Origin of the sequence: Novosphingobium sp. G106, from assembly GCF_019075875.1 — a bacterium.
Taxonomy (GTDB): domain Bacteria; phylum Pseudomonadota; class Alphaproteobacteria; order Sphingomonadales; family Sphingomonadaceae; genus Novosphingobium.
On sequence record NZ_JAHOOZ010000001.1, the window covers coordinates 5,923,285 to 5,979,332 of the forward strand.

54 protein-coding genes, 1 tRNA gene and 1 pseudogene (2 of these 56 only partly in view) are annotated in these 56,048 nt (G+C 65.2%); 31 read left to right on the forward strand and 25 right to left on the reverse strand.

Annotated elements, in window-relative coordinates; translation table 11 throughout:
* Both KRR38_RS28845 and KRR38_RS28850 read left to right on the forward strand, forming a co-directional pair.
* A protein-coding gene (locus KRR38_RS28845; RefSeq protein WP_217406822.1) for a DUF805 domain-containing protein crosses the window boundary here: on the forward strand, positions 1–290 show its 3' portion. Its footprint begins 100 nt before the window's first position; only the last 290 of its 390 coding nucleotides appear in the window; its start codon lies off the left edge, out of view; its stop codon occupies positions 288–290.
* Between the two features lie 133 nt (positions 291–423).
* The gene (locus KRR38_RS28850) at positions 424–912 is read left to right on the forward strand and encodes an RDD family protein (RefSeq protein ID WP_217406824.1); all 489 of its coding nucleotides are present in this window, start codon (positions 424–426) and stop codon (positions 910–912) included.
* 3 nt (positions 913–915) lie between these two features.
* Here KRR38_RS28850 and KRR38_RS28855 read toward each other — a convergent pair.
* Both KRR38_RS28855 and KRR38_RS28860 read right to left on the reverse strand, forming a co-directional pair.
* Positions 916–3,445, reverse strand: a pseudogene (locus KRR38_RS28855) (ABC transporter permease).
* Positions 3,442–4,158: an ABC transporter ATP-binding protein gene (locus KRR38_RS28860; RefSeq protein WP_217406825.1), complete on the reverse strand. Its 717-nt coding sequence runs from the start codon at positions 4,156–4,158 to the stop codon at positions 3,442–3,444. The pseudogene KRR38_RS28855 and the gene KRR38_RS28860 overlap by 4 nt, the downstream one beginning before the upstream one ends.
* Before the next feature lie 48 nt (positions 4,159–4,206).
* On the opposite strand from KRR38_RS28860, the gene KRR38_RS28865 reads away from it, so the two are divergent.
* The gene (locus tag KRR38_RS28865; protein ID WP_217406826.1) at positions 4,207–4,953 is read left to right on the forward strand and encodes an arylesterase; all 747 of its coding nucleotides are present in this window, start codon (positions 4,207–4,209) and stop codon (positions 4,951–4,953) included.
* On the opposite strand, the gene recF is transcribed toward KRR38_RS28865, so the two are convergent.
* From recF to KRR38_RS28880, 3 genes are read right to left on the reverse strand one after another with little or no spacing between them, the layout of a single operon-like run.
* The gene (gene recF / locus KRR38_RS28870; RefSeq protein ID WP_217406827.1) at positions 4,922–6,004 is read right to left on the reverse strand and encodes a DNA replication/repair protein RecF; all 1,083 of its coding nucleotides are present in this window, start codon (positions 6,002–6,004) and stop codon (positions 4,922–4,924) included. The two genes, KRR38_RS28865 and recF, sit on opposite strands and share 32 nt — an antisense overlap.
* A gap of 19 nt (positions 6,005–6,023) precedes the next feature.
* Complete coding sequence (locus KRR38_RS28875; RefSeq protein WP_217406828.1) at positions 6,024–6,803, reverse strand: queuosine precursor transporter; 780 nt, start codon at positions 6,801–6,803, stop codon at positions 6,024–6,026.
* 8 nt (positions 6,804–6,811) lie between these two features.
* On the reverse strand, positions 6,812–7,930 hold the full coding sequence (locus KRR38_RS28880) for an epoxide hydrolase family protein (protein ID WP_217406830.1): 1,119 nt from the start codon (positions 7,928–7,930) through the stop codon (positions 6,812–6,814).
* An 83-nt stretch (positions 7,931–8,013) separates the two neighbouring features.
* On the opposite strand from KRR38_RS28880, the gene KRR38_RS28885 reads away from it, so the two are divergent.
* Positions 8,014–8,090 (forward strand) — tRNA-Arg (locus KRR38_RS28885).
* Positions 8,091–8,257: 167 nt separating this feature from the next.
* On the opposite strand, the gene KRR38_RS28890 is transcribed toward KRR38_RS28885, so the two are convergent.
* The 4 genes from KRR38_RS28890 to KRR38_RS28905 form a co-directional block, all read right to left on the reverse strand.
* Entirely contained in the window at positions 8,258–8,584 is a 327-nt protein-coding gene (locus KRR38_RS28890; RefSeq protein ID WP_217406831.1) for a 2Fe-2S iron-sulfur cluster-binding protein, read from the reverse strand.
* Between the two features lie 12 nt (positions 8,585–8,596).
* Positions 8,597–9,475 (reverse strand): cytochrome P450, encoded by an 879-nt coding sequence (locus tag KRR38_RS28895; RefSeq protein ID WP_217406832.1) that lies wholly within the window; start codon positions 9,473–9,475, stop codon positions 8,597–8,599.
* Between the two features lie 11 nt (positions 9,476–9,486).
* On the reverse strand, positions 9,487–9,804 hold the full coding sequence (locus KRR38_RS28900) for a hypothetical protein (protein ID WP_217406834.1): 318 nt from the start codon (positions 9,802–9,804) through the stop codon (positions 9,487–9,489).
* A 329-nt stretch (positions 9,805–10,133) separates the two neighbouring features.
* Positions 10,134–10,556 carry a hypothetical protein gene (locus KRR38_RS28905; protein WP_309141166.1) on the reverse strand — a complete coding sequence of 141 codons (423 nt, stop codon included), beginning with the start codon at positions 10,554–10,556 and terminating at the stop codon, positions 10,134–10,136.
* A 208-nt stretch (positions 10,557–10,764) separates the two neighbouring features.
* Between KRR38_RS28905 and KRR38_RS28910 the strand changes: the two genes are divergently transcribed.
* From KRR38_RS28910 to KRR38_RS28925, 4 genes are all read left to right on the forward strand, one after another.
* Positions 10,765–11,568, forward strand: coding sequence for a hypothetical protein (locus KRR38_RS28910; protein WP_217406835.1), 804 nt, complete (start codon positions 10,765–10,767; stop codon positions 11,566–11,568).
* A 1-nt stretch (position 11,569) separates the two neighbouring features.
* A complete protein-coding gene (locus KRR38_RS28915; protein ID WP_217406836.1) occupies positions 11,570–12,316 on the forward strand; it encodes a transporter in 747 nt (248 codons plus the stop codon).
* Positions 12,317–12,454: 138 nt separating this feature from the next.
* Complete coding sequence (locus KRR38_RS28920; protein WP_217406837.1) at positions 12,455–13,135, forward strand: response regulator transcription factor; 681 nt, start codon at positions 12,455–12,457, stop codon at positions 13,133–13,135.
* Positions 13,126–14,535: a HAMP domain-containing sensor histidine kinase gene (locus KRR38_RS28925; RefSeq protein WP_309141167.1), complete on the forward strand. Its 1,410-nt coding sequence runs from the start codon at positions 13,126–13,128 to the stop codon at positions 14,533–14,535. The genes KRR38_RS28920 and KRR38_RS28925 overlap by 10 nt, the downstream gene beginning before the upstream one ends.
* Positions 14,536–14,545: 10 nt before the next feature.
* On the opposite strand, the gene KRR38_RS28930 is transcribed toward KRR38_RS28925, so the two are convergent.
* The gene (locus KRR38_RS28930; RefSeq protein ID WP_217406838.1) at positions 14,546–17,062 is read right to left on the reverse strand and encodes a TonB-dependent receptor; all 2,517 of its coding nucleotides are present in this window, start codon (positions 17,060–17,062) and stop codon (positions 14,546–14,548) included.
* 229 nt (positions 17,063–17,291) lie between these two features.
* Here KRR38_RS28930 and KRR38_RS28935 point away from each other — a divergent pair, with 229 nt between their 5' ends.
* The 5 genes from KRR38_RS28935 (at position 17,292) to KRR38_RS28955 (ending at position 24,294) form a co-directional block, all read left to right on the forward strand.
* Entirely contained in the window at positions 17,292–18,329 is a 1,038-nt protein-coding gene (locus tag KRR38_RS28935; RefSeq protein WP_217406839.1) for a YncE family protein, read from the forward strand.
* A gap of 26 nt (positions 18,330–18,355) precedes the next feature.
* Entirely contained in the window at positions 18,356–19,084 is a 729-nt protein-coding gene (locus KRR38_RS28940; RefSeq protein ID WP_217406840.1) for a phosphatase PAP2 family protein, read from the forward strand.
* A 33-nt stretch (positions 19,085–19,117) separates the two neighbouring features.
* A complete protein-coding gene (locus KRR38_RS28945) occupies positions 19,118–21,637 on the forward strand; it encodes a TonB-dependent receptor (RefSeq protein ID WP_217406841.1) in 2,520 nt (839 codons plus the stop codon).
* A gap of 841 nt (positions 21,638–22,478) precedes the next feature.
* Complete coding sequence (locus tag KRR38_RS28950; RefSeq protein WP_217406842.1) at positions 22,479–22,775, forward strand: DUF1153 domain-containing protein; 297 nt, start codon at positions 22,479–22,481, stop codon at positions 22,773–22,775.
* Positions 22,776–23,469: 694 nt separating this feature from the next.
* Entirely contained in the window at positions 23,470–24,294 is an 825-nt protein-coding gene (locus KRR38_RS28955; protein WP_217406844.1) for a flagellin, read from the forward strand.
* Between the two features lie 125 nt (positions 24,295–24,419).
* Here KRR38_RS28955 and KRR38_RS28960 read toward each other — a convergent pair whose 3' ends face one another.
* A complete protein-coding gene (locus tag KRR38_RS28960; RefSeq protein WP_217406846.1) occupies positions 24,420–24,704 on the reverse strand; it encodes a hypothetical protein in 285 nt (94 codons plus the stop codon).
* A gap of 22 nt (positions 24,705–24,726) precedes the next feature.
* On the opposite strand from KRR38_RS28960, the gene KRR38_RS28965 reads away from it, so the two are divergent.
* The 4 genes from KRR38_RS28965 to KRR38_RS28980 all read left to right on the forward strand — a co-directional run bounded on the left by KRR38_RS28965 (position 24,727) and on the right by KRR38_RS28980 (position 30,085).
* Entirely contained in the window at positions 24,727–25,362 is a 636-nt protein-coding gene (locus tag KRR38_RS28965) for a methyltransferase domain-containing protein (protein ID WP_217406847.1), read from the forward strand.
* A gap of 92 nt (positions 25,363–25,454) precedes the next feature.
* On the forward strand, positions 25,455–26,687 hold the full coding sequence (locus tag KRR38_RS28970) for a CaiB/BaiF CoA-transferase family protein (RefSeq protein WP_217406848.1): 1,233 nt from the start codon (positions 25,455–25,457) through the stop codon (positions 26,685–26,687).
* Positions 26,688–26,806: 119 nt separating this feature from the next.
* A complete protein-coding gene (locus KRR38_RS28975; RefSeq protein WP_217406849.1) occupies positions 26,807–29,209 on the forward strand; it encodes a TonB-dependent receptor in 2,403 nt (800 codons plus the stop codon).
* Positions 29,210–29,455: 246 nt separating this feature from the next.
* Positions 29,456–30,085, forward strand: a complete 630-nt coding sequence (locus tag KRR38_RS28980; protein WP_254515022.1) for a PEPxxWA-CTERM sorting domain-containing protein — start codon at positions 29,456–29,458, stop codon at positions 30,083–30,085.
* Positions 30,086–30,143: 58 nt separating this feature from the next.
* Here KRR38_RS28980 and KRR38_RS28985 read toward each other — a convergent pair whose 3' ends face one another.
* The 4 genes from KRR38_RS28985 to KRR38_RS29000 form a co-directional block, all read right to left on the reverse strand.
* Positions 30,144–30,575: a VOC family protein gene (locus tag KRR38_RS28985; protein WP_217406851.1), complete on the reverse strand. Its 432-nt coding sequence runs from the start codon at positions 30,573–30,575 to the stop codon at positions 30,144–30,146.
* A gap of 10 nt (positions 30,576–30,585) precedes the next feature.
* Positions 30,586–31,443 carry a hypothetical protein gene (locus KRR38_RS28990; protein WP_217406853.1) on the reverse strand — a complete coding sequence of 286 codons (858 nt, stop codon included), beginning with the start codon at positions 31,441–31,443 and terminating at the stop codon, positions 30,586–30,588.
* 77 nt (positions 31,444–31,520) lie between these two features.
* Positions 31,521–32,786 carry a DUF1214 domain-containing protein gene (locus tag KRR38_RS28995; protein ID WP_217406854.1) on the reverse strand — a complete coding sequence of 422 codons (1,266 nt, stop codon included), beginning with the start codon at positions 32,784–32,786 and terminating at the stop codon, positions 31,521–31,523.
* A 76-nt stretch (positions 32,787–32,862) separates the two neighbouring features.
* Positions 32,863–33,675: a TauD/TfdA family dioxygenase gene (locus KRR38_RS29000; RefSeq protein WP_217406855.1), complete on the reverse strand. Its 813-nt coding sequence runs from the start codon at positions 33,673–33,675 to the stop codon at positions 32,863–32,865.
* A gap of 103 nt (positions 33,676–33,778) precedes the next feature.
* Here KRR38_RS29000 and KRR38_RS36550 point away from each other — a divergent pair, with 103 nt between their 5' ends.
* The gene (locus KRR38_RS36550; protein WP_254515023.1) at positions 33,779–34,510 is read left to right on the forward strand and encodes a CoA transferase; all 732 of its coding nucleotides are present in this window, start codon (positions 33,779–33,781) and stop codon (positions 34,508–34,510) included.
* Positions 34,407–34,979: a CoA transferase gene (locus KRR38_RS36555; RefSeq protein ID WP_309141168.1), complete on the forward strand. Its 573-nt coding sequence runs from the start codon at positions 34,407–34,409 to the stop codon at positions 34,977–34,979. The genes KRR38_RS36550 and KRR38_RS36555 overlap by 104 nt, the downstream gene beginning before the upstream one ends.
* Here KRR38_RS36555 and KRR38_RS29010 read toward each other — a convergent pair.
* Positions 34,976–36,199: an MFS transporter gene (locus KRR38_RS29010; protein WP_217406856.1), complete on the reverse strand. Its 1,224-nt coding sequence runs from the start codon at positions 36,197–36,199 to the stop codon at positions 34,976–34,978. The two genes, KRR38_RS36555 and KRR38_RS29010, sit on opposite strands and share 4 nt — an antisense overlap.
* Positions 36,200–36,347: 148 nt before the next feature.
* Between KRR38_RS29010 and rpoZ the strand changes: the two genes are divergently transcribed.
* Positions 36,348–36,692, forward strand: a complete 345-nt coding sequence (gene rpoZ, locus KRR38_RS29015) for a DNA-directed RNA polymerase subunit omega (protein ID WP_217406858.1) — start codon at positions 36,348–36,350, stop codon at positions 36,690–36,692.
* An 80-nt stretch (positions 36,693–36,772) separates the two neighbouring features.
* On the opposite strand, the gene ftsH is transcribed toward rpoZ, so the two are convergent.
* The gene (gene ftsH, locus KRR38_RS29020; RefSeq protein ID WP_217406861.1) at positions 36,773–38,704 is read right to left on the reverse strand and encodes an ATP-dependent zinc metalloprotease FtsH; all 1,932 of its coding nucleotides are present in this window, start codon (positions 38,702–38,704) and stop codon (positions 36,773–36,775) included.
* Between the two features lie 204 nt (positions 38,705–38,908).
* On the opposite strand from ftsH, the gene KRR38_RS29025 reads away from it, so the two are divergent.
* The 5 genes from KRR38_RS29025 (at position 38,909) to KRR38_RS29045 (ending at position 41,622) form a co-directional block, all read left to right on the forward strand.
* Entirely contained in the window at positions 38,909–39,367 is a 459-nt protein-coding gene (locus KRR38_RS29025; RefSeq protein WP_217406863.1) for a hypothetical protein, read from the forward strand.
* On the forward strand, positions 39,351–39,695 hold the full coding sequence (locus KRR38_RS29030; RefSeq protein ID WP_217406865.1) for a hypothetical protein: 345 nt from the start codon (positions 39,351–39,353) through the stop codon (positions 39,693–39,695). The genes KRR38_RS29025 and KRR38_RS29030 overlap by 17 nt, the downstream gene beginning before the upstream one ends.
* Positions 39,692–40,189, forward strand: coding sequence for a hypothetical protein (locus KRR38_RS29035; protein WP_217406867.1), 498 nt, complete (start codon positions 39,692–39,694; stop codon positions 40,187–40,189). The genes KRR38_RS29030 and KRR38_RS29035 overlap by 4 nt, the downstream gene beginning before the upstream one ends.
* Positions 40,190–40,822: 633 nt before the next feature.
* Entirely contained in the window at positions 40,823–41,224 is a 402-nt protein-coding gene (locus KRR38_RS29040) for a nuclear transport factor 2 family protein (protein ID WP_217406869.1), read from the forward strand.
* A gap of 14 nt (positions 41,225–41,238) precedes the next feature.
* Entirely contained in the window at positions 41,239–41,622 is a 384-nt protein-coding gene (locus KRR38_RS29045) for an EthD domain-containing protein (protein ID WP_217406870.1), read from the forward strand.
* A 16-nt stretch (positions 41,623–41,638) separates the two neighbouring features.
* Here the strand turns inward: KRR38_RS29045 and KRR38_RS29050 are convergent, their stop codons facing one another.
* From KRR38_RS29050 to KRR38_RS29060, 3 genes are all read right to left on the reverse strand, one after another.
* Positions 41,639–43,711 (reverse strand): hydantoinase/oxoprolinase family protein, encoded by a 2,073-nt coding sequence (locus tag KRR38_RS29050; protein ID WP_217406872.1) that lies wholly within the window; start codon positions 43,709–43,711, stop codon positions 41,639–41,641.
* A gap of 134 nt (positions 43,712–43,845) precedes the next feature.
* Positions 43,846–45,672, reverse strand: a complete 1,827-nt coding sequence (locus KRR38_RS29055; RefSeq protein ID WP_217406873.1) for a hydantoinase B/oxoprolinase family protein — start codon at positions 45,670–45,672, stop codon at positions 43,846–43,848.
* 117 nt (positions 45,673–45,789) lie between these two features.
* On the reverse strand, positions 45,790–46,758 hold the full coding sequence (locus KRR38_RS29060; protein ID WP_217406874.1) for an SDR family NAD(P)-dependent oxidoreductase: 969 nt from the start codon (positions 46,756–46,758) through the stop codon (positions 45,790–45,792).
* Positions 46,759–46,829: 71 nt separating this feature from the next.
* Between KRR38_RS29060 and KRR38_RS29065 the strand changes: the two genes are divergently transcribed.
* On the forward strand, positions 46,830–47,987 hold the full coding sequence (locus KRR38_RS29065; protein ID WP_217406875.1) for an aminotransferase: 1,158 nt from the start codon (positions 46,830–46,832) through the stop codon (positions 47,985–47,987).
* Here the strand turns inward: KRR38_RS29065 and KRR38_RS29070 are convergent.
* From KRR38_RS29070 to KRR38_RS29080, 3 genes are all read right to left on the reverse strand, one after another.
* Positions 47,984–48,376, reverse strand: a complete 393-nt coding sequence (locus KRR38_RS29070; protein WP_217406876.1) for a hypothetical protein — start codon at positions 48,374–48,376, stop codon at positions 47,984–47,986. The genes KRR38_RS29065 and KRR38_RS29070 overlap by 4 nt on opposite strands.
* A 140-nt stretch (positions 48,377–48,516) precedes the next feature.
* Positions 48,517–49,275, reverse strand: a complete 759-nt coding sequence (locus tag KRR38_RS29075; protein ID WP_254515024.1) for an SDR family NAD(P)-dependent oxidoreductase — start codon at positions 49,273–49,275, stop codon at positions 48,517–48,519.
* Positions 49,256–50,788: a replicative DNA helicase gene (locus KRR38_RS29080; protein ID WP_217406877.1), complete on the reverse strand. Its 1,533-nt coding sequence runs from the start codon at positions 50,786–50,788 to the stop codon at positions 49,256–49,258. Before KRR38_RS29080 ends, KRR38_RS29075 begins: the two co-directional genes overlap by 20 nt.
* Positions 50,789–50,916: 128 nt before the next feature.
* Between KRR38_RS29080 and KRR38_RS29085 the strand changes: the two genes are divergently transcribed.
* From KRR38_RS29085 to KRR38_RS29105, 5 genes are all read left to right on the forward strand, one after another.
* Positions 50,917–51,399 carry a UPF0262 family protein gene (locus KRR38_RS29085; RefSeq protein WP_217406878.1) on the forward strand — a complete coding sequence of 161 codons (483 nt, stop codon included), beginning with the start codon at positions 50,917–50,919 and terminating at the stop codon, positions 51,397–51,399.
* A 31-nt stretch (positions 51,400–51,430) separates the two neighbouring features.
* Positions 51,431–52,129, forward strand: coding sequence for a glycoside hydrolase family 25 protein (locus tag KRR38_RS29090; protein WP_217406879.1), 699 nt, complete (start codon positions 51,431–51,433; stop codon positions 52,127–52,129).
* Positions 52,108–52,548 (forward strand): cytidine deaminase, encoded by a 441-nt coding sequence (locus tag KRR38_RS29095; RefSeq protein ID WP_254515025.1) that lies wholly within the window; start codon positions 52,108–52,110, stop codon positions 52,546–52,548. The genes KRR38_RS29090 and KRR38_RS29095 overlap by 22 nt, the downstream gene beginning before the upstream one ends.
* 120 nt (positions 52,549–52,668) lie before the next feature.
* Positions 52,669–53,568 (forward strand): SDR family NAD(P)-dependent oxidoreductase, encoded by a 900-nt coding sequence (locus KRR38_RS29100; RefSeq protein WP_217406880.1) that lies wholly within the window; start codon positions 52,669–52,671, stop codon positions 53,566–53,568.
* Between the two features lie 32 nt (positions 53,569–53,600).
* Positions 53,601–54,182, forward strand: a complete 582-nt coding sequence (locus tag KRR38_RS29105) for a nitroreductase (RefSeq protein ID WP_217406881.1) — start codon at positions 53,601–53,603, stop codon at positions 54,180–54,182.
* A 1-nt stretch (position 54,183) separates the two neighbouring features.
* Here the strand turns inward: KRR38_RS29105 and KRR38_RS29110 are convergent, their stop codons facing one another.
* The gene (locus KRR38_RS29110) at positions 54,184–55,017 is read right to left on the reverse strand and encodes a TIGR00266 family protein (RefSeq protein ID WP_217406882.1); all 834 of its coding nucleotides are present in this window, start codon (positions 55,015–55,017) and stop codon (positions 54,184–54,186) included.
* A 69-nt stretch (positions 55,018–55,086) separates the two neighbouring features.
* On the reverse strand, positions 55,087–56,048 hold the 3' portion of the coding sequence (locus KRR38_RS29115; protein WP_217406883.1) for a phosphotriesterase. It continues 28 nt past the right edge of the window; only the last 962 of its 990 coding nucleotides appear in the window; the start codon falls outside the window, past its right edge; its stop codon occupies positions 55,087–55,089.

Genomic DNA, 56,048 nt, shown 5'->3' on the forward strand with positions numbered 1-56,048 from the left:
CCATCGTTCTTAGCATTGTCGAGAGCATTCTTGGCCTGTCTGGCATGGTCGGCGGCGTTTATGGCCCGCTGACGACCATTCTTCTTCTGGCCGTGATCATTCCCGGAATTGCCGTGCAGGTGCGACGCTTCCACGATCAGGACAAGTCCGGCTGGTTCGTCCTGTTGGCGCTGATCCCGTTCATCGGCAGCATCGCGGTGCTGGTCTTCATGTGCCTTGAGGGGACCAAGGGACCAAACCGTTTTGGCCCCGATCCAAAGAATCCCGCGAACGCGGAGGTCTTTGCCTGATCTGAAGAGTGTGCCGGCGCAAGATTGGGCGCTGGTCAACACGGCGCAGCAATCCGGGTTCTCGATGAGCCCGGATTGCGTTCGTGCCCGCCGTCCGTCTAAGGTTTAGGCCTGACTTCACGGGGGAAGGCCAATGCCACAGTTCGGCGGCTTCTGGCGGCGATTTGTCGCTTACATTCTCGATGCGATCATCATCAACGTCGCGACCTCGGTCATCGGCGGGGTTGTCGGCGTGGGGATCGGCTTGGGGACATTGTCCGGGGCCGGCGCATCGAACATGGCGGCTCTGGAAACGATCAGTGGCCTCACGGGCGCGCTGATCGGGCTCGTCGGTTCGTGGCTCTATTCGGCGCTGCTGGAAAGCTCATCCTATCAGGCTACCCCGGGCAAGATGGCGCTTGGCCTCGTTGTCACCGACGAGATGGGCCAGCGGATAAGCTTCGGTCGCGCCACCGGGCGCTATTTCGCGAAGATCATCTCGTCGATCATCCTGCTCATCGGCTTCTTCATGATCGGCTGGACCGCGCGCAAGCAGGGCCTGCACGACATGATCGCGGGCACGCTGGTCTACAAGGCGCGCAATCCGCAGGAGATCGGCGTCAGCGTCGAGGCGTTCCGCTAAGACTCAGAGTTCGCGCAAAGCCTGCGCCGGCTTGGCCCGCAGCAGTGGCAGCGAGCCGGCCAGCGCAAAACCCAGCACCAGCACGAGCCCGGCGCCGAGCACCGCGAAGATGCGCGGCCAGTCGGGCAGCCAGTCGAAATCGAACAGCTGGGTGATCACCAGCCAGCCGATGCCGCTGCCGAGCGCCAGCGCTACGAGCGCGAGCGCGCCGGCCAGCAGGCCGTATTCGGCCATCTGCAGCAGCAGGAGCTGCTTCCGGCTCGCGCCCAGCACGCGCAGGATCACGTTGTCGTACGTCCGGCTGGCACGCGCCGCGGCGATCGCACCGAACAGCACGGCGAGCCCGGCGAAGACCGCGACCGATGCCGCTGCGAGGATTGCCGCCGACATCTGCGAGAGCAGGGAGCGGGCCTCGCGCAGCAGCGTGCCGGTCTCGATCACCGAGGTCGCCGGGAAGGCCTGGGCGAGCTTGCGCAGCAGCCCGGCCTTGCTTGCGCCAGCGGGCACGTCGATCGTCGCGGCAAGATTGTGCGGCGCGTCGGCCAGGGTGTTGGGCGAGAACACCAGCACATAGTTGAAGCCCATGTTCTCCCAGTCGAGCCGGCGCAGCGAGGCCACCGTCGCGGTGCGCTCGACGCCGAGTACGCTGACCGTGATCTTGTCGCCGAGCTTGAGGCCGACCGCCTGGGCGAATTCGTCGTCGACCGAAACCAGCGGCGGGCCCGCGTAGGCTTTGGGCCACCACTTGCCTTGAACCAGTGAATTGCCCTCGGGCACGGCATCGGCATAGGTCAGCCCGCGCTCGCCCTTCAGCGCCCAGGCCTTTTCGGGGATATTGTCCTTGAGGTCGGCGACGCGGGTCATGCGGCCTTCGGGCCCATAGGCGAGGATCGCGCCGCGCAGTGCCGGCACCGTGCGGATCGTCGCCTTGGGGATGATATCCGACACGGCGCGTTCGAAGGCGCCGACGCGGTCGCGCGGCACGTCGAGCACGAAGTAGTCGGGCGCGCGCTGCGGGATGCGTTTCTCGATATTGGCTTCGAGGCTGGTCTGGATCACCGCCAGCAGCACGAATGTGGCGAGGCCGAAGCCCAGCGCGGTGACGAGCGCGCCTGTCTGTGCGCCCGGCCGATGGAGATTGGCGAGGCCAGCGCGCAGCAGCGGGTGTCGGGGCCGTGGCAGCCGTGCGGCGGCATGCCGGATCGCCCAGCCGAGCGCGCCCAGCAGGGCAAGCACGGCGGCTGCGCCGGCCAGGAACAGCGCGGTGACCTTGATCTGCGCGGCGCTCGCCAGAGCGAGCGCGACGATCGCGGCGAGGCCGAGGCCCACCGGCAGCAGCAGCGCGCGCCGGGGCAGCGCCAGCGGCGAGACCCTTGCACGCATCAGCGCCATCGCGGGAAACGCCTGTGCGCGGGCGAGCGGCGGCGCGGCGAAGACCAGCGCCACTAGCAGGCCGTAGGCGGCGGCGGTCGCCAGCGCGGCGGGGGCGAAGACGAAGCCCGGCGTCACCGGCAACAGGGTCCCGAGCGCTGCCGCCAGCAGCGGCGTCACCAGCACGCCGGCAACAAGGCCGGCGACACTGCCCGCCAGCGCCGCCGCGCCGATCTGGAGCACGTATATCCGCGCGATGTCGCCGCTCGCCGCGCCCAGGACCTTCAGCGTGGCGATGCTGCTCCGCCGCGCTTCGAGATAGGAGGACACGCCGCCGCCGATACCAATCCCGGCGATCGCCAGCGCGGCCAATCCGACCAGCACGAGGAATTCCCCCATGCGCGAGACGAAGCGCTCGGCTCCGGGCGCGGCCTTGTCGCGCGTGCGCCAGGTGAAGCCGGCGTCGGGGAACCGCTTCTGGAGCGCTTCGACCGTGGCCTCGGGATCGGCCTGCGGCGCCAGCGTGACGCGCGCCTTGCTGCGGAACATCGCGCCCGGCGCGGTTAGGCCGCCGCGCTCGGGCAGGCTGTCGCGGACGATGGCGACGGTGCCGAGCGAGAGCCCTTCGCTGAGCCGGTCGGGCTCGTCGTCGATCACGCCGCCCACGGTGACGCTCTGGCCGCCGATCCTGATCGAGGTCGCCCGGCTTGACGCCCAGCCGTTCGCCGGCGCCTTCGCCGATCCAGACGCTGCCCTCGGCCGGCGCGCCGACTTCGCGGCCGTCCTTCAGGCGCAGGCGGCCCACCAGCGGCCAGCGCGCGTCGACGGCTTTGAGTTCGACGGGGGCAGTGCTGTCGCCGGCTGTCGCCATGGCCTGCATGCGTGTGCCTTCGGACAGCGTGCCGAGCGCGGCCAGCGCGCGGCGCTCGTCCGGCTTCAACCCGCGCTGCCAGACCGTCGCCTCGATGTCGCCGCCCAGGACCGCGCGGCCGCGCGTCGCGAGTTCACGCTCGATCGAGCCGGTCAATGTGCCGATCGCGGCGATCGCACCGACGCCGAGGAACAGGCAGACCAGCAGCAGCCGCAGCCCGCGGAACCGCGCGTTGAGATCGCGGCGCGCGATCCGCCAGGCGATGGACCAAGGGAGGGGAGCAGCGTTCACGCTTTTTCGTTGCTCTGGGCGCTGTCGCTCGCGATCAGCCCGTCGGCCAGCGACACCACGCGCTCGCAGCGTTCGGCGAGCGCGATGTCGTGAGTAATCATCACCAAGGTCGCCTGCGTCTCGGCGCGGCGGGCGAAAAGCAGGTCTATGATCCCCGCGCCGGTGGCGGCGTCGAGATTGCCCGTGGGTTCGTCGGCGAAGATCAGCGAGGGGCGCGGGGCGATGGCGCGGGCGATGGCGACGCGCTGCTGCTCGCCGCCCGAAAGCTGGGCGGGGTAGTGGCTGAGGCGGTGACCGAGGCCCACGGCCTCAAGCTCCGCCGCGGCCCGCGCCTGGGCATCGGGCAGGCCGGCGAGTTCGAGCGGCGTCGCGACGTTTTCCAGCGCGGTCATCGTCGGCAGCAGGTGGAAGGCCTGGAGGACGATGCCGATGCGGCCGCGGCGAGCGCGGGCGAGGCCGTCCTCGTTCATCGCGGCAAAGTCCTCACCAGCGACGCTCAGCGCACCGCCGCTCGCGCGTTCGAGGCCCGAGAGCACCGCCATCAGCGAGCTCTTGCCCGAGCCCGAAGGTCCGAGCAGCGCCAAGGTCTGGCCCTGCGGTACGGTGAGGTCGATGCCTTTGAGGATCGAGACGGCGCTCTCGCCGCTGCCGAGGGTGAGAGTGAGGTTTTGCGCGGCGATGGCGGCCGAGGCGCCAATAGGGGGGCTTGTCACCGCGGGGGGATGGCATAGCTATGCGGCGTCCGGCAAGGAGACATCTGTATGAAATTGTACGTGGCCAAACTGTTGGGCACGCTGGCAGGCGCGCTGCTGCTCGCCGGATGCGGCCAGGGTGAGGCTCCCAAGGCGCCGCCGACCCAGACCGCGTCGGACGTGATCAACGCCCCGCCGGAGATCCCGGCGATGGGACAGGAGCGCGACATCCTCGCGCTCGGCGACAGTCTTTTCACCGGCTACGGACTGCCGTCCGACCAGGCCTATCCGGTCAAGCTCGAAGCGGCGCTGCGCGCGCGCGGGATCAATGCGCGGATTTCCAACGCCGGGGTCTCGGGCAATACCAGCGCCGAGGGGCTGTCGCGGCTGGCCTTTACCTTGCAGAGCCAGCAGCGTCCGCCCGATCTCGTCCTGATCAGCCTCGGCGGCAACGACATGCTGCGCGGTCTGCCGCCCGGGCAGACCCGGACAAACCTCGACGCGATCTTGAGCGAGCTGAAAAAGCGCAAGATCAAGGTGGTGGTGATGGGCATGCTGGCGCCGCCCAACATGGGCCCCGACTATCGCGCCCAGTTCGATCCGATGTATCCGGCGCTGACCACGCAGTACGACGCGGTGCTGGTGCCGTTCTTCCTCCAGGCGGTGCAGGGCCGGCCCGACCTCGTCCAGCAGGACCATATCCACCCGACCAAGGAAGGGATCGAGGCGATCGTCGCGGCGACGGTGGATCAGGTAGCGGGGGCGCTCCCGAAGACGGATGACGCTAAGACAGGCGCTCTACCGCCCCCTCGCTGACCCGCCAGACCGCGGCCTCGCCTTCGATCGCCTCGAACGGGGCGAGTTCGGTGCCGGTCAGCCAGACCTGCGCCGGGCCGCTGCGCAGCCGGTCGAACAGGGCCTCGCGGCGCACCGGATCGAGGTGCGCCGCGACTTCGTCGAGCAGCAGCAGGCGCGGACGGTCCTGGGTGGAAAGCCCGGCATGGGCGAGAGTGATCGCGATCAGCATCGCCTTCTGTTCACCGGTCGAGCACTCGGCGGCAGGCTGGCCCTTGCCGGCCATGGTGACGGCCAGTTCGTCGCGGTGCGGGCCGGTCAGCGTGCGCTGGGCGGCGCGGTCGCGGCGGCGGCCTTCGGCGAGCGCGCGCGCCAGTTCGGCCTGATCGAGCGGGCCACCAGGCTCGTAGGTCAGCAATGGCCGCGCGAAAGGTGCCTCGGGCAATGCGGCCAAAGCTAACTGCAACTGGTCGGCCAGCCGTGCGCGCGCCTGCGCTACCGCGGCGCCGGTCTCGGCGATCTGCACCTCGATCGCATCGAGCCAGGTGGGATCGGGCTCGGCGGGGTCGGCCAGCAGCCGGTTGCGCTCGCGCAGCGCGGCTTCGAGCCGGGCAGCATTCCGGGCGTGCGCCGGCTCCAGCGCCAGCACGAGCCGGTCGAGGAAGCGTCGCCGCGAGCCTGCCCCCTCGGCGAACAGCCGGTCCATCGCCGGGGTCAGCCAGCCGATGCCGAGCCATTCGGCCAGCCGCACCGCCGGAGCCTCGGCCTGGTTGACCTGGACGACTCGGCGCCCCGGGCGCTCGGCCGAAGTGCCGGTGCCCAGCCGCACTGGGCCCGCCGGGGTCGCCAGTTCGGCGCTGATCGCGAAACCGCCGGGCCCGGCCTGCGCCGGCATGTCGGCGAGGTTCGCGCGCCGCAGCCCGCGGCCCGGCGCGAACAGCGAGATCGCTTCGAGCACGTTGGTCTTGCCCGCACCGTTCTCGCCGACGAGCAGGTTGAACCGGGCAGTCCCCTCGATCTTCGTGCCGCGGTGGTTGCGGAAGTCGGACAGCAGAATGCGATCTAGCGCCATGACGGCGGCCTCTGCCGGATCAGAGCGATTCCGTCTTGGCGAAAGGCGAGAATTCGGTGTCGGTATCGAACACGTCGACGCCTTCGCGGTTCTTGAGCCAACCGACCACGCCATAGGTCACCGGGGTGAGCATGACTTCCCAGAGCACTTTCATCGCCCAGTTGGTCATCATGACCAGCAGCACGTCGTGCGTCTCCCAGATGCCGAAGAAGGCGATCGGGTAGAACAGCGCACTGTCCACCGCCTGGCCGAACACGGTCGAGCCGATCGTCCGCGTCCAAAGGTGCTTGCCCTGGGTGAAGACCTTCATCTTGGCCATGACGAAGGCATTGACGAACTCGCCCGCCCAGAAGGCGATGACCGAGGCAAGCACGATGCGCCAGGTGCTGCCGAAGACCGAGATGTAGGTCGATTGGCAGATCGTCCCCGGTTCGAGGCCGAGCGACTTGAACATCGTATCGCCGCTCGAGAAACAGCCCCACGAAGGCGCGGGCGGCATGGCGACGACGACGAAGCTCATGAAGGCCATGAAGATCAGCGCGATCGTGCCCGCCCAGACGCAGCGGCGGGCATTGGCATAGCCGTAGACCTCGGTCAGCACGTCGCCGAGCACGTAGGAAACCGGGAAGAACAGGATGCCCGCGCCGAAGGTGAAACCCCAGACCGTCGAAAGCTTGGCCGCGCCGATCAGGTTCGACAGCAGCAGGATGGCGACGAAGGCCGCCATCGCATAGTCGAAATAGCGGAAATGCCGGCGCGCGCCGGCGCTGCCTTCGATGCGTGAGAGCGGCTGGTCCATGATTTTATCTAACCTCTCTCGGCGTTTCCGCAAAGCATGCGTGCAAAGCTGCGCACATGTTCGAGAAAGATGTCGGGAACCTCGATCGCCGCATAGTGCCCGCCGCGCTCGTACCGGGTCCAGCGCATGATGTTGTAGAGTCGCTCCGCCCAGGCGCGTGGTGCGATCACGGTTTCGGCGGCGAGGTGGAGCACGGCAGTCGGCACCATTACAAAGCGCTCGGGCGCCGGATCGCATATGGCTTCCCGATAAAGCGCCGAGGATGAGCCGATCGTCCCCGTAAACCAGTAGAGCGCGATGTTCGACAGCATCCAGTCGGGTGCGAGGCCGGGATTGCCGGGCAGGTCGACATCGGCCCAGTCGCGCAGCTTCTCGCCGATCCAGCCGGCGAGGCCGGCGGGAGAATCGTTTAGCGCATGCGCGGTGGACAGCGGCGCCCGGGCCAGCAGGTTGAAATGCGGGTAAGCGAGGAGGTGCGAGTAGACGTCGGCCAAAGCCTGATCCTCGGGCGATAGAGGCGTGTCCTCCGGCGGTGGGCCGGCGTTGATCGCATTGAGGTGCAGCCCGATCACGCGGGCGGGCCATTCGCGCGCCATCTCGGTGCCGATCCCGCTGCCCCAGTTGCCGCCCTGTATCATGAAGCGCGAATAGCCCAGCCGGGTCATCAACTCGGCGAACATCGCCGCGATCCGCCGCGGCGACACGCCCGGCCGCGTCTGCGAAAAACCGTAGCCCGGCAGCGACGGGATCACGACATGGAAGGCCGGCTCGTCGCCCGTCGGCTCGGCCAGCGGCCTCGCCACTTCGGTGAATTCCAGCACCGAGCTCGGCCAGCCGTGGAGCAAGAGTAGCGGAATCGCGTCGGACCGGGGCGAGGGACGGTGGATGAAGTGGAGGTCGAGGCCGTCGATCTCGGTCAGCCAGTTCGGCAGGGCGTTGATCCGCGCTTCGACGCCGCGCCAGTCGAAACGGTCCCGCCAATGCGCGCAGAGGCTCTGCACGAAGCCGAGCGTGGCACCGTAGCCTGGCTCGTCGCGGATGGCGTCCTCGATCCAGCGCGTGGTGCGCAGTCGGGCCTGGAGATCCTCGAGTGCCTCCTCGGCGACTTCGACGCGGAACGCGCGCAATTGCCTCTCCCCTGCTTATGCCCGACGCAGCACCCTATCGCGGTTTGCGCGCGCCGCGAAGGCCGCTTATGAGATGCCGCGACGCGCCCGTAGCTCAGTTGGATAGAGCACGAGCCTTCTAAGCTTGGGGCCACAGGTTCGAATCCTGTCGGGCGCGCCATATTTTCAATGGGTCAGGGTGTTTCCTAATTCGATTTCTCGGGCGATAGGGAGCGCATAGGTTCGTTCAGGCACGCAGACGCCGGAAGGCTCGCTTTCGCTGTGCAAGCGCTACGGCCAGGCATTCGTAGATATGAACACCGTCGATGACCTCGGAGGCCTGGGCGTTCAGCTTGCGCCCTGCGATGCAGGTGTGCGGACGATCAGGCCGTCGTGCTCTCCGGCCACGGTGATCTGGCAGGACAGCCGGACACCCGGCGTTTCGTCTCCGCTGACCTCGATCATGGGGAGTTCGATCTCGGCCGCTTCGCCCATGATCGCCTGCCACGCGGGATCGACATAGACCCGGCAGGTTCCGCAATAGGCGTTGCCGCCGCAGATAGCCTCGATCGCATCGATGCCGTTGCCGACCGCGTTTTCCATGAGCGAGAGGCCTTCTTCAGCCTCGATCGTTCGCTCGGAGCCGTCAGCGGAAATGAACGTGATTGCTACCATCGGGAACCGGGCTCAGGCGGGATCGCATGCGACGACAGCGCCGCGCAGTTCGTAGCCCTGGATGTGCGGGTTCCATTTGATCTCGGGCTCGGAGACGAGACGGATGCCGGGCAGGCGAAACATCCGGTCGAGGAAGATGCTGGTTTCGTGCAATGCCACCTGTGCGCCGGGGCAGCGATGTGGCCCATCGCTGAAGCTCATGTAAGGGCCGACCACCTTCATTCGCTTCGCCCGATCGGGATCGAGCTCGAAGGGGCAGGGGCCGGTGATCGCCTCGTCGGTATTGGCGTCGCGGATCGAGATGGCCACGACCTCGCCTTCCTGGACGGCCGCCCCGTCCTTGCTCTCGACGGGCTCCGCCGCGCGGCGATGCACGAGCGAGGCCACGGGTTCTAGCCGCAGGATCTCTTCGAGGATGGCGAACCTGTCAGGATCGTCACCGTTCAGGAACCGCGCCTTGAGCTCGGGCTTCTCGAACATATGCCAAGCGCACATGACAATGAACTCGCGCGTGGTCATCATGCCGGCGCCGCCATAGCTGAGCGCTTCCATGATCATACCGCGCTTCGAATAGTTCTCCTTGACCATATAGGAGATGACGTCGTCTTTCGGCTCTTTGCGGCGGGCCTCGATTGCGGGGACCATGTCCTGCTTCCAGAAGCGACCGACGCGGATCAGCATCTTCGCGCCGAAGATGGCCTTGCCCAGGAAACCCTTCTTCCGCTCCATCGAGGAATCGAGCACCGCTTTCACCCGGTTCGCCAGGTTTTCACTGGTGTCGCTGTTGGTAAGGCCGATAATGTCGGCCGCGACATCGACGGCCATCTGCCAACTCAGTTCGTCGAGCGGGGCCGAGCCACGGGCTTTCAGTTTGGCGACGATATCGTCCATCGTGCGGTTCATCACCGCCTGATGGCGCGTGACAATGGTCTTTGGCGCAAACAGCCCGGCGACAGCGGCGCGGCGCTTGCGGTGCTCGTCCCCGTCCAGGAAAAGAAGGAGACGTCGCCGGGGTTACTGACCTCAGTTTGCTCCGAAGGCGAGTCGGTAGGTGGACCGGCCTGGCGAACTTTGGGCGAGCGCAGGATATCGCGGGATGTCGCAAACGAGCCAATCACGCGCGCGCCCTCTTGCGGCGTAAGATTGGCCTCGGCGATCTTGGCCGACTTGCGATCGTCACGTCCTTGATGAGCCGGACAGGTGGATGCCATCACGTTCATTTTCTCTACTGTCCCTGCGATGCAGTCGGGCGCCAGTGTGGGGCCTCTGTGATATAGTGCATATCATAAAGTGCGTTTATGAAAAGTAGTCACTTTGGAGCGCCTTGCCGTTTGCTCGCGCACGCGATTTGAATTTCTGCCGTCCGCTTGATATCCGGCGCGTGTCGGTCCGACTGCTGCGCCAGTTGCCCGCTATCTCACACTAAACAGTCGGTGTTCGCCAACGGAGCGGCCGCTCGAGACCAGTTTCTCGCCGCCTGAAAGCGGTATTCGTTTGGGTGCGCGATGAGCGCCGACATCGGATCAGGCAATCGCTCCGAGGCATTGCTCTAATCGACAATTGGCGATTCCAGCAGATCTTCGATGAACAGGGATACCAGCATCGCCTGGCTGGTTACTTCGGCTTTTGCGTAGATCTGGCTGAGCTGCGATCGGATGGTTCCCGTAGCAGCCCCGCGCAATCGCGCGATTTCCGCAATGTCGCAGCCTTTCAGGGCGAACAGGGCTACCTGACCTTCGCTCGGTGTCAGGCTCCATTCCTTGAAGCGCTGGGCGATGTGGTCGGCAAGCGCGCCGCGTGCGCGTGCCAGCGACTGGTCCTTCCAGCGCAGTTCTCGGTTCAAGCGGACGATATAGCGCGAGCTGAGTATCACGCCGCCCAGCAGAGCGAAGGCAATGACGCATTCCATCGCGAGGTCCAGGCTGAAGCCTCGGCTTGCCTGCTCGATCTGATCCTCGATGCCGTCGACCACGAAGAATATGGCGGCTACCAGTTGGAGCACCATGATCGCGACGGGAAAAATTATCTGCCGATCCGCCAGCATCCGCCCCTTGTCGGCATCGTTCGATCCAAATCGCTGCATAGGACTTTCGCTTATTGGGCGGAATTTGAGCGCCTGCTTATAGGCAGCGTCGCCCGGTCGGCATAGCTGCGCTCATCGTTCGTCGCCGGAGACAGCAATGCGAGAAGATTCAAAGCCCGAAGCGACCAAGGTTCCCGCGGTGACGCTCGGTTTCTGGGTGATCAAGATCCTGGCGACCACTTTCGGTGAAACCGCCGGAGATAGCGTCTCGATGTCCTGGCTCGGCGAAACCACGGCCGAGGCGCCGACATCCTTCTGGCAAGGCGGCTATCTGATCGGCACGCTTATCTTCGCCAGCGCACTGGCCATCATGGTTTTTCTGCAAATCCGGGCGAGCCGGTTCAATCCCTGGCTCTACTGGACGACGATCATCGCCTCGACCACGGCGGGGACGACGATGGCAGACTTCGCGACCCGTTCACTCGGGACCGGCTATCCTGGTGGATCGCTCCTTCTGCTGGGTATGGTGCTGCTCTCGCTGTATGTGTGGCACCGGGCCTTGGGCACGATCTCGGTCAGTTCGGTGCATGAGCCGAAAGCCGAGCTCTACTACTGGCTCACCATCACCTTTTCGCAGACGCTCGGCACGGCGCTGGGAGACTGGATCGCCGACGGACCGCTCGGCTATCTCGGCTCAGCCGTGATCTTCGGTGGGCTGCTCGCCATGATCGCTCTGGCCTATTACCGCACGGCTGTCAGTCGGGTGGGGCTGTTCTGGGCGGCTTTCATCCTGACTCGGCCGCTTGGCGCCGTCGTCGGCGATTTCCTCGACAAGCCGCTTGCGAAAGGCGGGCTGGAACTCAGCAGGGTCGGTGCGTCTGTGGTGCTCATCGTTGCTATTGGAGGCCTGATCATGCTCACCCGTCAGAAAGCGGCGCAATCCGAGACGCGGGCAGCCTGACATGCGCTTCGGCGTTTCGCTGTCAGCGCGGCTGATCGCGCTCTCGATCCTGCTCGCGCCCGCGGCTGCCCTGGCGGGCCCTCCGTTCCTTACCGACGACCCGGAGCCGACCGAAACCGGGCATTGGGAAATCTATGCGCCGCTGTTCGAGGCCGCGGGACGCGGAACGGATTTCTCGGGTTCGGCGGGCGTCGAGGTCAACTATGGCGCGGCGCCCAATCTGCAACTGACTGTCGGGCTGCCCGCCGCCTATACGCACGATGCCGGCGGTTGGCGCTGGGGTGCCGGCGATCTCGAAGTCTCGGCCAAATACCGCTTCTATCGCGACGAGGCTGCCGGCGTGCAGGTCGCGTTCTTTCCCGGGATGACGCTTCCCACCGGCAGCAATGGCATGAGCGCGGGCAGGGTCACGGCGCTGCTGCCGATCTGGCTGCAGAAGGATGCCGGCGCATGGTCGGTGTTCGGCGGCGGCGGCTATGCGATCAATCCCGGCTCGGGCAACCACGACTACTGGACCGAGGGCGTTGCGGTCACCCGGCACCTCGGCGATCGACTCCTGCTGGGCGTCGAGGCTGATCACCAAGGTGCGGATACGATCGGCGGCAAGGGCTCGACCAGCCTCGGCGCGGGCGCCATCTACCTGTTGAAGGCGCCGTTTCGTGTCCTCGTCTCAGGCGGCCCTACCTTCGACGATGGCGGCGGCGCAGCCGGTTTCCATGGCTTCCTGGCGCTCGGGGTGGATTTCTAGAGTTTCAGTGGGCGAGTCCTGAGCCTTGGCAGTTTGTTGAAACCGCAACCGGCCCCTTGCCTGCGTTGTCATAAATGATCCTAAAATTGGTAATAAACCCAGCTCGGAGGCCCGAATGACAATCTTGGAGCGCAGGGCGTGAGGCTTTTGGTGGTCGAAGATGATCCGGTCATTTCGCGGTTCATCAGCCAGGGGCTTGGCCAGATGGGTCATGAAACCGCTCTCGCCTGTTGCGGCGCCGAGGCGATCGCCCAATGTGACGGTCCGCCATTCGACGCGATCATTCTCGACCGCATGTTGCCCGATACCAGCGGCATTGCGCTGCTCGACGAATTGCGCCGAAAGGCGTCCTTTCCGCCTGTCGTGATCCTTAGCGCGCTTGGCTCGGTGGAAGATCGCATCGAGGGGCTCGATGCGGGGGCCGACGACTATCTCGTCAAGCCCTTCGACATGGCTGAGCTAGCCGCGCGTATCAACGCCGTCGCGCGCCGGAAAACGGGTCGCGAGAGTGATGGTGGCCTCACCGTTGGGGCATTGAAGCTCGACCCCGCGAGCCATCAGGCGATATGCCGCGATCGCAGCACCGCGCTCAACCGCAAGCAATATTCGCTCCTGGCTCATATGATCCGGCAAGCTGATCGGCTGGTGACGCGCGGCATGCTGCTCGAACATGTCTGGGGCTACTCGTTCGAGCCCGCCACCAACATCGTCGAAAGCAACATGAGCCGCCTGCGGACGAAGCTGCTGGAGATCGATTGCGATCCGATCGAGACGCGTCGGGGTTCCGGCTACATCCTGCGATCCGAACGGTGCGCGTAAGACGGGTCACCAAGGTGCCGCAACCGAAGGTCGGCCGGCTGGCAATCCAGTTCGGGGTGGTTTTCGCGCTGGCGATGGGCTTTGCCGGTGTGCTGATGTTCTTCATCGCCGAAGCGCGGCTCACTGCCGAGGTCGACAAATCGCTGCTGCGCGACCGGGATCGACTGCTGGGCAGTCCGAGCCCCGCCCCGGATTCGTTGGCGCTGCCCAAACTGACCCGGCGGATAGCCGAATGGGAGACGAAACGGACGATCTCCGACAAGGGCCATGTCGTTTTTGATGCCGCGGGGCACCCGCTTTTCGGTAATATCGCCCTGGCTATGCCGCCCGAAGGCTATTCGGCTGTGACGTTTCGCGATGGCGACGGGGTTCCGCGTGAAGGTCGTGCCTACCGTCAGCAGCTAGGCGGCGGAACTTCTCTCGTCATCGTCGCGCACAGCGAAATCGTCGAGGACCTGAATGCGATCCTCCCGCCGCTTGCCGTGGCCCTGTCGCTGACCATCGCTGCAGCCGGTATCGCCGCTACCTGGCTTTTTGCGCGGCAGATTGCCGTCCGCCTGGTCGAAACGCAGCTCGCTGCGGACGCCATCGCCAATGGCAACCTCAAACGCAGGGTGCCGATGAACCGGCTGGACGGGATGTTCGCGGTGCAGGCGGCCAGCTTCAATCGCATGCTCGATCGCATGGAAGAGATGCTCAAGGTCCAGCGCCAGTTCGCCAGCAATCTGGCGCACGACCTCAGGACGCCGCTGACGCGGCTGCGCGGGCTTCTGGCGGCGCCGGATGGCGATCATGGCCGGATGGTCCAGCGTGCCGAGCGCGAATGTGCCTCGATCATTGCGATATTCGACGCGCTGCTGCGTCTTTCCGAAATCGAAGCTGGGCGTCATCCAACCGCTTTGGGGCCGCTGTCGTTCAAGAACGTGATCGAGGATGTCACGGAATCCATGGAGCCGGTGCTCGGCGACAATGGCAGCGCTTTGGTCGTGGGTCCGCTCGGCGATCTGGCAATCCTCGCCGATGGCCCCTTGATCCATCAGCTGTTGGTCAATCTGCTGGAGAACATCGCATTGCACACGCCGCCGGGCACGACTGCGCAGGTTTCGCTGCGCGAGGATCGAACCCGCGCGATGGCAATGCTGACCATCGCAGACGATGGTCCCGGCCTTCCGACGAACGAGCGTGCGCGCGTGCTGCAGCCGTTCGAGCGCGGTTCGACCAGCGACAAGGTATCGGGTAGCGGTCTCGGCCTTGCGATTGCCCAGGCCATCGTCCGCTTCCACCGCGGCGAACTGCGGCTGACCGACAATCGCCCCGGACTGGCGGTGGAAATCCGCCTGCCGATGGTCGGCATCGAACCGCCTGCCTCGCTGCGCGAACGGTCAGAGCTCGTCGGCTGATCGAACCCTGTCAGTCGATCGTTTTGCGGATGCTGAACCGGACGGTCCGGCCGATCGGATCTAGCAGCCAACGCTGATAGGCGAGCGGCGTCCGGCCCGCGGCATCGCGAACACGCTGGTAGGAGTCGAACGGGTTGTCGACGGCCAGCAGCAGCCGCACGCCTTCCAGCCACGGCATGGCCTCGGCCAGCGCCTTGTTCTTGGCTGGGAAGTAGAACAGGCGGAAATTGAGCTGGAAGCGATCGTCGAAGCGCAGGTTGCCGAGGTTGTCCGCCCCGGCCTCTCCACCGCTGGTCCAGATTGCGTTGGCGCGCAGTCCGAAGCCATCGTGCGTCGCGCTGAGCTGGGCGTCGACCTTGTGGCGCGGCACGCGCAGCCCGTCGCCGAGTTGATTGCCGTTCACCAGATCGATGGCCGGCGTGCCCGGGTCGAGGCGAACCCGGTCCTTCAAGCGAACGGTGTCGCTCAGGCTGAACTGAATCGTGCTGCCCGCCGCACCGAACGAATGTCCTCCGCCGAAACCGCCCCCACCAGGGACGCGCGGTCCTTCGCTCTTGCTGAACGTCTTGCCGAAAGTGAGCGCCAGACGCAGCTCCTGCCGATCTTCGCTCGCGGCGTTGAACGGCCGGATGTCGACAAGCGTCACGGCGCCGGACGCGTTGCGCACAATGCGGTCCGTCAGCGCGGCTTCGGTCGCCGCGCTGACGCCCGGGAAGGCGAGCAGCGGGTCGCGGTCGTGGATCGCGGTGTAAGTCGCCGTCAGGCCCAATCCTGCCAACGGCTTTGCCGAAATCTCCGCCTTGGCGATCGAACGCCGATCGGCCCGGAGCGAAGGGTTGCCGCCGTCGATGCGGGCCGCGGTGAAGGAGCTTCCGGTCGTGTAGTCGAAAAAGGCGGCATCGGGCGTCGTCTCGACGAGCCCGCCGCGCTGGGTAAGGGTCGGAACGGTCTGATCGCGCGACGCGGCCAGCAGCAGCGAGAGGTTCTTTGCGGGCTTCCAGCTTAGCGTCGCACCGAAACCCTTGATCGTGCCGGCATCGGAATAGCGGTCCACCGATCCATTCAGCCCGCCGTCGAGGGCGCCGATAGGACTGCCATGCTTTAACAGTGGAAGGTCGAGCGAAGCCTGGCCTCCGGCATGGTTGCGCGCGAGATCCGTGGCGCCGCTGTCCTGAAACGATCGTATCGTCTCGCGCCCTAGTGCCGCGCCAAGCGTCAGGTTGACCGCACCGGCCGGCAGATCGCCGAGGGGGCCGCTGGCGAAGAGGTCCGTGCCTATGAGCTGGTCGTGGCTGGACGACCTGGTCTCTCCGCGCGCAGTGAGCAAGGCGGCCGGGGGCGGCGCGAAGGGATCGGCAATGCTGCCGCTGTCCAGCGCGGCCTGCAGCGCCGTCGCGTCAACACCGCCCATCTTGTGACGGTTGAGGTCGGTATGGTCGAAATTGCCGGCGGCGGACCACTGCCAGGCGCCATAGCCGGCCAGCTGCGCGCCGAAATGATAGGTATCGGTCGCCGTCGTTCGCGACTGGACCGGGTCATCCGGAAGGCTGCGGCGCAGCCGGACCGGACCCGAGAACGGATATGCGCTGCCGGCCGGAATGATGGTTTCGGCGATCGCCGGGCCGAGCAGTTCGTCGGCGACCAGACGATCGAACTTGGCATTCGCGGAAAGCGCCATTCCGCTGGGCAAGGCCCGTGCGAAGGTGCCGTTGGCGGTGAACTGTTTCGTGCTGGGGATCAGCGTGTGAAAGCGCCCGGTATCGTCGGCTACAGTGGCGGCAGCGAAATCGCTGAGCGCCCTGCCGTCGGCCGGGACGCCGGCGAAGTCGGCCGACAGCGGCAGGAGAGCGCCGCCCGCCGGATTGGACAAAATGCCCGCGGTGCTCGCGGCCCGCGTGTCGATCGGCCGGATCACCTGCCGCTTGGCCTCGGTGATCGCGTCGCCGATCTGGTATTGGAGGTCCATCGTCATGCGATTGTCGCCGGCGATGTCGACGAGATTGAGCTCGGTGTTGAAATCGTTGCGCAGGCCGTTCGTAGTGACTCGATCCTCGAGCTCGCCCGTCCCGGCGGCGTAGCGCGGCTTCAGGACGATGTTCACCGGCTTCGACGTGGCGGGATAGCCCAGCCGCAGAGCCGCTTCCTCGGGCAATATGTCCACGCGCTGGATCGCCTCGGGCGGAAGATTGCGAACCTCGTCGAACGAACCGATGCGACGACCGTTGACGAGCAGAACCGGCCCGCTTCCGGCGCGGCCCTGCGATCCGCCGGTGAGCGGGGCAAGCTGGGCGAGAATGTCGGCGAGATTGCTGGCCCCGAGCGCGGTTACGGCGTCGCTGCCGAACGATACCTGCGCTTCGAGCGGCCCGGCGACGGTGGCGCGTAGCCGTTCCGCCACCACGACGATCGGCTGATTGCCGTTGTCCGGCGCCTCCGCTCCCGCAACGACAGGTGCCTCGTCGGACACCGATACAGCGGGCGCGCCCATGGCCTGGGCGAGAAGCAAAACGAGAGAAATGGAGGACATGATCGATCCGGATCGCGGCAGAGGCGCAGCCCTATGCAGGCAGTAAGACAGTGTCGCTAGCAGGAGAATAATTCTAATTTTGCAATATTGTCGGGGCCGAAAATTCTAAATTTGCAATGTTCGGCAAATCGTCACTACCACCCCGGCAAGAGTCTCGGTTCTGTCATACAGCAGGCATAGCCGGCCCTTCGAACCGACGTCTTTCAAGGTCGGAACAAGGGAAAATTCTATGCTCACCAGAAATCTGGTAACTGCCGTTTTGGCAGTATGCCTTGTTGCGCCTGGCGTTGGCGCGGCCAAAGGATCGGCTTCAATCGGTGCGGTCTCCTACAGCGTCGTCGATCGCATTCCTGCGGCCGATGGCGGCTGGGATTTCGCTGCCGTGGATGCCGACAGCGGCAAGCTCTACGTGGCCCGCAGCAACGCGATCACCGCGGTTGACCTCGCGAGCCGGAATGTCACCGATCATCTCGCCGACGCGCATCGCGGGCATCAGGTCCTGTCGATCGAAGGCGGCAAGACCCTGTTCGAAACCGATGGCGAGACCGGCCTCGGCCGCTTCATCTCGGCTACCGACGGAAGCGTACTTGCCGAAGTGGCGACCGGCACCAAGCCCGATGCCGCCTTCCTCGACCCGAAGACCGGCCTGATCGCGGTGATGAACGCGGGCGACGGCACGGTGGCGCTGCTCGATCCCGCCAAGCGTTCGCTCGCCGGCAAGATCGATGTCGGCGGCGGCCTTGAGTTCGCGGTCGCGGACGGCAAGGGCGGGGCCTTCATCAATATCGAAGATGCCAACACCATCGTCCACGTCGACCTCGTCGGTCGCCGCAAGACGGGTACTATTGCGCTTCCGGGCTGCGAAGGCCCCACAGGCCTTGCCCTTGTCGCCAACGGCACGCGTCTGATCTCCGCATGCGCCAACGAAGTCGCCCTGGTGATCGACACCGCGACGGGCAAGACGCTCGAGACGCTGGCCATTGGCCGGGATCCCGATGCGGTGCTCGTCGACGAGGCCCGCGGGCTGGCGTTCATCCCCTGCGGCGGCAGCGGCACGCTGATCGCGCTGGCGATCGGTGATGCGGACCACATCCACGTCGCCCAGACCATCCAGACCCAGGTCGGCGCCAAGACCGGCGCCATCGATCCGCGCAACGGTCGCATTTACCTGCCGACGGCGACGCTCGCGCCGCCCGAACCCGGCGCCAAGCGCGGCAAGCCGGTACCCGGCAGCTTCGTCGTTCTCGTCGTCGCCCCCACCGCGTGACCCTTTCCTGCATCGGAGAATACCCCGTGAAGGCGATATTCCTTTCCTTCGCCGTCCTTGCGCTGCCCGCCATTCCGACCCTTGCCCAGGCGCAAGCGGTGGCCCCCGTCGCCACGGCGCCCAAGCCGCCGACGCAATTCCAGTACCTGAACCCCGCCGACTTCGAGCCCGCCCGTCTCTTGCCGGCACCGCCGGCGAAGGGCTCGCCTGCCGAAAAGCTCGAGCTCGAGACGCTGCGGGCGCTGATCGCATCGGCCAGCACCGCCCGGCTCGAACAGGCGAAGTGGGACGCGGCCCACGAGGACTCCGCAATCTTCAGCACGACCATCGGGCGCGACATCACCAAGCTGCCCGCCACCTGGGAACTGCTGGAGATCGTGCATAGCGAGGCGAACATCGCCGCAGGCCTCAGCAAGGTCTATTTCGGACGCACGCGGCCCTGGGGCCTCGATCCGGCGCTGCACGACTGCGAAGGCAAGCCCAACGCCAATCCGCTGCGCGGCTACCCCAGCGGCCACGCTACGCTGTCCTATTCGGTCGGCTACGTCCTCGCTCAGCTGCTGCCGGGTCAAGCCTCGGCCATCCTGGCCAAGGCCGACGACTATGCCCGCAGCCGCGAATATTGCGCCAGCCACTTCGCCTCGGACACCGCCGCGAGCCACGTGGTCGGCACGCTCGCCGCTGTCCGCCTGCTCGCCGATCCGCGTCTTGCGGACCGGGTAGCGGCCGCGCGCGCAGAACTCGCAGCGCACTGATTTTCGACCAACTCGAGAAAACATGAGGGAACAATGGCCAAGTCAACCACCCGCGCGGCGCTGCTAGCCGCTTCCGCCCTGATCGTGTTCGCCATGCCGGGGGCCGCGATGGCCGCTGGCGAGGCTACAGCCGCCGACGCCGGCGCGAATTCCGGCGATGCCGCCGACCAGAATTCGAGCGCCGGTCAGGCCGGCCAGGCGAACGACAAGCAGTCGCTGACCTCTTCGGACATCATCGTCACCGGTTCGCATACGGCCGAAACCGCGCCGATCACGGCTTCGCTGACGACGACGCAGCCGCAGGCAGCGGTCAGCCGCGAATTCATCGACAATGCCAATGCCGCCTCGGACTTCAACGCGCTGATCATGCTGACCCCGGGCGTGTCGATCACCGGCAACGGCAACGGCGCCGGCCTCAGCGAGACCAAGGCGGTCATCCGCGGCTTCCAGGACGGCGAATACAACGTCACCTACGATTCGATTCCCTTCGCCGACACCAACAATCCGACCCATCACTCGACCGCCTTCTTCCCGTCGAACACCATAGAGACGATCGTGGTCGACCGCGGCCCGGGCAATGCAAGCCAGCTTGGCCAGGCGAGCTATGGCGGCAACCTCAACCTCTATTCGCGCGCGGTGCAGGATGAGATGGGCGGCCAGGTCGAAGCCATCCTCGGGAACTGGAACACCTTCATCGCCCGCGCCGAGTTCCAGAGCGGCAAGATCGAAAGCCTGGGCGGTGCGCGGGTCGTGCTGACCGGCCAGTATCTGCGTTCGGACGGCGCGCTGACATTCTCGCCGGTCGGTTCGAAGAACCTCTACGGCAAGGCCGTGATCCCGGTCGGCGCGTCGAACACGCTGACGCTGATGAGCACGTGGAACCGCAACTTCTATTACCTGTCGGACGTCGCCAAGGGCGGAACCTGCGGCAGCGCCACCGCGGCCACCGTCGGCACGGTCAAGACCGTTGCCGCCGACGCTTCGGGCATTCCGCTTACCCAGCTCACTGGGACCAACTGCGCCTCGACATCCGAAGTCGGCACTTACGGCAAGAACTTCGGGATGACGAACGACCCCACCTTGGCCAGCTATTACAAGTACAACCGTACCGACAAGACCACCGACTTCTCCTACATCCGCCTGCAGAGCGAGCTGGGTAGCGGGTTCTCGCTGGATAACCGTGCCTACATGTACGGCTATACCAACCACACCAAATCGGGGAACGGCACTTCGGCCGTGACGCTGAACGGCAACGTGCCGGTGTTCAGTTTCCCGTCGGGCGGCGTGGTCACCGGCTTTTCGGGCGCGGGCACCGCGGCCTCGCCGTCAGTCGCCGTCAAAGGCCCGACCGGGGACGTGCTGGGCTACGACAAGCTGAACAAGTATCGCGTGCTCGGCTATATCGGTCAGATCAACTACGAGTTCTCGATGGGCAAGATCCGCGTCGGCGGCTGGTACGAACATGCCGATACCGATCGCCATCTGTTCGATCTGGACATGACTACCGGACTGCCGAGCTACAACGAGAAGTTCAATAACGGCAACGGCACCGCTGCACAGAGCGCTCTGCCCTCGACCGCGCTGGCCAATACGCAGTACCTCCAGCATTCGACGTGGAGCCAGTATCAGCTTTTCGCCGAGTTCGAATTCCGCCCGATCGAGAGCCTGTCGATCACGCCGGGTGTCAAATACGTCCACTTCAACCGTGGCATCGACGCTGCCGTGAACCAGAAATCGCGCACGCCGATCGATACCAGCGCGACCTGGACCAAGACGCTGCCCTTCGCCACGGTGAACTGGCAGGCCATGACCAACTGGTCGTTCTACGCCCAATATGCCCAAGGCATGTACGTGCCCGACCTGTCGAGCTTCTACTCGGCATCGGGCACGCTCTCGACCGCGCTCGATGCGCTTCGGCCGCAGACCTCGACCAACTACCAGGTCGGTACCGTCTGGCACGGTCACGCCGTCTCGCTCGACGTCGATGGCTATGTCATCAACGTCGACAACAAGATCGGCACCTGCACCACCGTCGGCTGCGACACCTCGTTGCTCGTCAATATCGGCTCGGTCCGCTACAAGGGCGTCGAGGGCGAGATCAGCTACATGCCGGTCCGGGGCCTGACGCTCTACGCCAACGGCTCCTACAACTACGCCCACAGCGTGACGACCGGGGCGCAGATCGCCAAGGCGCCGTTCACCACCGCCGCCGCCGGCATCACCTACAGCAACGAGGGCTTCCGCCTGTCGTTCAATCAGAAGTATGTCGGGCCGCAATATGCCAGCGAGTTCAGCGGCAGCCCCGGCTATCGGCTCTACCGGATCAAGCCCTACAGCATCGGCGAATTCGCGATCAGCCAGGAAATCGGCGAGCACTTCCGCATCGGCCTGAACGTGTCGAACGTGTTCAACAGCCGTGCGGTCACCGCTATCACCAACAGCGCGTCGGGGGCACCGACCTCGGGCGGCTTCCAGAGCGGATATGGTCAGCTCGACCAGTTCAACTTCCTGCCGCCGCGCTCTTTCCAGGTCGATGCCCGGGTGAAGTTCTGAGCCAGCCTATCGGGATACGGCGTACGGCTTAGGGCTCATCGGCAAGTCTGCATTGGTCGGCTTCGATCTTCACCAGCCGCCCACGGTCAGTCATTCTTGGCACGGGAGCTCTTGCGAATATCTCCGAAAGGCAGGGGTTCCCGCAAGCGCGACCGGGTGAAAAGAAAACCCCCGCATAAGCGGGGGCCGTAGTCCAAGAGGCTCTTCGATGCTGTTGGCCAGCGTTCATGCGCTGGCTGATATGTCACGCGTTCCCAACTTTGCGACCCGAAAACGCATTGTTGCAACGACGGCGGCGCGCGGCTGTTTCCGCAGCGGATTGGCAAAAAACAATGTCCGGGCCGCGCCTGGAACCAACTGCCGACCGCTGGGTTCTAGACGCGAGTTGCCGCCGGGGTTCAACGGTAAGAGGTCTTATGCATTTGATTGTCTTGCTCCTGGCACTGACGTTTCTCATCGGCTTCCTGGGATTTGGCGCGCGCTGGTATTATTCCGAGTCCCAGGTGAAGCGTCGCGAAGATCAGCGCCGGATACTGGGTCCCTACAAGCGCTGGTAGCCCGGTGGATCGCCCGCGCGGCCGCGCCCTCGGCCGCTGGCGATCAGAAGGCGGAATCGGCTGAATTCGGACATATGCGCCTGCTCCCAGGAGGCGGGAAAGCTGCGACGCTGTCGCCGTCATCGTGACGTTCTAAGCGGCCGGTATCTGCACCTGAATACCGCGCACCCTTCATCGCAGGGGGCGCTCGTTCCACCGTATTAACCAGTTCCCGACAGAAGTTGGCAACCAGCGGGGTCGTTTTCTCACCTCAGGCAACGGGGGGATTGAAGAGGAAATGACCGATGCTGGAACTAACCCAAATTCGCCCGATCGCCGTGATGGGACCTCAGGGCGCTCCGCTAACCCGCCACTCGCTGCCCGCCTTGGGCGAGCGCTGGACCGCACGCCGCAAGGCCGATGTGGTGGCGGCGGTGCAGGGCGGTCTTCTGACGGTCGATGAGGCCTGCGATCGCTACCGGATGAGCGTCGAGGAACTGGCCTCCTGGATGCGCACCGAGGAACGGCTCGGCGTGCGCGGGCTGCGCGTCACCTGCGTGCAGCGCAACCGCGAGATGTGGCGCGCCGACGCGCTGAACTGAGCTGTCCTATATAAGTAGCTGGAAGGGCGCGGTCATGGCTCCGCGCCCTTCACGCATTCAGGGCCGGCGATCGTGTCCGCGACCGCGGCCTGTTTGACACCCACAGCCAGCCGGGTCCGGATAGGCGATAGGCCCGTACCGTGGGCTGTGCCGCGTGGATTATGTCGCGTCCACGCAACTCGCTTCGAGACATCGAGCCTCGATCTGCCGCTGGCAACCATCCCCATCCTTAACGTCATTTACCGGCTGAAGCGTCGGGCGGCGGAATCGTGAGTCAGCGATGGCACACGCTTTACGCTTCGTTCACCAAGTCGGTTTACTGGGAGAGTAGCCGGTCCAAATGGCTTTGGATCGGATGAATACGATACTCTCTCTCGTCCTTCCCCGGCCTCACGGTCGGGGATTTTCGCCCCGAAAAGCCGAGGAACTAGCGGTTTGAAGGGTGGAGCGAGAGGTTAAGTAAAAAAATTTTCAGCAAGGCCTAAAATATCTGGCTCGACGAAAAACGGCAGAAATCTGGGACTTTCGAGGTAACCTAACCCCCAGTTTCAGCCGGTCGGATTCAGAAATTTTAAGTCCGCGGTAACCGAGGGCCTTAACAATATCCCTTAGCAACCGCTCTTGCTGTTGGCAGTCGCTCGAAGGGTCGGGCGGCACCCACCTGGGAGACCGGGTGAGTTTTTAGGAACTGATCATGGCTGTTATTAACACTAACATCGCCGCCATGAAGGCGGCGAATGCTTCGACTTCTGCGAGCAAGCTGCTGGGCAGCGCGATGGAGCGTCTGTCGACCGGCAAGCGCATCAACAGCGCGAAGGACGACGCCGCTGGCCTCGCCATCGCGACGACGATGACCTCGCAGGTCCGCGGCATGACACAGGCGATCCGTAACGCGAATGATGGCATCGCGTTGGCGCAGACCGCCGATGGTGCGCTCAACGAAGTCACCAACATGCTGCAGCGCATTCGCGAACTGTCGATCCAGTCCAAATCGGGCACCTACAGCGATACCGACCGTGGCAACCTGCAGGCGGAAGTCTCGCAGCTGACCAGCCAGATCGACGACATCCTGAACAACACCAAGTTCAACGGCGTGACGCTGTTTAGCGAAGGTGGCTCGGCCAGCACCGTCACGATCACGATCCAGGCAGGCTCCGAAGCCGGCTCGACGATCGACCTTACCATTTCCGGTGTCGACGGCACCAAGCTCGGCACGTCGCTCGACGTGAGCACTACGACCGCTGCGGCCACGACGATCGACAACATCGACATCGCGCTGACCGGCATCAACACGACCCGCGCCGCACTCGGTGCCGGCCAGAGCCGTCTGGAATCGGCCGTCAACAACCTGACGACCAACATGACGAACCTGTCCGAAGCCCGCTCGCGGATCGAGGATGCCGACTACTCGTCGGAAACGACGGCGCTGGCCAAGGCCCAGATCCTCAGCCAGGCATCGACCGCCATGATTTCTCAGGCCAACCAGACCCAGCAGAACGTGCTGTCGCTACTCCGGTAACGGCACGGCTGAACTAACGGCTTGATCAAGAAACGCCTGTCCCTTCCAGGCGCGCCCGGCGGTCCACAGCGGACCGTCGGGCCCTTGCCGCATGTGCGTCGCACGCGGGATGAAGGAATTGCGGTTCACAGCTTGGTTGCGGCCAGCGTGAAGACCGCCAGGATCAGACAGACCAGTCCGGCCAGGAAGCTCCTGTCAGCCCAGCGTTCGAAACGGCTCGGTTCGGGCTCACGGCGAATGGCGATGTAGGACAGCAGGCAGCTGGCGCTGAGGCAGGCTGCTGCAACCCAGCCGATCTGATCGGCAATCGTCCTTTCCGACGTCCCGGTCAGATGCAGTCCGGTTATGATGATCAGCGCGATCCCCAAAAGGTTGGACGCCGCATTGAGGATATGGTGATGTCTGGGCATCCGCCGAGGATAGCGTCAGTCGATGAACCCCAGCCATCCCGAATTTCCAGACGAATTCCCGCCCGGTGCCTTCGGCCGCCAGGACGAGGGAGACGATCTCGCCTTCTACGCACCGCCGCGGCTGGTGACCCATATCGACGATGGCGCTATTGCCGCGCTGACCAAATGCTACCGCGACCTGTTGCCCGCTGGCGGCACCGTGCTCGACCTGATGTCGAGCTGGGTCAGCCACCTGCCGCCCGAACTCGAACTTGCGGAATGTGTCGGCCACGGCATGAACGCCGTGGAACTCAAGGCCAACCCGCGGCTGACGCGGTGGTTCGTCCAGGATCTCAACCGTGACTCCACGCTTCCGCTGGACGCCGCCGCCTTCGACGCCGCGCTGTGCTGCGTCAGCGTCCAGTATCTGCAGCAGCCGATCGCGGTCTTTACCGAAGTGCGCCGTGTGCTGCGCCCCGGCGCGCCCTTTATCGTCAGCTTCTCCAATCGATGTTTCCCGACCAAGGCCGTGGCGATCTGGCGCGCGCTGAATATCTCCCAGCACGCCAGCCTGGTCAGTCTCTATGCCACGCGCGCCGGCTTTGCATCGGTCGAGGCGAAGCTGCTCGCGCATGGTGGCGATAGCGACCCGCTCGTCGTGGTGATCGCCCGGGCCTGAAGGGACTGCAGCGCACCAAACAAGCGCTACGAAATAAATCGCTTGCCCCCGCGGCGGCTTGTCCGGAAGCTTCCCGAAAAGGGAGAGCGAGCATGCGGATTCTGCAAGGCTTCAAGGTCGTCGACGTCACCGCCTGGGCCTTCGTGCCCTCGGCCGGCGGGGTGATGGCGCATTGGGGCGCCGACGTGATCAAGGTCGAAAGCCCCAAGGCGCCCGATCCGATGCGCACGATGGGCGGCACGCTCGAACCCGGCGGCGCGAGTACGCAGTTCAAGCACTACAGCCGCGGCAAGCGGTCGATCGCAATAGACCTGACCACCGAGGAAGGCCGCGAGCTGATCTACAAGCTTGCGGCCGATGCCGACGTCTTCCTCACCTCATACCTCGCGCCGACCCGGCGCAAACTCGGCATCGATGTCGACGACATCCGCAAGGTGAACCCGAAGATCATCTACGCGCGCGGCAGCGGGCACGGGCCGAAAGGGCCTGATGCCGACCGGCCGGGCTACGATGCGCTGAGCTGGTGGTACCGCGGATCGCTCGGACAGACCTCGATGGACCTGTCGAACCTCGAATGGCCCGCGCACATGGTCGGGCATGGCGACGGCATGTCGGGCATGGCCTTCGCCGGCGGCATCTGCGCCGCGCTGCTCCACCGCGAGCGGACAGGGGAGGCGACGGTAGTCGACTCCTCGCTGATGGGCACGGCGGTCTGGTTCAACGGGCCGGCGATCATCGGCGCTCAGTTCAATCCGGTCACGCGCAATCCCGGCCCCGCCAAGCGTCCGCCGCCGCCGCCGGGCGCGCCGGCTGGGCTGATCTCCGCCGTGCGGACGATCTACCAGACGCGCGACTACCGCTTCATCAACCTGCTGTTCCTGACCGACGACGACCGCGACTTTGCCGACTTCTGCCAGCGGATCGGGCGCGAGGATCTGGTCGCCGATGCGCGCTTCACCGTGTCGCGCAATCGGCAGGCCAACTCGCATGCACTCCAGGCGATTCTCGAGGCAGAATTTGCCGCCCGCGACTTCACCGAATGGAAAGCGCTGCTCGCCAAGGCGCGTGGCGCCTGGGCACCGATCCAGAGCCCCGAGGAAATCTACGAGGACCCGCAGACCCTGGCCAACGGCTTCGTCCGGCATGTCGAGTACCCCAACGGCGGCAGCCTCAAAGTGCCGGTCCCGCCGATCCTGTTCGATGAGGAAGCCGGCGACCCGCCGCGTGCGCCCGAATTCGCCGAGCATACCGACGAGATCCTCGCCGAGCTCGGCTGCGATGCCGCGGCCATTCGGCGCTACCGGGAGGCGGGAACGGTCGCTTAGCCGTGGGTCTCGTTGTTTCTGCGACACTGTGACGCTTTAGCAACGGTTGTACGATTGCCCTTCGTCATAATTCTATATACGGCGAAATACAGCTAATCGGCCGTTGGGGGTATTTCGTCATGGTTTCACGCGTTCGCCAGGTGCTTTGCGCCGCACCTTTGCTCGTCTCCTGCATTTCATCGACGGCCTGGGCGGATGAAGCCGAGCGACCGGCTTCGGCCGACGTAGGCGGTGCCATCTCGCCGATCATCGTCACCGCGCGGCAGCGCGTGGAGAACCTGCAGGACGTGCCGGTGGCGGTTTCGGTGGTACAGGGCGATGAACTCGACCGCGCCTATACGGTCAACACCACGGGCCTCTCGACGCTGGTTCCGGCGCTCAACTATTCCTCGGCCAACCCGCGCAACACCTCGTTCACGATTCGCGGACTGGGTTCGAGCGTGGTCGCGGTCAGCCAGGCCAACGACGGGCTGGAGCCGGGCGTAGGCTTCTATGTCGACCAGGTCTATCACGCGCGCCCGGCCACGGCCGCCTTTGACTTCACCGACATCGAGCGGATCGAAGTGCTGCGCGGTCCGCAGGGCACGCTGTTCGGCAAGAACACCACGGCCGGCGCGATCAACATCACCAGCCGCCTGCCGACTTTCACGCCCGAAGCCAGCGAAGAGATCAGCTATGGCGAGCGCAATTGGCTGCAGGTCAAGGCCTCGGGCTCGCTGCCCGTGATCGACGACAAGCTGGCGGTCCGCGTCTCCGGGCTGATGACGCGGCGCGATGGCGTGATCACCAACATCCGCTATGGCGGGCACAAGCAGAACAACATCGGCAACCAGGCTGTCCGCGGCCAGCTGCTGTTCAAGCCGTCCGACGCCTTCCAGCTGCGCGTGATCGCCGATTTCTCGAATTTCGAGAACGAGTGCTGCACCCAGGTCTATTTGCGCGTCGGCACCAGCCTGCGCCCGGCCGCGCGCCAGTACCCGGCGCTCGCCGCCGGACTGAACTACCAGCCGGCCAGCACCAATCCCTATGACCGCGTGACCGACATCGACGCGGCGCTGGGCGTCAACACCAACGAAGGCGGCGTCTCGGCGATCGCCGACTGGAACATCGGCGGCGCGACGATTACCTCCGTCAGCGCCTGGCGCTTCTGGAACTGGGATGCGGCCAACGACCGCGACTATACCGGGGTCAACATCCAGGTGACCCAGCACATCCCCTCGCGCCAGGACCAGTACAGCCAGGAATTGCGCATCGCCTCGAACGGCGATGGCCCGTTCCACTATGTCGCCGGGCTCTATTACTTCCATCAGCAGCTCAACGGCCGGCCGATCTCCATCTATGGATCACAGGCCGCCTACTGGCTGATCGGGCCGACCTTCACCTCCGGGGCCACCACAGTGAACGTCCCGGCTAACCTGCTCGACGGCTATGGCACGGACGGACGCACGCATTTCCGCACCGACAGCTACGCGGCATTCGGCGAGATGAACTACGACATCACCCCGCGTTTCACCGTGACCGGCGGCCTGCGCTATACCTATGAAGACAAGGCTGGCGACTATGACTCTCCGGTCTTCGGCGGTCCCGCGCTGACCGGCACGCCGGCGCAGATCACCGCCCTGACGAATGCGCGCCTCTCGATCCTGCGGCAGCAGACCTATGCGGCGAAGGACAAGGGCGGCAGCCTCTCGGGCCGCGCCAACCTGGCCTACCATTTTACCGACGGCATCATGGGCTATGCGAGCTTCGCGCGCGGCTTCAAGTCGGGCGGCATCAACATGTCGGGCCTGCCGCTGACCAGCACCAATCAGCCGGCGCTGGCGACCGCGGTGGTCAAGCCCGAGCGCAACACGACCTATGAGGTCGGGCTCAAGACCCAGTTCCTCGACAACCGCGTGCTGTTCAACCTGACCGGCTACCTGACCAAGGTCCGCAACTTCCAGGCGACGATCGTGGACAGCAGCCAGACCGTTGCGCTGCGCGGATATCTCTCGAACATCCCCGAAGTCGAGGTGAAGGGCATCGAGGCCGACGCCATCGTCCGCCCGGTCGCCGGCCTGACGATCCGCGGCAGCCTGGCCTATTCGCACGGAGAATATACGAACTACCCGGCCGGGCCTTGCCCGCTCGAAGTGCAGACCGCGGCCACCGTGCCCTGCAACTTCACCGGCAAGCCGCTGGTCGGGCTGCCGCGCTGGGTGGAGACGCTGGGCTTCGACTATGCGCTGCCGGTCGGCGGCAGCGGCGGCAGCCTGGTGGCCCACGGCGATACCAGCTGGCGCAGCAGCTACTACGGCGATCCCAGCCTGTCGAAGTACACGCTGATCGACGGTTACAACCTGACCAATGCCAGCATCGGCTATCGCTCGGACAGCAACTGGGAGATCAGCGTCTTCGCCCGCAACCTGTTCCAATCGAACTATATCCAGAACCTGACGATCCAGGCCGGCAATTCGGGCCTGATCCTCGGCACGCCGAGCGATCCGCGCACTTTCGGCGTGACCTTCCGGGCCTGGCAGTAAGGGCAATCACGTAGAGTCGAGGGGTCGCGAGAGCAGCCTTTCGGCTCGACGCTGCGCCGTCTCCACTTGTCGCACTGCAGCAATAGAAGTGTGAAAAGTGGCCTTAATCGTTCCCATTTATCCCGTAACTATAACTGCCTACCGTTAACTGTTCGCCTAATCTCGAAGTTTGCTGCAGGAGCGAGATGCATCGTGATCGCCTCCTTCTGGAGCCGCGCTTGCACTTCCGAGATGAAGGGACAGCATATGAGGACCAAGGCTCTTGCAGCGACCATAGCCGCTCTGGCGCTCGCCACCGCGACGCCGGCACTTGCCGTCACCAACTTCCTGTCGACATTCGATGACGTTGCGGTTGGAGCCGGCCAGTATGTCATACTCCCGTCGGTCGACGGCTGGACCGCCATTTCGGGCGCCGGCATCGAGCTGCAGAATCACGCTGCGGGCACGCCGTTTTCCGAGAACAACCTCGTCGAACTCGACAGCAACAACAACACCGCAATGTCGCGCATCATCGAGGCGGGCACCTACGTGCTGACGGGACAGGTCTCCGCGCGTCCGGGCGTCGCGGCTGCTTCGAGCGGTCTCGACATCCTGATCGGCAATACGGTGCTCAGTTCAGCGACCTACGACGGTACGGGCCTGTCGGACACGGCGTGGAACCCGTTCTCCTTCGCCTTCACGGTCACCGCGCCGACCGAGCTGATCTTCCGCGCCTCGGGCACCAATGACAGCCTCGGCGCCTACCTCGACAATATCCAGCTCGTAGGCAGCCCCGTTCCCGAAGTCGCGACCTGGGTCATGCTGATCTTGGGGATAGGCTTCGTCGGCGGCGCGTTGCGCCGGCGCCGCAAGACGACCGTGCGCTTCGCCTTCTGATCCTGGCGAGCGCGCTTCTTGAAAGGCCTCGCCGGTGCCCCTCGGCGGGGCCTTTCATTTAGCCCGCTCGCCGCGGTTCCAGGATTTCGAACACGTTGCCATCGGGATCGCGGCAATAGGCGGCCTTCATCGAGCCCTGGTTGAACGTGATCACCGGACTGTGGATCCGCGTGCCGGCAGCGCTCAGCTTTTCGAACGTGGCGGCGATGTCGTCCACCTCGAAGCCGAAATGCGAAATTCCCCGGTCGCTGACCGGGTATTCGGGGTCCTTGGCCTTGGAGCCATCGAACTCGAACAGTTCGAGGTTCAGCGGGCCCTTGCCGATCATGCACATGCGCCCGGTCACGCCGGGAATGTCCATGATCGCCTCGTACTGCTCGCCGCCGAAGGGGAACACGTCGCAGAGCTGCTCCATGCCGAACATGTCGCGATAGAAAGCGATCGAGCGTTCGATATCGGTTACCGATATGCCGACGTGGTTTGCGGTCATGGGCCTTCTCCTAGAGCGCCAGCGCGGTGCGGAAGTGTTCGAGCAACTGGACGCCTTCGGCGCCCGCGGTCATCGCCGGGATGGGAGCGCTACGCTCCGCGACCAGCACGTCGTCGCGCACCAGCAGCTTGCCGCCGACCTCGACCGAACCTTCGAGCACCACCGCACCGTACCAGTCCTCGCGCGTCCGTGCCGGCATGCTGATCCCCGCGGGAATCCGCGTATCGCGCACCACGCCGCGGTTGGGATCGGCCGCATCGCCGAGGTTCCAGCTCCAACCCGGCCGCAGCCGCGTCTTCCACATGCCCTCGGCGCCTTCGAGCGAGAGCGAAGAATGGCCCTCGTTGCGCTTGTTGACGCCCTCGCGCGGCTTGAACGCGTGGTTGCCACCCCGGAGCGTCGGATGGTCGCGGTATTCGGGGCCGTAGCCGCCGGGCGAGAGCGCCACGTCGGCGAATATCTCGAACAGCCGGCAGCCCATCGGCCCGATCAGCAGCGGCCCGTACTCGATCGAGGGCGCGGCGACGAAGACGTCGCCCGGCTCCATGTACCAGTCGCCGATGAGGCACTTGCCCTCGACCACGACGACTACGGTCCAGCAGTCGTGCCAGTGCATCGGCCAGAGCTGGTTGGGCGGCATGCGGATGTCGGGGACGAGCATGATGAAGTCGTCTTCGGGGCCGCCGAGCATGAAGTTCTCGCTCCAGGTCTGGCCGCCCGGGATATCGTTGTAGACCACGCGGTCGGGACCTGCGAGGCCGCCCGGATAGAGCCGCCGCAGCGTCACGCCAGGCGCGATCGCCTCGGTGTGGAATGGGCCGGCCGGGACCATCGAACGCACGGGATGGCTCATCGTCGCTTCGCCCACCTTTCTCTCCCTTTTGCCGCGAGCCTAACGGCAATCGGCCGCTGCACAAGCCCAAGCGAGCGGTTGCTAGGTTTTGGCTAGAAGTTGTAGCGCCGCATGATCGAGTGGAAGCGCTCCTGCATCATCCGGCTGCGCTGCTCGGGCGTAACGCGGGGGCTGTCTGCCGGCATCGCCGCCGCAAGGGCATCGTGCTTGACCACGCGCGTGCGGAAATCGGTCGCCTGGTCGGTCAGCATGTTGCGGTTGCAGATCTCACCCTGCGCGAAGCCGCAGGTGTCGATCCAGTTGTGGAAGCCCGGATCGCTGTGCGCGAGCACCATGCGGATCCTGCCGTCGCTATCGGCCTTGACCCGCGCCGGCGAGTGGCTGACCGACCGGTAGAGATAGTCCATCGAGTTGAAGCTCATCCCCATGTTGGTCATCATCCAGAACAGGTCGTTCCTGTCCCATTCGATGATCAGCGCCTCGTCGGGCGCGAGCTTCCAGCACATCGTCGAGGGCGCGCGGCCGCGCTTCTTGTCGAGTTCGGGGTTGTAGACCGGATCGCCCGAGGCGCGCCGCCCGTCGGGGAAGCGGTTGACCTGCTCGGGATCGACGTCCTCGGCGAAGGTATAGGGCCAGTCGGGCCAGTCGCCGGCGACGCCGGTGACGAAGTCGCCCGCCCATTCGATCGCCGCGATCATCTCGGCGGGGTCGGGCATCGGCCGCGGCTCGGTCATGCCGATGCGTTCGATGCGCATCGTCACGGGCAGTTCGGACCAGTCGTCGAAGCCCTGCCGGATGAACAGCTTGCGCGTGCCGGGCGTGGTCGGCAGCCAGTTGGGGCAGAGCGCGGGGTCGGGCTTTTCGCCGCCGACCTGGACCTCGAAGCTGCCGTCCCAGCCGATAGCCATGTCGTGGCCGAACAGGTTGGCCTCGGGCGTGTCGCCGAAGGGTTCGTGCAGCGGACGCCAATCCGGCTGCTCGGGTCGGCTGGTCGGGCGCGCGCCCTGGACGGCGATGTTGAAGAAGCGCGCGGTGCCGCGGTTGCCCGAGATCCTGTAGACCGACTGCCCGTCGATCCAGGCCTGCTGGTAGGTGAAATCGGCATTGTCGCCACCGAGCTTGCGGAAGGGGCCGCAGAAGGCGTGGATCACCGGGTACTGCGTGTTCTTGGTTTCGAGCGCGAGGTCGAAGGCCTGGCCGAGGTTCTGTGTGAGGAAGCGCAGCGCATCGACGCGGTGCAGCCCGTTCGCTGGAATCGTGTCCTTGAACGCACAGTCGCCCGCGGCTTCGAGCTGGCGGCAGAACTGCTGCCACGCTGTTCGCAGGCCTGCATCGTCCGGACTATCGCCAAAAGCCATCGTCGCTCTCCCGTTCCGCGCTCCGACTCCGGATGCTGACCAGGATGCTAGCGCGGCTCAACCAACGCGAACAGGCTCAGGCGATCGATTCCTCGCCGTGCAGCGTCGTGCGGTGCATCAGCCGCTTGCTGTCGAGCGGGTAGGCGTCGGCCTTGTGCATCGTGCCGGTGTTGTCCCACAGCAGGAAGTCGCCCGGCTGCCACTTGTGGCGATAGACGTACTGCGGCTGGGTGGCGAATTCCTGCAGCCGGCAGAGCAGCATGCGGCCTTCCTCGATGTCCATGCCTTCGACGTAATAGGCGGTCGCGCCGATCAGCAGCGACTTGTGCCCCGAGCGGTGCGACCAGACGATCGGATGGAAGCGCGAAGGCCGCGTGTGCCAGGCCTGGATCAGCGCATAGCTGGGATCGGGGTGGACCATGCGGCCGGTCGCCTCCAGGCAGTGGCGCGCGCGCATGCCGTCGAGCAGTTCCTTGTCCTCGTCGAGGAGGTCCTCGTAGGCGGCGAAGGTGTTGGCGACCAGCGTGTCGCCTTCGCCGGGCTCTGCCAGGACCTTGGCCGAAAGCATCGTCGCCTTGGCCGGCACTTCGTCATTGGCGCCGTCGATGTGCCAGTAGAACGCTCCGCGCGTATAGTCGGCGACCGGGTTGATCTTCGGGTCCATCGAGATCTTCTGGACGTCCTCGCTGCCCACGGTGAACACCTTGCCGACGGTGCCGGCGAATTCGAGCTGCTCCTCGTCGGAGAAATGCATGTCCGGGAAGGCGAGGGCGCTGCGCTCTACCAGCAACTGCTGGATGTCGCCGGCATAGGTGCCGGCAAGCATGTCCTTCTTGGTAGTGCGGATGACGCTGCCGACGCGGGGGCTGGCGTGCTCGATCTCAAACATTTCGGGCTTCCTCTGGCTATGGTTCCGCCATCCGCACAGTAAGGCCCCTTGTCAATCACCGGGCCAGCGGCAATGGTCGTATCAAGCGCTTGGGAGAGTGAGAATGAGTGGTGTTTTTGCCGGCGTGCGGGTGATCGAGCTCGCACAGTATGTCTACGTTCCGGGCGCGGCGGTGATGATGGCCGACCAGGGCGCCGAGGTGATCAAGATCGAGACGATCGACGGCGATCCCTATCGCACGCTGCAGGTCGGCATGTCGCGCAACCTCGGCAACATCAACATCGCGATGGAGCAGAACAACCGCAACAAGAAGAGCGTGGCGCTCGATCTCAAGACCGAAGAAGGCCGCGAGGCGCTGCTCAAGTTGGTCGAGACCGCCGACGTGTTCCTGACCAGCATCCGGCCCAAGGCGATCACTGCTCTGCGGCTCGACGTCGAGGATCTTCGCGCACGCAATCCCAAGATCATCTATGCGCGCGGCAACGGCGTCGGCTTTCGCGGCGCCGAGGCCAACCGCCCCGGCTTCGACGGATCGTGCTTCTGGGCGCGGGGTGGGGCGGGCTATGCCTTCACCCGGCCTGGGCAGCAGCTTACCAGTCCGCGCCCTGCCTATGGCGACCATACCGGGTCGCTGGCCATCGCTTACGGGATCGCCAGCGCGCTGTTCAAGCGGGCGATGACGGGGGGAGCCCTCGGTGGTCGAGAACTCGCTGCTGGCGACGGCCTGCTGGGTGCTGTCGGGCGACGTCACCATGACGCAGCTGCCGAACTACCAGACCCATCCCAAGCAGCAGATCCGCCGCCCGCTGACCTTCGGTTACATCACGCGAGATGAGCGTATCGTCCAGCTTATGATCCTTAACACGCAGCCGCGCTGGGCGGCGCTCTGCGGTGTGCTGGGCTTGGCGGATATCGTCGATGACCCCCGCTTCGCCACCGACGAGGCGCGCAACGCCAATCCCGAGCCGCTGATCGAACTGATCCAGGACGCCTTTGCGGCGCGCGACTACGCCGAATGGCGGCCGCTGCTCGAATCGATAGACATTCCCTGGGAGCCGGTCGCCTCGATCGTCGATCTCACCCAGGACCCGCAGGTCCACGCCAACGGCATGATGCAGAAGTTGGCGGTCGACGGGCGCGAGATCGACATCGTGGCGGGGCCGACTTCTTTCGATGGAGAGGCGATTCACGGTACGGCGAGGTCTGCACCCGAACTGGGCGCCCATACCGCGGAACTCCTTCGCGAAGTCGGCTATGGCGCCGATGCCATCGGCGACCTCCAGGCGCGCGGCGTCGCCCGCTAGGCGATCACCTCTCGCTCGGCCGGCCGGAAACGGTGCAGGCCGAGCAGCAGGAACAGGCTGCTGCCGATGAAGGCCCCAGCGGCGGCGATGACGAGATAGAGGTCGAAGCTATTGGTCCGCGCCAGCACCAGGCCGAGTGCGACGTTGCCGATCGCCATGGCCGAGGCGATCGACGCGGTCAGCAGGCCCAGAACCGTGCTGAACACGCCGATGTCGAAATAGCGCGTGACGAGGAACGGAACGACGTCGCCCTCGCCGCCGAACGAGAGCCCCATCAGCAGGATGGCGAAACCGACCATCGGCACCGAATCGTAGGGCGAGGCGAGCAGCAGCAGGCCGATGAAGGGCAGGCCGAAGCTGACCGCCGCGATGATGTGCGCGGGCAGCGCGTCGAGGCCGAAACCGGCGACGATGCGCCCGACGATCGAGCCCACAGCGAAGATCGAGACCATCATCGCCGCATCGGCGTCCGTAATGCCTTGATCGAGCACCACCATCTTGAGCTGCGAGATCGCCAGGGTGAAGGGCAGGTTCACCAGGAAGCAGGCGGCAAGCATGATCCAGAAGGCCGGCATCCGCACGATCTCGCGATAGACGCCGCTACGTCTCTGCTTCAGACTCTCCGGCGTCGCCCTGGGCAACGGCCGGCGGCGCGGCAACAGCGCGATCGTCGCCGCGGCGCAGACCGCGCAGTATATGGCCATGACGACATAGCCCGCCCGCCAGCCGTGCTGACCGACGAAAGCACTGATCAGCGGGCTGCCGAGCGCCGCGACGAGCGGCGGCGCGCTGCCGACGATGGCAAGGGCTACGCCGCGCCGGACCGAGAAGGCCTCGGCCACCGGCCGCGAGTAGACCGTCGAGGTCGTCGTCGCGCAGAGCACGGTCTGGGTGACATAAATCGCCAGGTAGATGCCGACGCTGCCGTTCATTCCGGCAATGGCGAACAGCGACAGCGGGAAGACGATCGCGCCGATCGAAGCGACGAGGCGGACGCCGAAGAGATCGGTAAGCCGCCCGATGAGCGGCATGCAGACGAGCAGCAGGAGCTGGATCACCCCCCATGTCGCCCACTGTGATCGGCTCCAGCCGAATTCCTTGATGAGATAGGGTGCGAAAGTGCTGAGAATGAATGAGTTCAGCGACAGGCCCGAGGCCATGCCGAGGAACGAGGCGGTCAGCGGCCGCCAATGCCGCCGGAATTCCCTGAAATCGTGCATTACGCTCCCCACCCTCTTCGCCGAGGTCTATCGAGTGCGGGCGCGGACGCGGCAAGGGGTTTATCCCGGGTGGCCCCTATTCCTTGACTTTTGCCCGGCCGATGCCTAGCTCGCCAGTCTTCCCGAGATTCCATTACACGGAGTGCCCATGGCGCGCGTTACCGTCGAAGATTGCGTAGACAAGATCCCGAACCGGTTCGACCTCGTCCTGATCGCCGCGCAGCGTGCGCGTGAGATCTCGGGCGGCGCCGAGCTCACCGTCGATCGCGACCGCGACAAGAACCCCGTCGTTGCCCTGCGCGAGATCGCCGACGAGACCGTTCGCCCGCACCTGCTGCACGAGACGCTGGTCGGCTCGCTCCAGCGCGTCCTGCCCGACGATGATGACGAGGTCGATGAAATCGGCTCGCTCAGCCAGTCGGCCGAGGCCCTCCGCATCACCGCCGCCGCGCCGGTGCGCAACACCTCGATCGGCGGCGACTACGACGGTTGAGGCCGGCGGTTACCGCAGAAACAAAAAGGGCTCCGGAGTTTCCTCCGGAGCCCTTTTTCTTGGCTGGTATCGAGCGGGGCTCAGACGCCCTGCGGCGAGGTGTCGCCCGAGAAGCGCTTGCCGGCCTTGGGGATCGCTGACCCGCGCACCGGAGCAGCCGCCGACGGACCGTTCGGCCGGTCCGGCCGTTCGAGCTTGCCGTTGTCGAGCAGTTCCTTGATGTCATCGCCGCTCAGCGTCTCGAACTCAAGCATGGCATTGGCCAGCAAGTGCAGCTTTTCCTCGTTCTCCTTGAGGATGTCGGTCGCACGCGCGTGAGCGCCGTCGACCAGGCCGCGGATCTCGGTGTCGATCAGCTTGTTTGTCTCGTCAGAGGCGAATAGCCGGGCCGAGCCGCCCATGCCGAGATAGCCTTCCTGCTGCTCTTCATACTGCAGCGGGCCGAGCTTGTCCGACATGCCCCACTTGGTGACCATGTTGCGCGCCAGGCTGGTGGCGTACTGGATGTCCGACGAGGCGCCCGACGAGACCTTGTCGTGGCCGAAGATCAACTCCTCGGCGACACGGCCGCCCATCGAGACCGACAGGTTCGCGTGCATCTTGTCGCGGTGGTATGAATAGGAGTCGCGCTCGGGCAGGCGCATGACCATGCCGAGGGCGCGGCCGCGCGGGATGATCGTCGCCTTGTGGATCGGGTCCGAGGCCGGCTCGTTGACCGAGACGATGGCATGGCCCGCTTCGTGATAAGCGGTCATCTTCTTCTCGTCCTCGGTCATGACCATCGAGCGGCGCTCGGCGCCCATCATGACCTTGTCCTTGGCGTCCTCGAACTCCTGCATGGCGACGAGGCGCTTGTTGCGGCGCGCGGCGAGCAGGGCGGCCTCGTTGACCAGGTTGGCGAGATCGGCGCCGGAGAAGCCCGGCGTGCCGCGCGCGATGACGCGCGGGTTGACGTCGGGCGCCAGCGGCACCTTCTTCATGTGGACCGAAAGGATCTTCTCGCGGCCCTCGATGTCCGGGATCGGCACGACGACCTGGCGGTCGAAGCGGCCCGGGCGCAGCAGTGCGGGGTCGAGCACGTCCGGACGGTTGGTCGCGGCGATGATGATGATGCCTTCGTTGGCCTCGAAGCCGTCCATCTCGACCAGCAGCTGGTTCAGCGTCTGCTCGCGCTCGTCGTTCGAATTGCCGAGGCCGTGGCCGCGGTGGCGGCCGACCGCGTCGATTTCGTCGATGAAGACGATGCAGGGGGCGTTCTTCTTGGCCTGGTCGAACATGTCGCGGACGCGCGACGCACCGACGCCGACGAACATCTCGACGAAGTCCGAGCCCGAAATGGTGAAGAACGGCACGCCGGCTTCACCCGCGATGGCGCGGGCGAGCAGCGTCTTGCCGGTGCCGGGCGAACCGACCAGCAGCGCGCCCTTGGGGATCTGGCCGCCGAGCTTGGAGAAGCGCTGCGGATCGCGCAGGAATTCGACGATTTCCTCGAGCTCCTCGCGCGCTTCGTCGATGCCGGCGACGTCGTTGAAGGTGACGCGGCCCTGGCGTTCGGTCAGCAGCTTGGCCTTCGACTTGCCGAAGCCCATCGCGCCCGAGCCGCCGCCCTTCTGCACCTGACGCAGCGCGAAGAAGGCGACGCCCAGGATAAGCATGAACGGCAGCGCCTGGACGAGGATATAGGCCATCAGCCCCATCTCTTCCTTGGGCTTGCCCGCGTACTTGACGTTGTACTGCTGCAACAGCGGCTGCAGCGTCGTGTCATTGGGGATCGGGGTCGTGCTGAAACTGTCGCCGTTGCGATACTTGCCGACGATGCGGTCTTCGCCGATCTGGACCTCGGAGACGGTGCCTTCGACGACCTTGGCGCGGAAATCCGAATAGCGGATCGAGGTGCCGACATCGGTCCGTGCGCCGAACATCGAGACGACCATGAGCAAGGCGAGGAAGATGCCGCCCCAGACGAGCAGGCTCTTCACCCAGGGGTTACCGTTCGGTTGGTCGTCGTTCATGTGCGTGCGTAGGTCCCTATTCCGGCCCCAATGTAGGCGCGAAGGCATGAATGGCAAGTTAGCGGCGGCGATTGGAGTGTTCGGCCGGCCGAATAAGCGTCTCGACGCGGGATCAGCGTCCGTTTCGGACGCATCTGGCGGACCGTCGCGTTGACACGTTGGGGATGTTCTATTTATGTTCCAACGTCAATGGGAGTCGCAAATATGGCTGATCCAGAACTGTTCGAGCGTAAGTCTGCCGATCGTCTCGCCTTCGAGCATTACCTTCGCACGGGGCAGAGGCTGACTATCGCGGAATGGCGCAGGCATATCGAGCGCAAGTTCAATCCTTATCATGACGAACGGGGGCGCTTTACTTTTGCGACCGGAGGCGCCGCGATGGCAAACCCGTCGCCGGCACCGCGGCCCGGCAGGGGAACGCGCCAGGTTGGCAGGATCGGCACCCGACCTTCGGTTCGTCCGTCAATGCCTCCGCGCACCCGGGTTGCGGCCATGCCGGGCTATCCGGAAACGCCGAGAACGGCATGGAGATCATCGAACGACCTCGCGTTCATCGCGGCGGCTGATTTTTATAACAAGGAGCATCGGCTGAAGCCCGGCGACAAGGGATACAAGACGCCTGAGTTCCTCAAGGCTTGGGCGATGCGTGAAACTTGGGGGTGAGGGGAACGAGCGCGAGTTTCGTACCGATCCATTTCAGGTGAATAACCCCGGCGATTGGGCCGACGAGAAGCGAAGAATTGCCGGCCTCCGCAAGGGACAGCCGATGACGCCTGCGGTAAGTGCTGATGCCGCTCTGCGATGGTTGCGGTATAAATCCGAAATTCGGCAGAACGGAAAAGTCGTCGGTTATTCGGATGATGAAGAGGCGCTTCGGGGCTACAATGGTCGCAATGCCTTTTCGCGGCAATCGGGTTTGGTGCCCCATAAGACATGGTATGCGAGGACGATCGTCGACATGGCGAACCGCGCAAAGGCGACGCCGAAGTGAGATGCAGTTTCCGCTCGGCATGGCCTATCGGGCTCGCGGCGCTGGCCCTAGGCTGTGACGCATCCACTCGCAAGAACGAGCAGCCAGACCCAACCTACATCGGAGAATTCATAGGCGACAGAATTCAACCGGAAATTTTCGGTGATGGTGCCCTGAAATGCTCCGGGAAAAATCTTGTCAGTCAGGGGTTTTCTGGGGGAATGGACAGGCATTCCAGCATCGAATTTTTAGGTAAAATCGCTGTTAATGATATTATTTATTACGTCTATTTCTTTGGGCATGTGGCTAATCATGCAGTTTATAGAATATTGATATTTGAATATCCTTGCAAATATGTCGGATCATATAGCGTTGAAGATCGGCCTATCAGCGTTTCTGGGCAGGATATCATCTTTAATGTTCCCAAGGATTCCGGGAATGTTATCCATTTTTCGGGCGAAACCCCGCCGGCACGCATATTCGTAGACGGTCGGATATCGGATTTATCGAAGTGAATGGCGTTGCTCTTGGTAAACGGCATTTGCATGATCTATTCCGTCGCTTTTGGGCTCTCTTGCTTGCCGCAATGATTTGCGCGTCGACCGATGCGCTGGCGAGAAATGGCAATAGCTCGGCCCGTTTAGGAACGGGACCCATGACCTGTCGTTGGAAAACTCTCCAATCACAAGGCTTCGGTAGTCCCATAGGTCAAGGTGTTACGCTTCGATTTCCGGGAACTGTTCCAGGGAAATATCGACGATACTATTTATATCATTGGGATTTTGTGAATCCGGAAACTGTCCATGGTCGACAGTTGATATTGATATTACAATATAGATGCAGATATGTTGGGCAGTTCCGTCATGGCTGAGCCGGACTATATCCTAAAAGACACTCTATTTTTTCGATCTCCCAAGGAATTCGGAAATAGGATTCGGTTTGTGAATGGGTCTTTGCCTGCACAAGTCTGGATTAATGGTGAGGTGAATGCATTCGGGCGATAGCGGTGAGCACCTGAGGAAGGCGGTTTTGGCGCCATTTCGCGCTAGTGATCAAAAAATAGCCGCCGGACGGTGGCTGCATGAATTGGCGACATCCACTTTGGCTCCTGTTATTCCTCACGCTCAAACGCTTCGGGGAGAGGCCACATGTCCATATCCACTGACGACTACGTCGCCATATCCGACCATCTTGCCCGCTACTGCTGGGCGGTCGACGAGGGGGACGAGGAGGGCTGGATCAGGCTCTGGACCGAGGATGGCGTGTTCACCGGCGTGACGCCCGAGCCGGTGGTCGGCCGCGAGGCGCTGCGACAGATCGTGCGTATGAGCCAGGCCAGCGGGCCGGGCAAGACGCGCCACATGGTCGCCAGCCTCGCTTGCGACTATCAGGACGGCAACGATGTCGTCCTCGCCCGCTACTACAACTTCGTCACCAACTGGGCGCAGGGCGGGCGGCTGCAGGTCATGGCGCTGTGCACCGTTCTGCTTGAGCGCGCCGGCAGCGGCTGGCTGATCCGGCGTAACGATTCGACGATGATGCTGGCCTGAAGGGGGAACGCGCTATGCCGATCAAGCGGATCATCATGGTCAAGCGCAAGCCGGGCCTCACTCCCGAGCAGTTCCGCGACGGCTACGAGAACAGCCATTCGCGCATCGCGGTCGAGCTGTTCGGCCACCTCTGGCTCGAATACCGGCGCAATTACCTGACCGAAGGGAGCAGCTTCGAACCGGGCGCGGGGGGCGGCATCGGCGGACCCGAGGAGATCGGCTTCGACGCCGTTTCAGAATTCGTCCTGCGCGACGAGGCTGCCCTTGCCGAAATGGGCCGCATCGCCGCGGCCAACATGGCGCGGATCAAGGAAGACGAGGCCCGATGGTTCGATCAGACGCGCTGCTGGAACGTCGCCTGCGAGACGGTGGAGGAGGAACTGGGCGGCCACTCGTGACCGCCCGACCGGAGGTTCAGCCCCTCACCAGCTCGTAATCCCCCGCATCGTCGACGCGGGCCTTCCAGCCCGGATAGACCACGATCGTCGTGAAGGTTTCCTCGATGATCGCCGGGCTCGCGACTTCGGTGCCGGGCGCGAGTTCGGAGCCCAGGTAGATCGGGGTCTCCGTGAAACCCTTGCCGAGGTTTGCGCGCCGGGTCTTGGCCGGCTTGGGCGCAGCGCCCGACGGGGTGAAGCCGCCCTTGGCCTGCGGCGAGGGCGTCGCCACCTGCGCGACCAGGCGCACGCCCGAGATTTCGGGCATCTCGTGCTCGCGGACGTGGTTGTACTCGGCCATGTGGCGCTGGTTGAACAGCTCCATCGCGCGCGCGCCGAAGCCTTCGTCGATGAACGAGAGGTCGTGCAGGCGGCCGTCGGCCTTGTAGTCGAAGGTCAGCGAGAAATTCTGACCCGGATAGCGCATGTTGAGCTGGTACTGGATGACGATGTCGGCCGGGTTGAAGCCCGCCGCGGCGAAGAAGCGGTCGGCGCGCTTGGCGACGTCAGTCCATAGCTCACGGATCTTGTCGAGATCGATCTCGTTGCCCTTGGCGAGGTACGAGCGTTCCTCGTCGATCGTCGGGTTGGCGACGAGCGTGCCGAGCGCCGAGAAGGTCGGCGAGGCCTTGGGGACCAGCACTTTGTTGATGCCCAGGTCTTCGGCCTGGATCGCGGCGAAGGCCGGGCCGTTGCCGCCATAGGCGAGCATGACGAGGTCCTTGGGGTCGATGCCCTTGCCCGCGGTGGTGCGGCGCACGCCCTGGCTCATGTTGGCATTGACCACGCGCCAGGCGTCGAAGGCCGCTTCCTCCGCGCCGTAGCCCATTTCCGCGCCGATCGCGGCGAAGGCTTCCTCGACGCCGTCGCGCTTCAGGCGGAAAGAGCCGCCGGCGAAGCCTTCGTCGGTCGAGAGGATGCCGAGCATCACCAGCGCGTCGGTGACCGTGGGCGCGGTGCCGCCGCGGCCGTAGCAGATCGGACCGGGCTCGGAGCCGGCCGACTTCGGGCCGACCTGGAGCGCGCCGTTGTTGACGTTGACAATCGAGCCGCCGCCGGCGCCGAGCGTTTCCACTTTCACCATCGGCACGCCGATCATGTAGCGGTGGTGCATGTTCCAGCCGGTTTCTGCCGGCGCCTGGCCATCGATGACGACCGACATGTCATAGGAGGTGCCGCCCATGTCGACGCAGAGCAGGTTCCGGTGTCCCTTGGCGACGCCGGCATGGGCCGAACCGATGACGCCGCCCGCCGGGCCCGAGGCCAGCACGCGGATCGGGGCGCCGTCGATATATTCCTTGGTCATCACGCCGCCCGAGGCCTGCATGACCATGAGCTGGTTCTTGTAGCCGCCTTCCGCGAGCCGCGACACGAGCCGCTCGAGGTAGGAGGTTACGCGCGGACCGACATAGGCGTTGACCACGGTGGTCGAGGTGCGGTCGTACTCGGGCGAGCGCGGCAGGACTTCGTGGCTGGCGGAGATGTAGGCGTTCTGGATCTCCTGCGTGACGATTTCCTTCGCACGCTTCTCGTGCTCGGGATTGACGAAGGAGAACAGGAACGAGATCGCCACGGCCTCGACGCCCTGCAGGCGCAGCTTGCGGCACTGCTCGCGCACCGCATCCTCGTCGAGCGGCTGGTGGACCGTGCCGTCGTGGAGCACGCGCTCGGCCACCGTCAGGCGGCGGCGGCGCGGGGTGATCTGCTTGGGGGCCTGCAGGCGGACGTCCCAGACGTCTTCCTTGAAGCCGCGGCGGTATTCGATCTCGTCGCGGAAGCCGGCGGTGGTGATCAGGCCGGTCAGCGCGCCGTTCATCTCGATCAGGGTGTTGTCGGCCACGGTCGTGCCGTGGACGATCGCTTCGCACTGGCCGAGGAAGTCCTTGAGCGACAGCCCTTCGATCTCGGCCAGTTTGCCAAGGCCTTCCATCACGCCGACCGAGCGGTCTTCGGGCGTCGACAGGTTCTTGTGAAGGATGACCTCGCTGCCTTTCAGCAGCGCGAAATCGGTGAAGGTGCCGCCGATGTCGATGCCAATGCGATAGCTCATGTAATTCCCCGATCCCGCATTCGAATTCCCCTCCCGCTCGGGGGGAGGGGTTTGGAGGGCTGGCCTTCTGGCCGTCCCGCACGTCATGTTTGAAGATTTGCCCACCCCCTCCCATGAGGGGATGGGCCGATCGCTTATTCCGCCGCGTCGCGCAGCGCGTCGACGCCCATCTCGCGGCGCAGAGCTTCGGTCGCGTCCCAGTCCACCTCGAGGGTGTATTCGGACAGCGTGCCGGTCAGCACGACTCCGTACTTGTTGCGCGCGGCTTCGGGGCTGACGTATTCGTCGAGCACATCTTCCTTCACCGCTTCCGGATCGCGCAGCAGGGGATATCCGAAGCCGCCGCCGCCGCCGTGCTGGTAAGCGATGACAGCGCCCGAAGGCAGCAGGTCGAAGGCCGTGTGGGCAATCCGCCGCTCGTTCTCCGAACCGACCTCGAAGTGATTGGTATAGGGGATCGCGTCGTCGCCGCCGCACATGCCGCTGAGCGGGTGGTCGGCCGAGACCATCCAGGCCATCGCCGAAGTCGGCTTGAGCACCTGCTTGACGTTGAGCGAGCCCGGCTGGCCGCGCCACTGGCCGGCGCCGCCGCCGTCGGTGGTCATTTCGCGGCTGATGTTGAGGATCGGGAAGCGGCTTTCCGCGTCCTCGGCCTCGGACAGGATCAGGCTGGCCAGCGCGCTGGGGCACGAACCCCAGCCGTCGATACCTTCCACGGCCGAGACGTCCATCGAGCGGCAATCGACGCCCGCATCCATCCACAGCATGCCGTTGTCGTCATAGCCCATGACGGCGTTGGGCATGCCGATCTTGTAGAGCTGCGGCTGCGAGCGTTCGGGCGCGACGGCGCTGAGCGCGATGCAGACCGCTTCGGTGATTTCGCAGGCCGGGTGGAACGAGCCGAGCGCGGCCGGCCTGTTCGGCGGCGGCTGGGCGATGCAGCCTTCGGGAATGACGATCTCGACCGCGTTGAAGAAGCCTTCGTTCTTGACGATCGTCGGGTCCATCGCCGCGACGACCTGGCACATGACGTAGGACCGGCTGTTGGCGAAGGTGTTCCACACGCCGACGAGGTCCTGGCGATCGTCGCAGCCGGTCAGGTCGACGGTGAGCTGGTTGCCCGCCACCGTGCAGTTGACGTGGACCTTGATGTCCTTGGTGCCGGCGGTGTCGTGGTCGATCAGGACGGTCGCCTCGTAGGAGCCGTCGGGCCACTTCGACACTTCCTCGCGCACGCGGCGCTCGGTGTGCTCGATCGAGTGGTTGATGCCGGCCTTGATCGTTTCCGAACCCCACTTGCTGATCAGGTCGGCGATCATGCGGTTGGCATATTCGACGCCGCCGATCATCGCGGCGAGGTCACCCGCGAAAGTCGCGAAGCGGTTGTTGCGGACGACGAAGTCGAACACGTCCTTGCGCAGTTCGCCACGGTGAACGAGCTTGAGGCAGGGGTAGATCACGCCTTCGGTGAAGATGTCGGTCGCTTCCAGGGTGAAGCCGCCGGGGTCCTTGCCGCCGGTGTCGCCCTGGTGCGCCTGCAGCGTCTGGATGCAGATCAGCTCGCCCTTGTCGTCATAGACCGGGCCGTAGACGCAGTAATCGGGCAGGTGGCCGCCACCGTGATCGGGATCGTTGGCGAGGAACACGTCGCCCGGACCCCAATCGTACTTGTCCTGGTTCATCAGGCCCCAGCGCGTCTCCATCTGGTTGACGAAGGTCAGGTGCGGGGTGCCCACCGCGCCCATCGCCAGGCGGCCGTGGCCGTCGACGATCGCGGCGTTGCGCTCGTTCGACTGGTTGATGATCGGCGAGGAGGCGGCGCGGCCGAGGAAGGTCGCGCTCTCGAAGCAGACGGTTTCGAAGGCGCCGCGGATGATGTCCGCCGTGACCTGGTCGATCTCGACCGTGGTGGGCAGCGGATCGCGCTTGGCGGCAAGCTTGCGATTCAGCTCGTAGGACATGGGCTGTGATCCTCTCTACCGGGCGCAATACGCCGCGGATCTGTTATTTGTCGCATAGCTAGCACGAGCGCCTTGCTCTCGACAAACCGCGCGGCAGGACAGGCAGAATGTGAAGCGTCAGGCACCCTGAGCGGCCATCGCCGCCTTCACTGCGGGGCCGAGGAAGGCGCTGCCCTCCTGGTCGCTCGACGTCGGGTTGGTCGCCTTTGCCAGATCCAGGATCGCGGGCAGGTTGTCGCGCACCAGTTCGGGTGTCAGCAAGTCGCCGAAGGGCGCCTGGAAACCTTCGCCGATCAGGATCGCCGACAGCGCCACACGGCCGCCGCCGACGGTCAGGACCTTGTGGTTGAGCTCGCATTCCTCCGAGGCGAGATAGACCGCCGCGGCCGAAGCGTGGCGGCAATCGAGCACGCCGGCCATAAGTTCCTTGTGCTGGCCCATGTCTTCGTCGCGGCTCTTGGTTTCCATCGCGTCGCCCATGCGGGTGTTGCCATAGGGTGAGATGACATTGGCCTTGATGCCCACCGGCTCGCCCGCGAGCGCGATCGTCTGGGCGAGGCCGATGATCCCGGCCTTGGCCGCGCCATAGGCCGTCACCCAGGGATTGCCGCGCGTGCCGCCGGGCGAGGAGGTGAAGACCATGCGGCCATATTGCTGTGCCTGCATCACTTCGAAGGCCGCCTGGCTGACGAAGTAGGAGCCGAGCAGATGGACGGAGATCAGATCGCGCACCATGTCCTCGCTGTGGTCGAGGAAAGGGCGGCGGCGCAGGAAGCCGGCGTTGTTGACGACGATGTCGAGCCGGCCGAACGTGTCAACGGCCTGGGCGACCATGGCGCGGGCGTTTGCCGGTTCGTCGATAGTGAGCGTATTGGCGACGGCTTGGCCGCCAGCGGCCTCGATCTCACGAACGACGTTCATCGCCACGCTATCGTCGGCGCCTTCGCCGAACAACCCGCAGCCGAGATCGTTGACCACCACCTTGGCGCCGCGTGCCGCCAGTTCCAGCGCGTGGCTGCGCCCGAGCCCGCGCCCCGCGCCGGTGACCAGCGCCACGCGCCCGTCGAGTCTGATTTCGCCCGCCATCGATCTCTCCCGCTTTGCGTTTCCGGCGCAGCGTATATAGCCGGCAACCGGATTCAACGATCGAGGCCCCAATGCACTCCGTCTATGCCTCCATGGACACGACGATCTTCGAGCATATGTCGGGCCTCGCGCGCGAGCTGGGCGCGATCAACCTGGGGCAGGGCTTTCCCGACGAGGCCGGCCCGTCTGACGTCATAGCCGCCGCGGCGCGGGCGCTGACCCAGAAATCCAACCAGTATCCGCCGGGTGCCGGTCTGCCCGAGCTGCGCGACGCGATCGGCGCTTTCTATGCGCGGCGGCAGGGGGTGGAGTTCTCACGCGAAGAGGTGATCGTCACTTCGGGCGCGACCGAGGCGATCGCGGCGGCCATCCTGGCGCTCGTCGAGCCGGGCGACGAGGTGATCCTCTTCCAGCCGGCCTATGACGCCTATGCGCCGATGGTGCGAAGGTCGGGCGGGGTGCCAGTCTCGGTGGCGCTGACCCCGCCCGGTTGGCGCTATGATGCTGGAATGCTTGAGGTAGCATTAACGACGCGCAGCAAACTGTTGATCCTGAATGACCCGCTCAATCCAGCGGGCACCGCGGCGAGCGAAGCGGAACTGGCGGCGATCGCCGAAATCTGCGTGCGGCACGATCTCTACGCGATCTGCGACGAGGTCTGGGAGGAGGTCCGCTTCGACGGCGCGCCGCACCGCTCGCTGCTGAGCTTTCCCGGCATGCGCGAGCGGGCGGTGAAGATCGGCTCGGCGGGCAAGCTGTTCGGGCTGACCGGCTGGAAGATCGGCTGGATGTGCGCCGGGGCTGAAATGGCCAGGGGGCTGGCGCGCGCGCACCAGTTCCTGACGTTCACTTCGCCGCCGGCGCTGCAATGGGCCGTGGCCGAAGGACTGGCCAAGCCTGACGCATGGTTCGCCGCGCAGCAGGCCGGCTGGGCGACCTCGCGCGGGCGGCTGAAACAGGGGCTGGAGCAGGCGGGCTATGTGGTGCTGCCCAATGCCGCGACCTGGTTCCTCTGCGTCGATCTCGCCGCTTCGGGGATCATGCTCGACGACCGTACCTTCAGCGAGCGCGCCGTGCGCCAGGCAGGCGTCGCCTCGATCCCGGTCTCAGCGCTGTTCGAGGGCGATGGCCCGCGCCATGTCGTGCGCTTCTGCTTCACCAAGTCCGACGCGACGCTCGACGAAGCTGTCGAGAGGCTCGCCGCATTTCGCCGGAGTCTGACAGCCTAGGGCGCCGTCGTTCCTAACCCGGTGCTCAGGTTCCCCGAGAACACAAGGTTGGTAGTGGGGTCGGAGAGCCTGCTGCTCTCGGCCGGCCGGATGTTCAAGCCCAGCGGAAGCTCGGGCGTGGTTGTCCTGAGCTCGGTCTCGGTCGGCCGAACGATCTGCGATATATCCGCGTGCCTGTCGTCCTGCTGGTCCCGTTCGGCGGGCTGCTCCGATTTCGCCGCTTTCTCGCCCGGTTCTCGATCCTCGATCGCTGCGGGCGCGGCTGACTGGCGCAACACCGCGTCGTCCAGCGGCGCGAGTTCCGTCGCCAGTAGGGGCGAGGTCACGAAAGATTGGACGAGCAGCGCGATACCGGCCGCAAGGACCCTGTCTGGCTTGGATGGAAACAAGTCAGCGATCTCCGGTCTGTTGGCTGCCCCCCCGCCAATGAACCAAATTTCCAGAGCTTGCCCCGAATAGCAGGGCTGTCGGGGACGAGTCCATCGCCGGGCGGCGTTACCGTATTTTCCGGTAACCGCGGTTAGCTAACTCAAGCGTTGAGGCCACCGTTCACGCTGATGATCTGGCCGGTGATCTTGGCCGCGCCCGGGCCGCAGAGGAAGACGGTGACCGGCGCGATGTCGGCGGCAGTGGGCAGTCCCAGACCGGCGCGCTTGGCCGCCGTGGCCATCCGTTCCGAGCCCATCATCTCGGCCGTGCGGCTTTCGAGGATATAGCTTGGCGAGATCGCATGGACGCGGATGCCGTCGCGAGCCGCCTCGACCGCGAGGTTGCGCACGAAGCCGATCTCGGCCGCGCGGGCCGAGCCGACGATCGTCTGGCGCGGCGCGGCGAACTTGCCTGCGTCCGAGATGAAGCCGATCAGCGTGCCGCCGCGCTCCGCCAGATGCGGATAGGCGGCATGGGCGAGCCGCTGAAACCACGAGGCTGAATGGTGGTAGAAGGCCGTGTACTGTTCGGGCGTGGTTTCCTTGAACAGCCCGGTCAGCTTGCCTTGGCGCGGGCCGGTTGAGACACAGTCGACCACCGCGTCGATCCGGCCGAACTTTGTGTAGGCGCCGGTAACGATGCGCTGCGCGGCGTCATCGTCCGCGACGTCGCAGGCTACCGTCTCGGCCTGCGTGGTGGCGCGCAGGAGCGCGGCCTGAGCCTCCAGCTTGTCGGCGTTGCGGCCGTGGAGCGCCACGGCCCAGCCGTTCGCCGCGGCCTCGATCGCGACGGCCTCGCCGACCGAGCCGGTGGCGCCGGTGACCAGCATGACGGGCATCTCACTCACCGCCGTCGTCATAGCCCTGTCCGCGCATGTCATCGGGCGCGAGGTCGGAGAATTTCGTGATCCGCGCCTCGAAGCGCATGCGCACGCGGCCGGTCGAGCCGTGGCGCTGCTTGGCCACGATCAGTTCGGCGAGGCCGGTGACCTGCTCCATCTTCGCGCACCATTCATCCCACTTGGCGCGAACGTCGGCCGAATCGTTATCGGTCGGCATCTTGGGCTCGGTCGCGTTGACGTAGTAGTCCTCGCGGAAGACGAACCAGACCATGTCCGCGTCCTGCTCGATCGAGCCCGATTCGCGCAGGTCGGAGAGCATCGGCCGCTTGTCCTCGCGCTGCTCGACCGCACGGCTGAGCTGCGAGAGCGCGATCACCGGGCAGGAAAGCTCCTTGGCCAGGGTCTTGAGGCCGCGGCTGATTTCCGAGATTTCGTTGACGCGGTTGTCGTTGGCGCGGCCCGTGCCCTGGAGCAGCTGCAGGTAGTCGACGACGATCAGGCCGATGTTGTGGCGCCGCTTCAATCGCCGCGCGCGGGTGCGCAGCGCGGCGATGGTCAGCGCCGGGGTGTCGTCGATGTAGAGCGGCAGTTCGGCGAGGCGCTGGCTGGCATAGGACAGCTGCTGGAAATCCTCGCGGCTGATCTTGCCCATGCGCAGCGATTCGGAACTGATGCCCGACTGCTCGGCAAGGATACGCGTGGCGAGCTGGTCGGCACTCATTTCCAGGCTGAAGAAGGCCGTGGCGGCGCCGATCGACTTCGCGTCCTCGATGCCGTCGACGCGGTCGCGGCGCATGCGTTCGGCGGCGTTGAAGGCGATGTTGGTGGCGAGCGAGGTCTTGCCCATGCCCGGACGCCCGGCAAGGATGATAAGGTCGGAATCGTGCAGGCCGCCGATCTTCTGGTTGATTGAATCCAGACCGGTCGTCTTGCCCGAGACGTGGCCGCCCGAATTCAGCGCCTTTTCGATCCCGGCGATCGCGACCTTGGTGGCCGTGGCGAAGCCCTTGGCCTCATTGGCCGTGCCGGCGCCTTCGGCCACGGCATAGAGCGAGGCTTCGGCGCGCTCGATCTGCTGCATCGGCGCGACCGATTCGGACGTGTCCATCGCCGCTTCGACCAGCCCGCGGCCGACCGAGACCAGTTCGCGCAGCAACGCCAGGTCGTAGATCTGCTCGGCCAGCTCGCGCGGGGCGAGCAGGCCCTGGCCATCTGCGGTCAGCCGGGCGAGGTAGGTCAGCCCGCCGAGCTCCTTCAGCGTCTCGTCCGATTCGAAATAAGGCCGCAAGGTCACCGGCGTGACCACGGCGGCGCGGTCCATCAGCTGGGTCAACCGCTCGAAGATGCGCGAATGCGCGGGCTCGAAGAAATGCGCCGGCGAAAGCTGGACCGGCAGTTCCTCCATGACCCGGTTGTCGATCAGCACCGCGCCCAGGAATGCGGCCTCGGCCTCGACGTTGGCGGGCAGCGTGCGCTGGGCGATTCCGGGCACCAGATCGGCATCGCGGGAGAGGACTTGGAGGTCGTTCATAAGCGGGCCTCAATGCGCTTTTGCGAGTCCGCCATCAAGCGTCCGTCGAGGCGGATTTCTTCCACAGGCTGTTGATGATACTGACACACTTGCCGGTTCTTGCTGCATTTGCGAATGCTGCGCCCGCAATGACCGCTGCGCGCATCACCCATATCGAGCTCGACGAGGCCACGATCCTCTGGCGCAATGCCGATATCGAGCAGGAACGGCGGATCGCGATCTTCGATCTGAAGGAGGAAAACCTCTTCCGCCCGCTGCGCTCGCATGCGGCGGGCCATGCCGGTCCTTACCACTTGAGGCTGTCTGTCAGCGACGGGCGGCTGGTGCTTGAAATCTCAGACGAAAGCGGTGTGCCTCTAGAGACTCTGGTGCTCGGTCTCGGCCGTTTCCGCCGGCCGATCCGCGACTATTTCGCGATCTGCGATTCCTACTACCAGGCGATCCGCAAGGCCACCGCCAACGAGATCGAAACGATCGACATGGCCCGCCGCGGCGTCCACAACGAGGCAGCCGAGCTGCTGCTCGAGCGCCTCGACGGAAAAGTGGAAACCGACTTCGCCACGGCGCGGCGGCTCTTTACCCTGATCTGCGTGCTGCATATCAGGGGCTAGGGGACTTCGGGTCGGTATCGGGAACACGCGCATGGCGAAGAGGCGGGGTAGCCGCACGCAGTTGCGGCTGCTGGGAGCGGCATTGCTGATCCTCCTCATTGGCGGCGGCTACGGCTGGTGGCACCTCCATCACTGGCGGCCTGAGCGCGCGGTCTTCCGCGTCCAGGGCGTCGAGATCGGCGCCGAGGACGGCAATGTCGACTGGAAGGCGGTCAAGGCGGTGGGCGCCGATTTCGTCTATATCGACGCCAGCGCCAGCGCCTTCGCGCGCGATCCGATGTTCATCGACAACCTCGCCGGCGCGCGCGGCGCCAGGCTGCAGGTCGGTGCACTGCATCGCTACGATCCTTGCCAGCCGGCCGACAAGCAGGCCGCCAATTTCGTCACCGTCGTTCCGCGCGATGCGACCATGCTGCCGCCCGCCGTCGAGCTCGATCGTCTGGCCGACGATTGCCCGGTCAAGGTCAGTGACGCCGCGATCGAGAGCGAGCTGACGACGTTCCTCAACCAGGTCGAGACGCACACCGGAAAGGCCGCGCTGCTCAAGGTCACCGACCTGTTCGAGAAGCGCTATCACATCGCCGGCCGGATCGACCGCAACCTTTGGCTTGTGCGCAACCGCTTCCAGCCCGACTATGCGGGGCGGCCCTGGACGCTGTGGACGGCCAACGATGCGCTGTCGAGCGAGGCCGGCGCGGAGGACCTGCGATGGGTGGTGCTGCAGCCGTGATGCCAGACCGCGATGCCCTGATCGCCGCAGCCCGCGCCGCCGCGGTACAGGCCTATGCGCCCTATTCGAACTTCCACGTTGGCGCGGCGCTGGCTTTCGCCGACGGCAGCGTGGTCACCGGCAGCAATGTCGAGAACGCGAGCTACGGCCTGTCGCTCTGCGCCGAGACCGTGGCAGCCGCGAGCGCGATGAACGCCGGCCGTCGCGGCGGGCTGGTCGCAGTGGCGGTGATCGGCGGCAAGCCAGGGGGAGGGCCGGCGACGGTCACGCCTTGCGGCCGCTGCCGGCAGGTGCTGAACGAATTGGCGCAGCTCGGCGGGACCGATCCGCTCATCTGGTGTGCGGGCGGGGAAGAGGTGCTGGAACTGCGCCTGTCCGAACTGCTGCCGCATGCATTTGGGCCTGCCAACCTGGACTGAACCGGAACACCGGGCCCCTCGCAATCACGAAAGCAGGTGTGATAAGGCACGAGCCGCTGGACAACGGCTGCGGTCTCAATATGGTCCAGCCGGTATCAATAATCAGTGGAGAGATCGGCAATGACGGAGATCAGCGGCAAGGCGGCGGTCGTGACGGGCGGCGGCAGCGGCATCGGCATGGGGCTGGCGAAGGAACTGGCCAGGCAGGGCGCATCGGTTGCCATCGCCGACATCATCCTCGCCAATGCCCGGAAGGTCGCCGATGCGATCAATGCCGCGGGCGGCAAGGCCGTGGCGATCGAATGCGACGTGACCGACCGCGCTTCGGTCAAGGCCATGAAGAACGCGGCCACCGCCGCGCTCGGCCCGATCCAGCTGGTCTTCGCCAATGCCGGCGCGACTTCGTTCGATCCGCTGGTCGAGATGTCGGATGACGACGTCGACTGGATCATCGACGTCAACCTGATGGGCGTCATGCGCACCACCCAGGCCTTCCTGCCCGACATGATCAATGCCGGCGGCGGGCATGTCTGCGCCACGGCCTCGATGGCAGGGCTGTTGCCGGGCTGGATCCCGACGCATGCGCCCTATTCGGCGGCCAAAGCGGGAATCATCGGCCTGATGATGAACCTGTCGATCGAGCTTGGCGAGCACGGCATCCACACGACGAGCTACTGCCCGGGCGGCGTCGCCACGGGCATGAAGCAGAACAACGCCAAGTACCGCCCGGCAAAGTTCGGCGGCCCGGGCGAAGGCGAGGTCCACGTCAGCCAGGATTCGATAGATGTCGCCGCCAGCCAGGCCTTCTACACGCCCGAGGCGATCGCCCCGATGGTGCTCGATGCGGTGAAGCACAACCGTGCCTTCGCTTTCGATCATCCCGAGCAGCGCGTGCATTTCCGCACGACCTATTCGGATGTCGTCGAGGCCTGCTACGATGCGACCGACGCCTGGGAGCAGGAGCACGGCGTGCCCGATGCCAACCCGACGGGGCCGGTGCTGCTCCAGCCGGCGGGTTGATTTGAGAGAGCAAGGATCGGAAGATAAATCCAATGTTTAACGACCGATCCTCACTCCCGGCCTTCTTCGCCACGCGCCGCTCGGGCAAGGCGCGCGACATGGTCGCGCCGGGGCCCGATGCGGAGCAGATGCGGCGGATCCTCAGCGCCGCTATCCGCGTGCCCGATCACGGCAAGCTGGCACCCTGGCGCTTCGTGGTGATCGCACCCGGGCAGCGCGATGCCTTCGCTGACCTGCTCCACCGCGTCTACCGCGAGACGCAGGGGGAGCCGACCGCGCGCGACAGCGCCGCGACCGAGGAGTTCGCCCGCCAGGCGCCCGCGCTGGTCGTGGTCGTCTCCACCGCCGATCCCTCGGCAAAGATCCCCTTGTGGGAGCAGGAACTGTCCGCCGGCGCCGCCTGCATGAACCTCCTCGACGCGGCCCATGCCGAGGGCCTCGTCGGTTGCTGGCTCACCGGCTGGGCCGCCTATTCGGATACAGTGCGCGCGGCCTTTTCACCGACGGGCCGGATCGCCGGTTTCCTATTCCTGGGCACCCCGGGCCGCGAGTTGCAGGAGCGGCCGCGGCCTGACTACGCGGACGTGGTGTCCGAATGGTCCCCGCCTGCCTGAACTAGTCGCCGTCGAGCAGGTTGCCGAACCCGCCGAGGATCGAGCCTTCGCCGCGGTTCTGGCCGCCGGTGCTGCCGGCCGCGGCGAGCATCCGTCCGGCGAGGCGGGCGAAGGGCAGCGACTGGATCCAGACCTTGCCCGGCCCGCGCAGCCGCGCGAAGAACAGGCCCTCGCCGCCGAACAGCGCCGAGCGCACACCGCCGGCACCGATAATGTCGAAATCGACGCCGGGGGTATAGGCCGCGAGGCAGCCGGTATCGACGTGAAGTTCCTCGCTGGCGCGCAGCTCACGCTCGACGATCGTGCCGCCCATCTGGACGAAGACCCAGCCGTCGCCTTCGAGCTTCTGCATGATGAAGCCCTCGCCGCCGAACAGGCCGGTCATGATCTTGCGCTGGAACTGGATGCCGATCGACACGCCCCGCGCCGCGGCGAGAAAGCTGTCCTTCTGGCAGATCAGCGTGCCGCCGAGCTCGCTGAGTTTGATCGGCAGGATCGCGCCAGGGACGGGGGCGGAGAACGCAACGCGCGCCTTGCCGGTGCCGTTGTGGGTGAAGACGGTGGTGAACAGGCTTTCGCCCGTGACCAGTCGCTTGCCGGCGCCGAGCAGCTTGCCCATGAAGCCGCCGCCCTGGTCGGCGCTGCCGTCGCCGAACACCGTGGTCATTGCGACGCTGGCATCCTTCCAGACCATCGCCCCGGCCTCGGCCACCGCGCTCTCGCCGGGATCGAGCTCGATCTCGAGGAACTGCAGTTCCTGGCCCTTGATCTCGAAATCGATGTCATCGGCGACATTGGCGTTGCGGCTGTGGTGAGACCAGGGGCTCGACGACATGGGGGGCTTCCTTCTGAAGGGTTCGCGCGGTCTATCGGCGAATAGGGTTACGGAAAAGCGACGGCGGCTTCAGCGCTCGGCGAAATGCTTCGCTGCCGCCTCGAAATGCCGGCGCGGGTTGTCGATGAACATAGTGTCGAGGTCGCGCTGGCTGACCCCCGCCTCGAGCAGGGCGGGGATAACGTCGTCGTGGATATGCAGGTAGTTATGCCGCGGCATGGCCCGGTGGTAATCCGCGACATCGGGAAAGAAGTCCGACCAGGCGCAGCAGTCGTGCGACAGCGCGATGTGCTTCACATAGCCGCGCTTCACCATTTCCACGATCGTCGCGACGCGCTGTTCCATGGTGATGGCGAACTCGACGCCGAAACGGTCCATGCCGAGCAGCGAGCCCTTGTCGGCGAGCTTCATCAGGTAGTCGATATTGTCGGTATCGCCACAGTGGCCGATGATCACGTCCTCGAGGTTCACGCCCTCTTCGGAGAGCACCTGCTGGACGATCAGCCCGCTTTCGATCTGCGGCGCGGTGTGAACGGTGATCGGCGCGCCGGTCAGCACATTGGCCCGCGCCACCGCGCGCATGATCCGTTCGACGCCCGGCCGCAGGCCCTGCATGTCGATCGCACACTTGAGCTCGCCGGCTTTCAGCGTGGTGCTGCCGATGCCCTCGGTGATGTCGCGCACGAACAGGTCGACCATCGGCTCGGGGCGGTCGAGCAGCAAGCCGGGGCCGTGGAACTGGAACGGTCCGGGCACCGCGTCGAAGGTATAGGCGCCGGTCGAGACGATAATATTGAGATCGGTCAGCGGTGCGACCTTGGCGAGGCTGGGCACATGGCGGCCGAGGCCGAGCACGGTGAGGTCGATGATCGTGTCGATGCCGCTGGCCTTCAGCGCGTTAAGCCGCGCCGCGGCGTCAGTGATCGTCCTGTCCTCGAAGAAGTCCTGCCGGTAATTGTAGGTGTACTCCATATCCATGAGGAAGATGTGCTCATGGATCAGCACGCGGCCGAGCGCGGCGCTGTCGATAG

Coding starts and splice junctions, on each gene's coding strand:
- KRR38_RS28850 (WP_217406824.1), top strand. CDS start 424: ATGCCACAGTTCGGCGGCTTCTGGCGGCGATTTGTCGCTTACATTCTC.
- KRR38_RS28865 (WP_217406826.1), top strand. CDS start 4,207: ATGAAATTGTACGTGGCCAAACTGTTGGGCACGCTGGCAGGCGCGCTG.
- recF (WP_217406827.1), bottom strand. CDS start 6,004: ATGGCGCTAGATCGCATTCTGCTGTCCGACTTCCGCAACCACCGCGGC.
- KRR38_RS28875 (WP_217406828.1), bottom strand. CDS start 6,803: ATGGACCAGCCGCTCTCACGCATCGAAGGCAGCGCCGGCGCGCGCCGG.
- KRR38_RS28890 (WP_217406831.1), bottom strand. CDS start 8,584: ATGGTAGCAATCACGTTCATTTCCGCTGACGGCTCCGAGCGAACGATC.
- KRR38_RS28895 (WP_217406832.1), bottom strand. CDS start 9,475: ATGGACGATATCGTCGCCAAACTGAAAGCCCGTGGCTCGGCCCCGCTC.
- KRR38_RS28900 (WP_217406834.1), bottom strand. CDS start 9,804: ATGAACGTGATGGCATCCACCTGTCCGGCTCATCAAGGACGTGACGAT.
- KRR38_RS28910 (WP_217406835.1), top strand. CDS start 10,765: ATGCGAGAAGATTCAAAGCCCGAAGCGACCAAGGTTCCCGCGGTGACG.
- KRR38_RS28915 (WP_217406836.1), top strand. CDS start 11,570: ATGCGCTTCGGCGTTTCGCTGTCAGCGCGGCTGATCGCGCTCTCGATC.
- KRR38_RS28930 (WP_217406838.1), bottom strand. CDS start 17,062: ATGTCCTCCATTTCTCTCGTTTTGCTTCTCGCCCAGGCCATGGGCGCG.
- KRR38_RS28935 (WP_217406839.1), top strand. CDS start 17,292: ATGCTCACCAGAAATCTGGTAACTGCCGTTTTGGCAGTATGCCTTGTT.
- KRR38_RS28945 (WP_217406841.1), top strand. CDS start 19,118: ATGGCCAAGTCAACCACCCGCGCGGCGCTGCTAGCCGCTTCCGCCCTG.
- KRR38_RS28950 (WP_217406842.1), top strand. CDS start 22,479: ATGCTGGAACTAACCCAAATTCGCCCGATCGCCGTGATGGGACCTCAG.
- KRR38_RS28955 (WP_217406844.1), top strand. CDS start 23,470: ATGGCTGTTATTAACACTAACATCGCCGCCATGAAGGCGGCGAATGCT.
- KRR38_RS28960 (WP_217406846.1), bottom strand. CDS start 24,704: ATGCCCAGACATCACCATATCCTCAATGCGGCGTCCAACCTTTTGGGG.
- KRR38_RS28965 (WP_217406847.1), top strand. CDS start 24,727: ATGAACCCCAGCCATCCCGAATTTCCAGACGAATTCCCGCCCGGTGCC.
- KRR38_RS28970 (WP_217406848.1), top strand. CDS start 25,455: ATGCGGATTCTGCAAGGCTTCAAGGTCGTCGACGTCACCGCCTGGGCC.
- KRR38_RS28975 (WP_217406849.1), top strand. CDS start 26,807: ATGGTTTCACGCGTTCGCCAGGTGCTTTGCGCCGCACCTTTGCTCGTC.
- KRR38_RS28980 (WP_254515022.1), top strand. CDS start 29,456: ATGAGGACCAAGGCTCTTGCAGCGACCATAGCCGCTCTGGCGCTCGCC.
- KRR38_RS28985 (WP_217406851.1), bottom strand. CDS start 30,575: ATGACCGCAAACCACGTCGGCATATCGGTAACCGATATCGAACGCTCG.
- KRR38_RS28995 (WP_217406854.1), bottom strand. CDS start 32,786: ATGGCTTTTGGCGATAGTCCGGACGATGCAGGCCTGCGAACAGCGTGG.
- KRR38_RS29000 (WP_217406855.1), bottom strand. CDS start 33,675: ATGTTTGAGATCGAGCACGCCAGCCCCCGCGTCGGCAGCGTCATCCGC.
- KRR38_RS36550 (WP_254515023.1), top strand. CDS start 33,779: ATGAGTGGTGTTTTTGCCGGCGTGCGGGTGATCGAGCTCGCACAGTAT.
- KRR38_RS29010 (WP_217406856.1), bottom strand. CDS start 36,199: ATGCACGATTTCAGGGAATTCCGGCGGCATTGGCGGCCGCTGACCGCC.
- rpoZ (WP_217406858.1), top strand. CDS start 36,348: ATGGCGCGCGTTACCGTCGAAGATTGCGTAGACAAGATCCCGAACCGG.
- ftsH (WP_217406861.1), bottom strand. CDS start 38,704: ATGAACGACGACCAACCGAACGGTAACCCCTGGGTGAAGAGCCTGCTC.
- KRR38_RS29025 (WP_217406863.1), top strand. CDS start 38,909: ATGGCTGATCCAGAACTGTTCGAGCGTAAGTCTGCCGATCGTCTCGCC.
- KRR38_RS29040 (WP_217406869.1), top strand. CDS start 40,823: ATGTCCATATCCACTGACGACTACGTCGCCATATCCGACCATCTTGCC.
- KRR38_RS29045 (WP_217406870.1), top strand. CDS start 41,239: ATGCCGATCAAGCGGATCATCATGGTCAAGCGCAAGCCGGGCCTCACT.
- KRR38_RS29050 (WP_217406872.1), bottom strand. CDS start 43,711: ATGAGCTATCGCATTGGCATCGACATCGGCGGCACCTTCACCGATTTC.
- KRR38_RS29055 (WP_217406873.1), bottom strand. CDS start 45,672: ATGTCCTACGAGCTGAATCGCAAGCTTGCCGCCAAGCGCGATCCGCTG.
- KRR38_RS29060 (WP_217406874.1), bottom strand. CDS start 46,758: ATGGCGGGCGAAATCAGACTCGACGGGCGCGTGGCGCTGGTCACCGGC.
- KRR38_RS29065 (WP_217406875.1), top strand. CDS start 46,830: ATGCACTCCGTCTATGCCTCCATGGACACGACGATCTTCGAGCATATG.
- KRR38_RS29075 (WP_254515024.1), bottom strand. CDS start 49,275: ATGACGACGGCGGTGAGTGAGATGCCCGTCATGCTGGTCACCGGCGCC.
- KRR38_RS29080 (WP_217406877.1), bottom strand. CDS start 50,788: ATGAACGACCTCCAAGTCCTCTCCCGCGATGCCGATCTGGTGCCCGGA.
- KRR38_RS29085 (WP_217406878.1), top strand. CDS start 50,917: ATGACCGCTGCGCGCATCACCCATATCGAGCTCGACGAGGCCACGATC.
- KRR38_RS29090 (WP_217406879.1), top strand. CDS start 51,431: ATGGCGAAGAGGCGGGGTAGCCGCACGCAGTTGCGGCTGCTGGGAGCG.
- KRR38_RS29095 (WP_254515025.1), top strand. CDS start 52,108: ATGGGTGGTGCTGCAGCCGTGATGCCAGACCGCGATGCCCTGATCGCC.
- KRR38_RS29100 (WP_217406880.1), top strand. CDS start 52,669: ATGACGGAGATCAGCGGCAAGGCGGCGGTCGTGACGGGCGGCGGCAGC.
- KRR38_RS29105 (WP_217406881.1), top strand. CDS start 53,601: ATGTTTAACGACCGATCCTCACTCCCGGCCTTCTTCGCCACGCGCCGC.
- KRR38_RS29110 (WP_217406882.1), bottom strand. CDS start 55,017: ATGTCGTCGAGCCCCTGGTCTCACCACAGCCGCAACGCCAATGTCGCC.